The sequence below is a fragment of the Vagococcus sp. WN80Y genome (genome assembly GCF_059621045.1).
Window position 1 is genome coordinate 1 of sequence record NZ_JCAQHY010000153.1, and the last position, 57,671, is coordinate 57,671.

General features: G+C 38.4%; 49 protein-coding genes (1 of these 49 running past the window's edge). 42 read left to right on the plus strand and 7 right to left on the minus strand.

What is annotated here, in order from left to right; all coding sequences use genetic code 11:
• The first annotated feature begins 317 nt into the window (after window positions 1–317).
• The 22 genes from AC5KOD_RS11765 (at window position 318) to AC5KOD_RS11870 (ending at window position 26,818) form a co-directional block, all read left to right on the plus strand.
• Window positions 318–848, plus strand: coding sequence for a recombinase family protein (locus AC5KOD_RS11765; protein ID WP_496914759.1), 531 nt, complete (start codon window positions 318–320; stop codon window positions 846–848).
• Between the two features lie 167 nt (window positions 849–1,015).
• Window positions 1,016–1,318, plus strand: a complete 303-nt coding sequence (locus AC5KOD_RS11770; RefSeq protein WP_496914760.1) for an LPXTG cell wall anchor domain-containing protein — start codon at window positions 1,016–1,018, stop codon at window positions 1,316–1,318.
• Complete coding sequence (locus tag AC5KOD_RS11775) at window positions 1,315–2,022, plus strand: WxL domain-containing protein (RefSeq protein WP_496914761.1); 708 nt, start codon at window positions 1,315–1,317, stop codon at window positions 2,020–2,022. The genes AC5KOD_RS11770 and AC5KOD_RS11775 overlap by 4 nt, the downstream gene beginning before the upstream one ends.
• A 49-nt stretch (window positions 2,023–2,071) precedes the next feature.
• Window positions 2,072–2,869, plus strand: coding sequence for a WxL domain-containing protein (locus AC5KOD_RS11780; protein WP_496914762.1), 798 nt, complete (start codon window positions 2,072–2,074; stop codon window positions 2,867–2,869).
• Between the two features lie 16 nt (window positions 2,870–2,885).
• Window positions 2,886–3,650 (plus strand): WxL domain-containing protein, encoded by a 765-nt coding sequence (locus tag AC5KOD_RS11785; protein WP_496914763.1) that lies wholly within the window; start codon window positions 2,886–2,888, stop codon window positions 3,648–3,650.
• Window positions 3,651–3,672: 22 nt separating this feature from the next.
• Window positions 3,673–4,476 (plus strand): WxL domain-containing protein, encoded by an 804-nt coding sequence (locus tag AC5KOD_RS11790; RefSeq protein WP_496914764.1) that lies wholly within the window; start codon window positions 3,673–3,675, stop codon window positions 4,474–4,476.
• Window positions 4,477–4,506: 30 nt separating this feature from the next.
• Window positions 4,507–5,304 (plus strand): WxL domain-containing protein, encoded by a 798-nt coding sequence (locus AC5KOD_RS11795; protein ID WP_496914765.1) that lies wholly within the window; start codon window positions 4,507–4,509, stop codon window positions 5,302–5,304.
• Between the two features lie 41 nt (window positions 5,305–5,345).
• Entirely contained in the window at window positions 5,346–6,146 is an 801-nt protein-coding gene (locus tag AC5KOD_RS11800) for a WxL domain-containing protein (protein WP_496914766.1), read from the plus strand.
• 249 nt (window positions 6,147–6,395) lie between these two features.
• Complete coding sequence (locus tag AC5KOD_RS11805; RefSeq protein ID WP_496914767.1) at window positions 6,396–7,502, plus strand: WxLIP family cell surface protein; 1,107 nt, start codon at window positions 6,396–6,398, stop codon at window positions 7,500–7,502.
• 69 nt (window positions 7,503–7,571) lie between these two features.
• A complete protein-coding gene (locus tag AC5KOD_RS11810) occupies window positions 7,572–9,959 on the plus strand; it encodes a hypothetical protein (protein ID WP_496914768.1) in 2,388 nt (795 codons plus the stop codon).
• A 160-nt stretch (window positions 9,960–10,119) separates the two neighbouring features.
• Window positions 10,120–10,470: a hypothetical protein gene (locus tag AC5KOD_RS11815; protein ID WP_496914769.1), complete on the plus strand. Its 351-nt coding sequence runs from the start codon at window positions 10,120–10,122 to the stop codon at window positions 10,468–10,470.
• A 55-nt stretch (window positions 10,471–10,525) separates the two neighbouring features.
• A complete protein-coding gene (locus tag AC5KOD_RS11820; protein ID WP_496914770.1) occupies window positions 10,526–10,876 on the plus strand; it encodes a hypothetical protein in 351 nt (116 codons plus the stop codon).
• An 838-nt stretch (window positions 10,877–11,714) separates the two neighbouring features.
• Window positions 11,715–12,185 (plus strand): CtsR family transcriptional regulator, encoded by a 471-nt coding sequence (locus tag AC5KOD_RS11825; RefSeq protein WP_496914771.1) that lies wholly within the window; start codon window positions 11,715–11,717, stop codon window positions 12,183–12,185.
• Between the two features lie 5 nt (window positions 12,186–12,190).
• The gene (locus AC5KOD_RS11830) at window positions 12,191–14,662 is read left to right on the plus strand and encodes an ATP-dependent Clp protease ATP-binding subunit (protein WP_496914772.1); all 2,472 of its coding nucleotides are present in this window, start codon (window positions 12,191–12,193) and stop codon (window positions 14,660–14,662) included.
• Between the two features lie 167 nt (window positions 14,663–14,829).
• Window positions 14,830–15,756 carry a peptidase U32 family protein gene (locus AC5KOD_RS11835; protein WP_496914773.1) on the plus strand — a complete coding sequence of 309 codons (927 nt, stop codon included), beginning with the start codon at window positions 14,830–14,832 and terminating at the stop codon, window positions 15,754–15,756.
• A 15-nt stretch (window positions 15,757–15,771) separates the two neighbouring features.
• On the plus strand, window positions 15,772–17,016 hold the full coding sequence (locus AC5KOD_RS11840; protein ID WP_496914774.1) for a peptidase U32 family protein: 1,245 nt from the start codon (window positions 15,772–15,774) through the stop codon (window positions 17,014–17,016).
• 189 nt (window positions 17,017–17,205) lie between these two features.
• Window positions 17,206–18,555 (plus strand): glutathione-disulfide reductase, encoded by a 1,350-nt coding sequence (gene gor / locus AC5KOD_RS11845; protein WP_496914775.1) that lies wholly within the window; start codon window positions 17,206–17,208, stop codon window positions 18,553–18,555.
• A 142-nt stretch (window positions 18,556–18,697) separates the two neighbouring features.
• Window positions 18,698–20,092: a cytochrome ubiquinol oxidase subunit I gene (locus AC5KOD_RS11850; RefSeq protein WP_496914776.1), complete on the plus strand. Its 1,395-nt coding sequence runs from the start codon at window positions 18,698–18,700 to the stop codon at window positions 20,090–20,092.
• A 7-nt stretch (window positions 20,093–20,099) separates the two neighbouring features.
• The gene (gene cydB, locus AC5KOD_RS11855; RefSeq protein ID WP_496914811.1) at window positions 20,100–21,113 is read left to right on the plus strand and encodes a cytochrome d ubiquinol oxidase subunit II; all 1,014 of its coding nucleotides are present in this window, start codon (window positions 20,100–20,102) and stop codon (window positions 21,111–21,113) included.
• A 6-nt stretch (window positions 21,114–21,119) separates the two neighbouring features.
• Complete coding sequence (gene cydD / locus AC5KOD_RS11860) at window positions 21,120–22,862, plus strand: thiol reductant ABC exporter subunit CydD (protein ID WP_496914777.1); 1,743 nt, start codon at window positions 21,120–21,122, stop codon at window positions 22,860–22,862.
• Window positions 22,855–24,618, plus strand: a complete 1,764-nt coding sequence (cydC, locus tag AC5KOD_RS11865; RefSeq protein ID WP_496914778.1) for a thiol reductant ABC exporter subunit CydC — start codon at window positions 22,855–22,857, stop codon at window positions 24,616–24,618. The genes cydD and cydC overlap by 8 nt, the downstream gene beginning before the upstream one ends.
• 175 nt (window positions 24,619–24,793) lie before the next feature.
• Window positions 24,794–26,818 (plus strand): hypothetical protein, encoded by a 2,025-nt coding sequence (locus AC5KOD_RS11870; protein ID WP_496914779.1) that lies wholly within the window; start codon window positions 24,794–24,796, stop codon window positions 26,816–26,818.
• Window positions 26,819–26,867: 49 nt separating this feature from the next.
• On the opposite strand, the gene AC5KOD_RS11875 is transcribed toward AC5KOD_RS11870, so the two are convergent.
• Complete coding sequence (locus tag AC5KOD_RS11875) at window positions 26,868–27,845, minus strand: polyprenyl synthetase family protein (protein ID WP_496914780.1); 978 nt, start codon at window positions 27,843–27,845, stop codon at window positions 26,868–26,870.
• A gap of 164 nt (window positions 27,846–28,009) precedes the next feature.
• Here AC5KOD_RS11875 and AC5KOD_RS11880 point away from each other — a divergent pair, with 164 nt between their 5' ends.
• The 5 genes from AC5KOD_RS11880 to AC5KOD_RS11900 all read left to right on the plus strand — a co-directional run bounded on the left by AC5KOD_RS11880 (window position 28,010) and on the right by AC5KOD_RS11900 (window position 33,191).
• Window positions 28,010–28,912 (plus strand): prenyltransferase, encoded by a 903-nt coding sequence (locus AC5KOD_RS11880; protein ID WP_496914781.1) that lies wholly within the window; start codon window positions 28,010–28,012, stop codon window positions 28,910–28,912.
• Between the two features lie 248 nt (window positions 28,913–29,160).
• The gene (locus tag AC5KOD_RS11885) at window positions 29,161–31,113 is read left to right on the plus strand and encodes a heavy metal translocating P-type ATPase (RefSeq protein WP_496914782.1); all 1,953 of its coding nucleotides are present in this window, start codon (window positions 29,161–29,163) and stop codon (window positions 31,111–31,113) included.
• 146 nt (window positions 31,114–31,259) lie between these two features.
• Window positions 31,260–32,198 (plus strand): alpha/beta fold hydrolase, encoded by a 939-nt coding sequence (locus AC5KOD_RS11890; protein WP_496914783.1) that lies wholly within the window; start codon window positions 31,260–31,262, stop codon window positions 32,196–32,198.
• Between the two features lie 154 nt (window positions 32,199–32,352).
• Window positions 32,353–32,799, plus strand: a complete 447-nt coding sequence (locus tag AC5KOD_RS11895) for a LytTR family DNA-binding domain-containing protein (protein ID WP_496914784.1) — start codon at window positions 32,353–32,355, stop codon at window positions 32,797–32,799.
• An 11-nt stretch (window positions 32,800–32,810) separates the two neighbouring features.
• Window positions 32,811–33,191, plus strand: coding sequence for a DUF3021 domain-containing protein (locus tag AC5KOD_RS11900; RefSeq protein ID WP_496914785.1), 381 nt, complete (start codon window positions 32,811–32,813; stop codon window positions 33,189–33,191).
• Between the two features lie 329 nt (window positions 33,192–33,520).
• Here the strand turns inward: AC5KOD_RS11900 and AC5KOD_RS11905 are convergent, their stop codons facing one another.
• Window positions 33,521–33,889, minus strand: coding sequence for a hypothetical protein (locus tag AC5KOD_RS11905; RefSeq protein ID WP_496914786.1), 369 nt, complete (start codon window positions 33,887–33,889; stop codon window positions 33,521–33,523).
• On the minus strand, window positions 33,886–35,181 hold the full coding sequence (locus AC5KOD_RS11910) for a Y-family DNA polymerase (RefSeq protein WP_496914787.1): 1,296 nt from the start codon (window positions 35,179–35,181) through the stop codon (window positions 33,886–33,888). Before AC5KOD_RS11910 ends, AC5KOD_RS11905 begins: the two co-directional genes overlap by 4 nt.
• A 263-nt stretch (window positions 35,182–35,444) precedes the next feature.
• Between AC5KOD_RS11910 and AC5KOD_RS11915 the strand changes: the two genes are divergently transcribed.
• The 4 genes from AC5KOD_RS11915 (at window position 35,445) to AC5KOD_RS11930 (ending at window position 38,239) form a co-directional block, all read left to right on the plus strand.
• Window positions 35,445–36,938 carry a helix-turn-helix domain-containing protein gene (locus AC5KOD_RS11915; protein ID WP_496914788.1) on the plus strand — a complete coding sequence of 498 codons (1,494 nt, stop codon included), beginning with the start codon at window positions 35,445–35,447 and terminating at the stop codon, window positions 36,936–36,938.
• Between the two features lie 298 nt (window positions 36,939–37,236).
• On the plus strand, window positions 37,237–37,626 hold the full coding sequence (locus AC5KOD_RS11920) for a PepSY domain-containing protein (protein ID WP_496914789.1): 390 nt from the start codon (window positions 37,237–37,239) through the stop codon (window positions 37,624–37,626).
• Between the two features lie 39 nt (window positions 37,627–37,665).
• Window positions 37,666–37,935: a hypothetical protein gene (locus AC5KOD_RS11925; protein WP_496914790.1), complete on the plus strand. Its 270-nt coding sequence runs from the start codon at window positions 37,666–37,668 to the stop codon at window positions 37,933–37,935.
• A gap of 169 nt (window positions 37,936–38,104) precedes the next feature.
• On the plus strand, window positions 38,105–38,239 hold the full coding sequence (locus AC5KOD_RS11930) for a hypothetical protein (RefSeq protein ID WP_496914791.1): 135 nt from the start codon (window positions 38,105–38,107) through the stop codon (window positions 38,237–38,239).
• Window positions 38,240–38,335: 96 nt separating this feature from the next.
• Here the strand turns inward: AC5KOD_RS11930 and AC5KOD_RS11935 are convergent, their stop codons facing one another.
• The gene (locus tag AC5KOD_RS11935) at window positions 38,336–43,654 is read right to left on the minus strand and encodes a SpaA isopeptide-forming pilin-related protein (RefSeq protein ID WP_496914792.1); all 5,319 of its coding nucleotides are present in this window, start codon (window positions 43,652–43,654) and stop codon (window positions 38,336–38,338) included.
• A 317-nt stretch (window positions 43,655–43,971) separates the two neighbouring features.
• Between AC5KOD_RS11935 and AC5KOD_RS11940 the strand changes: the two genes are divergently transcribed.
• Entirely contained in the window at window positions 43,972–44,445 is a 474-nt protein-coding gene (locus tag AC5KOD_RS11940) for an Rrf2 family transcriptional regulator (protein WP_496914793.1), read from the plus strand.
• A 21-nt stretch (window positions 44,446–44,466) separates the two neighbouring features.
• Window positions 44,467–44,655, plus strand: coding sequence for a hypothetical protein (locus AC5KOD_RS11945; RefSeq protein ID WP_496914794.1), 189 nt, complete (start codon window positions 44,467–44,469; stop codon window positions 44,653–44,655).
• Between the two features lie 241 nt (window positions 44,656–44,896).
• On the opposite strand, the gene AC5KOD_RS11950 is transcribed toward AC5KOD_RS11945, so the two are convergent.
• The 3 genes from AC5KOD_RS11950 to AC5KOD_RS11960 form a co-directional block, all read right to left on the minus strand.
• The gene (locus AC5KOD_RS11950; protein WP_496914795.1) at window positions 44,897–45,463 is read right to left on the minus strand and encodes a recombinase family protein; all 567 of its coding nucleotides are present in this window, start codon (window positions 45,461–45,463) and stop codon (window positions 44,897–44,899) included.
• A 93-nt stretch (window positions 45,464–45,556) separates the two neighbouring features.
• Window positions 45,557–46,135: a recombinase family protein gene (locus AC5KOD_RS11955; protein WP_496914796.1), complete on the minus strand. Its 579-nt coding sequence runs from the start codon at window positions 46,133–46,135 to the stop codon at window positions 45,557–45,559.
• Window positions 46,136–46,260: 125 nt separating this feature from the next.
• Window positions 46,261–46,830: a recombinase family protein gene (locus AC5KOD_RS11960; protein WP_496914797.1), complete on the minus strand. Its 570-nt coding sequence runs from the start codon at window positions 46,828–46,830 to the stop codon at window positions 46,261–46,263.
• 555 nt (window positions 46,831–47,385) lie between these two features.
• Here AC5KOD_RS11960 and AC5KOD_RS11965 point away from each other — a divergent pair.
• From AC5KOD_RS11965 to AC5KOD_RS12005, 9 genes are all read left to right on the plus strand, one after another.
• Complete coding sequence (locus tag AC5KOD_RS11965) at window positions 47,386–47,922, plus strand: recombinase family protein (RefSeq protein ID WP_496914798.1); 537 nt, start codon at window positions 47,386–47,388, stop codon at window positions 47,920–47,922.
• Between the two features lie 42 nt (window positions 47,923–47,964).
• A complete protein-coding gene (locus AC5KOD_RS11970; protein ID WP_496914799.1) occupies window positions 47,965–48,648 on the plus strand; it encodes a signal peptidase I in 684 nt (227 codons plus the stop codon).
• 90 nt (window positions 48,649–48,738) lie between these two features.
• Window positions 48,739–49,938, plus strand: coding sequence for a hypothetical protein (locus tag AC5KOD_RS11975; RefSeq protein ID WP_496914800.1), 1,200 nt, complete (start codon window positions 48,739–48,741; stop codon window positions 49,936–49,938).
• Between the two features lie 118 nt (window positions 49,939–50,056).
• On the plus strand, window positions 50,057–50,749 hold the full coding sequence (locus tag AC5KOD_RS11980) for a hypothetical protein (RefSeq protein ID WP_496914801.1): 693 nt from the start codon (window positions 50,057–50,059) through the stop codon (window positions 50,747–50,749).
• Window positions 50,750–50,763: 14 nt separating this feature from the next.
• Entirely contained in the window at window positions 50,764–51,585 is an 822-nt protein-coding gene (locus AC5KOD_RS11985) for a BsaA family SipW-dependent biofilm matrix protein (protein ID WP_496914812.1), read from the plus strand.
• Window positions 51,586–51,599: 14 nt separating this feature from the next.
• A complete protein-coding gene (locus AC5KOD_RS11990) occupies window positions 51,600–52,187 on the plus strand; it encodes a hypothetical protein (RefSeq protein ID WP_496914802.1) in 588 nt (195 codons plus the stop codon).
• A 16-nt stretch (window positions 52,188–52,203) separates the two neighbouring features.
• Complete coding sequence (locus AC5KOD_RS11995; protein WP_496914803.1) at window positions 52,204–52,422, plus strand: hypothetical protein; 219 nt, start codon at window positions 52,204–52,206, stop codon at window positions 52,420–52,422.
• A 13-nt stretch (window positions 52,423–52,435) separates the two neighbouring features.
• Window positions 52,436–57,196: an isopeptide-forming domain-containing fimbrial protein gene (locus AC5KOD_RS12000; protein ID WP_496914804.1), complete on the plus strand. Its 4,761-nt coding sequence runs from the start codon at window positions 52,436–52,438 to the stop codon at window positions 57,194–57,196.
• A 98-nt stretch (window positions 57,197–57,294) separates the two neighbouring features.
• Window positions 57,295–57,671, plus strand: the 5' portion of a protein-coding gene (locus AC5KOD_RS12005; protein WP_496914805.1) for a recombinase family protein. Its footprint extends 343 nt past the window's final position; 377 of the gene's 720 nt are visible here — the first part of the coding sequence; its start codon is at window positions 57,295–57,297; the stop codon falls past the right edge of the window.

Consider the following 57,671-nt stretch of genomic DNA (forward strand, 5'->3'; position numbering starts at 1 on the left):
ACTCCTTTTTGATTATGTTTTGTTTGCACTTACATTATATCAAAAATGGGGAGGTTCTCTTTTTTTATTTAATTCAACCCCTTATGCCGCAAGGCATTGAAATTATGAAATTGATTCAACTCTATAATAAACTATAGTTTTTTAGACACGATGATAACACGCATTATGTATCACTTCTTAAAATCAAAGAACCCTTTAATAATGGGGTTTCTTTGATTTTTAGGAGTGTTTTTGTGCTTATAAGTTGCGTGTCTAACATACTATAGTTTTTAAGAGAGTCTGAAGTGTTGGTACAGTGACATAGGAAGGTGATTGTAATGAGTTTGTACGGCTATGTTCGGAAAAATTATCCAATAACAACAACTGAACAATTGACTGAACTTGTTGGGTATGTTTGTACAGAAATTATAATTGAAGATAGTGATTTTGGCGTGACAGATGAATTAACAGCAATGCTTAACAAATTGGTTCCTCAGGATCAAGTGATTGTTTGTGATTTAAGAGTATTTGCAAAGTCAGCAAAAGAATTAACTGAGTTGGCTCTGCTGCTGGATGAAAAAGACGTGCGACTAATAAGTGTTAAAGATAAACTGGATACGTCCTTAACTAATCGTTTTTCAGAACATTTAGCGATTATTGGAAAAATGGAAAGTCATCATCGACGTTTTATCTATCAGAAAAGGCAGGAGCAAACACGCCTTAACGGTAAACAGGTCGGAAGACCGACAGTTGATGAAACTGTTATTGAGCAAATTCAATTTCTATTTAACAGTCAAGGTTTAACCATGAGGCAAGTGGCAGAGGAATGTGGCGTCTCTTTAGGGACTGTCCATAAATACGTTCGTTAAAGAGTGTGATTATGTTATGTAACAACAGGTAACTTGATGGAAATGAACTAGTATGGTGATTAATTTAGTAAGACATCTTGATTTGTTTCACCCAATGTAAGAAAAGTCATTCTCTGTTTAAGAAAACCTGAGTGTGTATAAACTAAAAATAACGAGGAGGGAATGCATTGAAAAAGTTTCAAGTCATTTTGATGACTATTGTAAGTTTATGGTTAAGTTTTATTTTAATTGGGATGCCAGCAAATGCAGCTGAAATGGATGTGTCAGTTGGGATTGAGTTACAAGCTGAAAAACCATCAGAATCAAGTACACCATCGACATCAGAGCCTATATCTTCAGTAAAGAGGGCTGCTCTTCTGCCTCGAACAGGCGAAAGTAAAAAGTCGATCTTGTCATTAATTGGTGCCGTTGTAGTGGCTGGAACAAGTGGAATTGTCTGGCAAAGACGCAGGAAGGACGGTGTCAAATGAAAAAACACCTATTGCTGATGACCGTTTTGTGTTTAGGGGCTGTAGTGAATGGTGGTCAAACTGTCGTATATGCTCAGGGCTCTCAAGAAATTGAGGCAAGAGCAGATAGTGAATTTAAAGCCAATGATGGCATTGTTGATCCAGTTGACCCCGATGATGATGATGATATTGTTCCTGTTCATCCACCAACAGCAGGTCCGTTAAGTATTAATTATGCTTCAAATATCGAATTTGGGCTGCACAAACAAACCAAAACGGATCAAATTTATTATGCTCAGGCAGATGAAGTGACAATTATTAGTTCGCAAGCTAAAAAGAAATATCCAACTTTTGTTCAAATAACAGACTTAAGAGGGACGCAGGGAGGATGGTCACTTGGTGTCCGTCAAAATGGTCTTTTAGTTAACAAAAGTGGGACTAAGTTGAAAGGTGCCAGTTTGGCAATGTCGGCTATCAAAGTCGACTCTCAATATGGTAATACAGATAAGCCAGATGGTTTACAACAAAATGTAACTCTAGGGGATGGTGAAATAGTTCAAATAGTATCTGCTAAAAAAGGAACAGGCAGTGGTACTTGGAATATCTACTTAGGAGATATGAGTGATAGTTCAAAGAATGTTAAGTTGAACATCCCTAAAGGCGTTATTAAAGAAAGTGGTAAATACGCCACAAGCTTAACATGGTTTTTGCAAGATGTTCTTTAAACGGACTCTTGAAAAGATAGATTAATTCAATCAAGAAGGGGACATGAATATGAAAAAGATTAGCAAAATAACCTTGGTTTCTTCAATGGTTTTAGGTGGCGTGTTTTTTGTAACATCAGCACTAGCGGCTGAATCACAGTCAATTGACACTCGAGCAGACGCGGAGTTTAAAGCACCAGGACCAACAACACCGGTCGACCCAGTCGATCCAGAGGATCCAGATCCAAAACCAATTGATCCAGTCGATCCAGTTGACCCGACGCCACCTGTTTATCCTGGTGGGCCGCTACGATTAAATCATGTACCAACTATTTCGTTTGGTATTAATAATATTTCTAATAAAACAGCAAATTATTTTGCTAAGTTGGAGAACGTTATTGATACAGATACAAAAGTCACGTCAGCGAAAGCGAGCTTTGTAGAAGTGGCTGATGAAACAGGTACACAAAAAGGCTGGACGGTTAATGTATCTAGTGATGGTGTTTTTAAACCAACTAGAGGTTTAGCTAAAGAGAATATTTTAGGCGCCATTACATTATCAAATGGAGCTGTCAGAGGGTTAAATGGTATGGATACCCAACCTGAAAAAGCACCAGTTGCTAACAGCTCAATTGTAATCGGCAATGGTGCCGCGACAACATCTACGGAAGTCTTGAAAGCAGATGCAGGTAAAGGGTATAACAAGTGGCAGGTTAGATACGGGCATTCTGACAATTCGACTGTTGTAGGGGATGATGATACTTTACGTAACCCAGAAGTGAAATTAACGATTCCGCAAGGGCAGTTTGTCCAAGCAGGAGAGCAATACTCTGCTAAAGTTGTTTGGACATTAGCTCAAGGATTATAAAGGAGGAGACAATTAGATGAAAAAGCAAGGAATTATTTTAGGAATCGCTTTGTTATCGTCTGTTTTAGGGGCAACAACAGCACAAGCTGCACCGGGTGATGGGACAACTAGTGGGACAGTGAAATTCAAGCCGTCAACAAGTTCTGGAGAGGTGATCAAACCAGAACAGCCTGATTTAATCATTGTGCCAGAAACAGGCAATAATACAACAGGTGAGTTACGTTTGGAACATGTTCCAAGTTTTGATTTTAGCGAACGAGAAAATGTAATCGGCGTTAAATCTTATAATCCAATTTTAGAGAAGTATAAGGAAAAAGGGGGAGTTGACAGTTTTTCTATTCCGCATTTTATTCAAGTAACTGATGTTCGTGGAACGAATGAAGGCTGGCATTTGACTGTCTCTGCTACTAAATTTGTGACCTCTACAAATGAAGAGTTACCAAATGCACGGATTAGCTTTACTGAAAATAAACTATCTAATGAAGTGTACGCTGATACAGATATTGCAGACAAGGTTAGTGTTTTTGCGGGTAAACAAGCAATAACGATTCCAGTGGGAAGCACGGCACCAGTTTTAGCGACTAAATCGGATACTGATGCTCATACAACTAGTGGAACACGAACTTCTGTTGTTTTGAATAATGCTTACACACCAACAGAGGTTTATTCTGAAACAGCTGAAAATTCGGGTGTTAATTTAACGAAGACCGCTAATGACATCATTACTGTTGGCAAAGACTATACCTCAACCATTACTTGGAATTTAGTAGCGGGAATCTAATTTTATAAAAAGGAGAAAAAGTATGAAAATAAAATTATTAGTGTCAAGTTTAGTATTAGGCAGTTTATTAGCGGCTGGGGCAACCACTGCGTCTGCAGCAGAGACTTCAAAAACTACGGATGGAAAAGTTGGTTTTGATACGCCAGCCAATCCCACTGGACCAATTGTTAAACCAGATGAAACAGGGAATACAGAGGATGAAATCTTATTACCGGGTGAAGGTGCTTCTGGTACTGGGAACTTGCGTATTCAGTTTGTTCCAAACTTAACTTTTGACACGATTACCTCTATTAGTAGCGCTGAACAAGTCAAGAATGTTAAAACTCTTAATTACACGAAAGGTGGCGTAGCTGGGAAAATTGCCCCCTTTGTTCAAGTAACTAATAATTCGGGAACGAATCCTAATTGGGATTTAAGAGCGACATCAACTCAGTTTGCTGAAGTTAATGCTGGTGGTGAAGTTGTTCCAGGAGGACACGTCTTGACAAATGCTTATATCTCATTAGAGGGTAGTACGTTAACTGCGACATCTGGTGTTAACACAACAGCTGCTAAAGATCTTTTAAAAGGCCAAGACAAGGCGACTGTAGCGACTAAAAAGATTCCGACAGATAACACAACGTCTATTTCAGTTTTATCCGCTCAAACAGGTAAGGAAACGAATGGTTTGCAAGTGTCTAATGTTTTCCATGATAATTATTTAATGGCTGACACATTTGATTCTGGCGAGACAGCAGGTGTTAAATTTGTTAAACCTCAAGGAATGGCTGCGCAAAAAGTGAGTTATAAATCAGTGATTACATGGTCATTGGCTGACGCACTATAATTAAAATAATATGATTAAGGGAGTAATATGATGAAAAAAATAGTTTTAGCAATAAGTCTTTGTGCCACAGTTTTAATTGGCGCACAAACAGCCAGTGCAGCCGACGCGTCTGCTACTACAAATGGGGCCGTTAATTTTAGACCTAACGCTACTACAGGTGATATCCATACGCCAGATGAAAATGACAATACAACAAATGAACCGGAAGTTATTGAAATCACGGATGGAAACAATAGTGGTGCAGGACTGTTAAGAATTCAATTTGTACCAAACTTAAACTTTAAGGATGTCAATGGAATCAGTGCTCAAGAGCAAATTACACCGGTTAAGGTTATTGATTATAAGGTTAAAGGGGAAGCAACAGGTAAGAAAATTGCGCCTTTTGCTCAGGTTACAGATGAACGTGGAAATGCGGCCAATGATTCTTATTGGAAGTTGAGTGTTAAAGCAACACCTTTTGTTGCGACTGTAGGAGCCGGCACAGATGAATTAACTAATAGCAAAATCGTCTTGAATGGTAGTACTCTTACACAAGATTATGGAACCTCAGCCGATGCGGGTAACTTAGTGACAGGTCAGACGCCTAATGCAGTCATTAATACAGATGGTACAACTGAAACGGTTATTATGAGTACAAAAGCGAATCAAACAACAGGTGGTACTCAAGTTTCAAACGTCTTCCATAATGGCTATGTTAAGGATAAAGCAGATCAGTATCCTGGAGATGTCACAGATGGTGTTCAATTTGTCAAAATTGCCGGAAAAGCAGCTATCAAAGATGTTGAATACAGTTCTACCTTAACATGGACCTTAGCAGATGCTCCGTAAAGTAATAACCGATAATAATTTTAAGAAGAGGATGATTTAATATGAAAAAGAGTCAAGTATTAGCAAGTTTAGTTGTAACATCAATCGCATTAGGAGCATTAGCGCCTACAACCTTAGCAGCATCATCAGCAAGTGCTCCTACAGAGGGAAAAGTTATTTTTGGGAAAGTGGGGGAAACAGATACAGGAGATATTACAAAACCAGATACAGAAGATGAGTTGATTGACATTCCTGGTGGCGGTTCTACGGCAGGTCCATTAAGAATGACTCATGTACCGAATTTTGATTTTGGCACTGTTTCAATTCAATCTGAAACAAAAGAATTCCCAGCTACTGCTGAAGTATTCAATAAAAAAGGGGAAACAGCTACGGCTAATATCGCTCACTTTGTTCAGGTAGAAGATATTCGCGGGGAATCAGCTGATTGGAATGTGACAGTTTCTTCAACTAAATTTACATCACCAGGGAAGCCTGATTTAGCTAATTCACATGTTGTCTTAAAACAAGGAACGCTATCAAATACACGTATTGCGACGACTGATTTAGCGGATATAATTGAAAATAATGCAGCGGATCTTATTATTCCTAATGATGGAACAGCTATTGCGCTGATGTCTACAAAAGCAGGTAAAAATACAGATAGTTCAAAAACATCCGTTGTGTTTAATAATGCTTATGATGGTGTTTCCGCAGATGCTGGGTTAACGCTAGTTCCTGGTAAAACACCGGCAGAAGATAAGTATGTTAATCCAGGTGTTGTTTTAAAAGCTTATGGGACAGATGAAAAGTTAAAAGTAGGTTATACAGCTAAACTTACATGGACACTAGCATCAACATTATAACAGTTATCATAATCGTGGAGCCTGTTTAACAGGCTCTAGCGGTTAATTTAGTCAATTTGTTAATAAACAGCTATTTGTGGAATGTAACAAGAAGTATGAGTGTGGAATGAGAAAAGAAAGCCTAATTTTTCGCTTTCCAAGTAAAGTACTAACACATAACTAAATAGTATAACAAGAAATAGAGGGATGAGCAGTTTTAGTTTGCTTGTTAAATATTATCAATTATATGTTAAGAAGGAAGTGGAAAGTGTGAGTGTTAAAAAAATTAGTATCATGTTAATTAGTTTTATTGGCTGTTTAGGAATATTAGGTGCTTTTCCGAGTATAAGTTCAGCGGATACGACCCCTTTGTCAATCAAGGCGATTTTACCTGAAAATCAATACAATAAGGATGTTTCTTATTACCATTTAATGATGAAGCCAGGTGAAAAGCAAGACATTGAATTGCAACTTTTTAACAGCTCTGATCAGGACACCGTGGCTCTTGTTACATTAACAGCTGCAACAACTAATAATAATGGACTACTTGACTATAATATGGTGGATAAGAAAGTTGATAAAAGCTTGCTGTATCCATTTACTGAGATTGCCAGCTCACCTAAAGAAGTAGCCATTCCGAAAAAGTCAGATGTTGTGACCAAAATTTCGATTAATATGCCTTCAGAGGAATATGACGGCATGATTTTAGGTGGGATTAATGTTCGCGCTAAAAAAGAGAAAAAAACCGATAACGATAAGTCAGCAAGCGGCATGAAGATTGAGAATGAAATGAATTATTCGATTGGTGTTGTTTTAGTTGAGAATGAGACAAAAGTCAAAACGAATATGACGTTGTTACGTACGTTTGCCAGTCAAGTTATGGGAAATAATACAACGAAGGCTGAGCTTCAAAATCCGACATCTGCAGTGATAGAAGATCTGGCTATTGAAGCAAAGGTTTACAAAAAGGGAAGCAATACGGTTCTTTATGAAACAAAGCAGGAAGGTTATCGTATGGCGCCTAATTCAAACTTTGAGTTTGGTATTCCGATTGGCAAGGAACGTTATCAAGCAGGGGAATATGACATTAAGCTCACCGCAATATCAGATCCAAAAGACAAAGAAAAAAATGGAGAGCGTCAGGAATGGACATTTGAAGATTCATTTACCATTAAACGATCAGAAGCAGATGCTTTAAATGCCAAAGCTGTTGATTTACCACCAGATTATACCAAATGGTATATTATTGGAGGTGTCTCTGCTGTTGTATTGATTGGTGGGATAGTCACCATCATTGCACTAGCTAAGCGTAAGAAAAAAGAAAAAGAGCGTCAGAAGCGCAAAAATAAAAAAAGTAAACGTAGTTCAAGAAAATAAAAGGTTGTTGATAACAGGTTGACGTTGTCAGGTAATCAAATCTGATAACTGAAGGAGTGGATCCAAAATATGAAAAAAAACAAACGATTGAGAGCAAAATTAATTGGCTTGTTGGTCTTAATTGGTACAATTGCAATTGGAAGTAAAGCATTGACACGTGATTTAATTTCTGGAGAAGAAGTGACATCTAAAACAACTGTTAATTCAGATGCGGAAGAAAGTGTCGATGACAAGAAAATAGAATCAAATGATGCTACTGAGATGATGAAGACCTTGAACGGTGAGGCAGTAGCAGAGGAATTGAAGTCTAGTCTGCAAGGGAGAACTACGCGGATTAGTCGTGAAGACGATTTAGTGGCAGATGGCTGGAAAAAGATTACGATACTTGAAGAGGGGCTTATTCCCTTGAAAAACGGGAATAAGCTCTCCTTCTACTTTGGAACACGAAGGAGACTAGGATCACCTATCTCTCCTTCTGCTGTTACTTATAATAAAGAATTGCCAAATGCAGAAGTTATTACTCCAGACAACCAACGAATTCAACATATTCATTGGGCTGATGACATGGACTCCCTCAAATTAGGCGCACCGTCCTCTGCTAATTTGGTTGTCGGGCAAAAAGGGCAACAATACGGAACACCAGGGACGTCATGGTCTGACTATGGTTATTATGTAAAAACTTTGCCTGATGGGATGAAGTCGTATAAATTAATTTATACGCCAACGGGCTACATAACGGGGAACTTATTTACTTCTGGAAAGAACTTTCAATATGAAACGACGATGACAGGGAATGTCAAAGGGTTTGTGGAAGTTAGTCAACAGGTTCGTAATATTACCGATACCAATTATCCTAATTTTGTTTTTGCGAGAACCATAGATACGAACGTTAATGGCAAAGATAAAGTTGACATTAAATTATTGGGCGACAATAAAGGGATATACATTGAATCTGATGGCTATCGATTGGATTATGATTTTAGCACTGCTAATCCATCAACTAATTGGATGGGAAGTGAGTGGACCCATTCAAGTCTTTTGACTAAAGAAGCTTATGCATGGATAAAAGCTTTGACGTCTCCTGTTATGTTTGGTGGGAAGCTACAGACATTTGCCTTTGCAAGTGAAGAGGCAGTCGGACAAGAAACTGATAGCCGACCAGCTGGAACGCCTGTCGTTGAAGGAATTGATTCGGCTATTCATATGAAGAGCGTTTATCCTACCTTTAATGTAGGGGATGAAGTGTCTCATGATTACATCATCCGCTTAAATAAAATTACTAATGTAACATTGACATTAGATAAAGCCACTGAGACGATTAATTATGGTGTACCTTATAGTTTTAGTGGTAAGTGGAGCGAGATTGCATCTGATACTGTTAGTTTGTACTATGAGCTGGATAATGGTACTCGCCATGAAATAGCCAAAGATGTTCCCAACACAATTGCAAATACTCAGTATCCTTTTACTGGACTTATTCCACAGGATCAATTAACGATTGGTGATCATACGTTAAAAGTGATTGCGATTAACGAAGATGGTGTTGAGGACAGTGATACAATGATTCTTAAAGTGCGTAGTCAAGCAATTGGTAAATATGTGGACGAAGAAGATCCAACAGTAAGCATTGCGCCCGATTCAGTTTCTAATAAAGAAGTTGGGCAGGACTACAGTTTACCTTTGAAGGATTTAACACCAGATTATGAATTTGTTAGTGTGGATAAAGGGTTCATAAGTGGAACGGACCCTAATCAAGTCGTGACTGGTCAGTTGGGAAATAGCTCAACAGTGGTCACTTTTACGTATCGGAAAATACCTAAAGAAGTAACGGCAACGATCAAGTATGTACTTGAAGATGGTGTGACACCTGTTAAAGATATTGTGAGTGGCAGCAATATTCCAACTAAGATAGTGACTAACCAAGTCATTGGCAGTCTCTTTGATTTCACTATGCATAGTCAAATCTTTGATGGTTATGATTTTATCAGTGCTGATAATCCAGCGACTGTTCCGGTAACTGATTTTACTGTAGTGGTAAAGTACAAAGGATTTCTTAAATTAACTAAAGTGACACCCGATGTTGATTTTGGTTTGAAAAATGAGTTGATTGTTTTAGGGGTGAAGGAAATTAGACCATCACAATCGATTACGGTTGATATTATGGATACCCGAGAAAGTACCGTTAATTGGAAATTAAGTTTACACCAAGAAAAGGTTTTTGTTAATACAAAAGGTGATCCATTTAAAGGTGAGATTCGCTTTAAAGACAAGCTGAATAAAGATATTGCCATTACCGATAGTCAACAAACAATCCAAGTTCGTCAGACAGAAAAATTAGGGATGGCTTCAATTACATGGAATAAGGACACAGAAGGACTGTACTTGAAACAAAAACCAGGTAACACAAAAGATACTTATGAAGGTCAATTAATGTGGACGTTGACTGATGCGCTATAGTGGTGCACGCAATATTAACAGAAGTAGAGACGCAGCTTATGATGGTCTAAATGTTGAAATAATGTTTGATCATATTTATGATTTTGTGGTTTCAGACTAAGATAGTCACGTAGTTAGAAGAGAGTCAATCTAAGTTGGTAAAATTGAAAGGATGAATACAATGAAAAAGGCAATGATGGCAGTATTAGCAGTAGTTTTAGGAGCAGTCTTCTTTTTAAATACGGCTTCAACAGAAGTAGAAGCGACATCAAGAAAAGCAGTTTATGATGGTCCAAATGTTGAAATGATCAGTGTTAAAAAGCAAACGAGTATTTTAAAAGGTGAGGTAAGAGTACGTACATCAGAGCCGACATCAACAAAATACGCTAAAATAACGGTTGCTTATAATGGCTCAAGATATTATGATAGCTGTGCTAATTATATCCGTTCAGAAGAAGTATTTGATGATAAAGGATCAGCAACAGGCGAATTTGATCATATTTATAGATTTTGTGGCTGCAGACTAAGATAGAGACGTAGTTAGAAGAGAGTCAATCTAAGTTGGTAAAATTGAAAGGATGAATATAATGAAAAAAGCAATGATGGCAGTATTAGCAGTAGTTTTGGGAGCAGTCTTCTTTCTAAATACGGCTTCAACAGAAGTAGAGGCGACATCAAGAAAAGCAGTTTATGATGGTCCAAATGTTGAAATGATCAGTGTTAAAAAGCAAACGAGTATTTTAAAAGGTGAGGTAAGAGTGCGTACATCAGAGTCGACATTAACAAAATACGCTAAAATAACAGTTGCTTATAATGGCTCAAGATATTATGATAGCTGTGCTAATTATATCCGTTCAGAAGAAGTATTTGATGATAAAGGATCAGCAACAGGTGAATTTGATCATATTTACAGATTTTGTGGTTGCAGACTAAGATAGATTCTTTATTAGTTAAAAGTTCGATTTAGAGGGATTAATAGAAATTTAGTTGGAGGGTGAGACAAAAGTCTCGCCCTCTTTGTTTTCACGTATGTTATGTGACAAACGCGCTCCAAAAGCCTGCTCAACTACGTTTTACTTCGTTGACTTAAACTTCTAAGCAACTAAAGTTGCAAGAGTTAAGGCTCTTCGATGTCCCTTATTTTTAAGTGCTAAAGCACTAAGAATAACGACTAAAGCATTAAGAGTTGGGGGCTCGGCAATTTATTGCTTAGAGATAAGGTATCTAAGTTTACGTAGTGCACGGAGCAAAATGACTTTATGTCCCAGTTTCTTTGATTCACCTAATATGGCTGAAATCTAATAGATAAAAGTTTGTAGCGCGATTGTGAGGAGGTGGGACGACTGTCCAAATAATGTTATATCAACTCTATCTTTGGAAACGATTCAACTATATAACGGATTACGCTATTTCTTATTGGTCAATTGGCTAATTTTTTTCTAACCAGAGTACGTGAAATGAAGGCTCTTATTGGACTCTCGAAGTACGATATTTGTGTCAGAGGACAAAGTCCTTACATCGAATGTGCAACGAAACTGGGAATTGAATTTGAGGTAAAGTAACTATAGATAGGGATCTATTCTTTGGGTTTTTGTTGGTACTTTAATCAGACAAGAAAAGGAGGCTTTTTTCATTTTATTTGAGCAATCAACTTTAAATTTTTTTTGTTGTGGCAATTATGGTATTTAGAACCAAACTTCTTTCCCTTTACTGCCAAATTTAGTATAATGAAGGTCAAAGTTAGTCAATAAAATAGAGTTGAGGTGTAACAATATAATGGAGAATCAAAATATTTCTGATCTAATCGAAGAGTATTTGAAAGAGATTCTGAGAGAACAGGAAAAAATTGAAATTCGTCGAGCTGAAATGGCTACTCAATTCAGTTGTGTTCCCTCTCAGATTAACTATGTAATTAATACCCGTTTTACGGTCGCTCAAGGCTATAGTGTTGAAAGTAAGCGCGGTGGCGGTGGCTATATCAGAATTCAAAAGGTTAATTTGAATCATCATGGAGAGATATTAGCCGATTTAGCTCATGTGGTGGGGGATTCTCTATCACAAAATGATGGAATTGCTATTCTGCAACAATTGTACAATTATGATATTATTAGTAAGAGAGAAGGTAATTTATTACTGTCGGTTATTACTAATGATGTCCTACAGATGGATAAGGATAACGAAGAAAAAACTCGAGCTCGTATGATGAAGATGCTTTTAGAACGACTTCATTACGAAGAAAAGGAGTAATAATTATGGATGAATTATTTACAGAAAAGGCCAAGGCGGTCTTAGTGATTGCTCAAGAGCAGGCTAAGTATTTTCGTCACCAGTCAATTGGTTCAGAGCATCTGCTTTATGCCTTAGTCCTTGAAGAGGGGGGGATTGCAGGGAAAATTTTGCGTCAATCCGATGTTAAGGCCGAGGATATTAAGGAAGAAATTGAGAAGTTAACAGGCTATGGTTCTGCTAGAGGGTATAAAGAGAGTGGTTACTTACCGTATTCTCCTCGTGCTAAAAAGATTTTATCTTTTGCTGGAGATGAAGCGAAGCGTTTGGATGCGCCAAATGTTGGGACTGAACATATCTTACTTGGAATACTAAGGGATGATGATATTTTAGCGTCTCGTATTTTACGTAATTTTGGTTTAGATTTACCTAAGACGCGTCAGCTTATTTTGAAGAAAATCGGTGTGGTTGATACTAAGTCTAATAAGCAAGGAATGAAAAAAATGGCCAACCAACCTCGAACAGAGGAAGGGACTCCAACCTTAGATTCTTTGGCTCGTGATTTAACTGCGCTAGCTCGTGCTGGAAAAATGGACCCTGTCGTTGGCCGTACAAAAGAAGTTCAACGACTTATTCAAATTTTGAGTCGACGAACTAAAAATAATCCTGTTTTGGTTGGTGAGCCTGGCGTAGGTAAAACGGCTATTGCCGAAGGACTGGCTCAACGAATTGTCTCTGGTGAAGTACCAGAAGAAATGACTGAAAAACGTTTAATGATGCTTGACATGGGATCGATGGTCGCAGGAACAAAATACCGTGGTGAGTTTGAAGATCGAATGAAAAAAGTTATTGATGAGATTTATCAGGATGGTAATATCATTCTCTTTATTGATGAATTGCATACGCTAATCGGCGCTGGTGGAGCGGAAGGGGCTATTGATGCTTCGAATATTTTGAAGCCAGCACTCGCTCGTGGCGAACTTCAAACAATTGGTGCGACAACGTTGGATGAGTATCAAAAATATATTGAGAAAGATTCTGCACTTGAACGTCGTTTTGCTCGTATTTTAGTTGATGAGCCAACGGCTGATGAAGCGATTGAAATATTGACAGGTTTAAAGAAGCGTTATGAAGATCATCATAAAGTGACTATTACCGATGAAGCGATTCATGAGGCTGTTCATTTGTCGATTCGCTACATTAATTCTCGTCAGTTGCCAGATAAGGCGATTGATTTAATTGATGAGTCGGCTGCTAAAGTGCGGTTGAGTTTTTCTGATAAGGCGTCTCCACGAACTATTTTAGTACAAAAATTGGCAGTCATTAAAGCCGAAAAAGAAGCAGCAATCCATGAGCAAGATTTTGAAAAAGCATCGACTATTCGAAAAAAAGAGAAAAAACAAGAGCAAAAGCTTGCTTTATATGATGAAAAACAGCTAGCTGAAGGCGAAGTGTATACGCATCAGGTGACTGGTGAAGACATTGCGGGTGTGGTTTCGCAGTGGACGAGTATTCCTCTACAACAATTAGAGAAAAAAGAGAGCGATCGTTTATTGAAGCTAGAAGGCGAACTGCATAAACGTGTTGTAGGCCAAAATGAAGCGGTTGAGGCTGTCTCTAGAGCTATTAGACGTGCTCGTAGTGGTCTGAAAGATCCTAATCGTCCTATTGGCTCGTTTATGTTTTTAGGACCTACAGGAGTAGGGAAAACAGAATTGGCTAAGGCTTTAGCTGAGGCAGTATTTGGGGCTGAAGATGCGTTAGTTCGTGTTGATATGTCTGAGTTTATGGAAAAATATAGCACGAGCCGCTTGATTGGTTCACCTCCAGGATATGTTGGGTATGATGAAGGGGGCCAATTGACAGAGAAGATTCGTCAGAAGCCTTATTCAGTTATTTTATTGGATGAAGTTGAAAAAGCTCATCCAGATGTTTTTAATATTTTATTGCAAGTATTAGATGATGGTCATTTAACTGATTCTAAAGGACGTAAGGTAGACTTTAGAAATACGATTTTGATCTTGACGTCAAATGTTGGTGCAACGGCGCTTAAAGAAGATAAGTCAGTTGGATTTAACGTGTCGGATATTAGTCAGGATCATAAGGCGATGCAAGCCAAAATTATCGAAGAATTGAAAAAAGCATTCCGTCCGGAGTTTCTTAACCGAATTGATGAGACAATCGTCTTCCGTTCATTGGAAAAAGATGAGTTAAGGGAAATCGTGAAGATTATGAGTCGCTCGATTGTCACTCGTTTAGCTGAGCAAGAGATTGAATTGAAGATCACGGCATCTGCTTTAGATGTTATTGGTAAGGAAGGCTTTGACCCAGAATACGGGGCGCGTCCTATCAAGCGAGCTTTGCAAAAAGAGGTTGAGGATAAATTAAGTGAAGCTTTATTATCTGGTCAGATTGGGTTAGGTGATAAAGTGACAATCGGCGCTTCTAAAGGTAAGATTACCTTAAATGTTGCTGAAAAAGCCCTTGAAAAAGTTTAATAAAAGGGGTAAACTATAAAGGTAAAATAAATACAAACTTATAAGTTGGTAGGTGCAAAACCAAGGCGCCTACCATCTTTTTGCGTATTTTTATTGTGAAAAAACAAACAGAATTGAAAAGTGAGTATGTGAGTCAGTGAGATAGACGAAGAAAAGGGGTCTTTTATATGAATCAAATCGAAATCACGGCAACGGTAGAGTCTTTGGATCAAGCTAAGGAATTGCTTGAATCGGGGATTGATGTTTTATATTTTGGTGAGGAGTTGTTTGCTTTAAGGGTGCCTACTTATTTTTCACGAGATGAACAAAAATCGCTAGTTGAACTTGCTCATAGTTACAACAAAAAGGTTAGCATTGCGGTTAATGGAATCATGCACCCTGAGAAAATGACACTGATTCCAGAATATTTGGATTTCTTAGTTGCAATAAAAGCTGATCAAATTGTTGTAGGAGACACTGGGGTTATTTTTGTTTTGCAACGTGATCACTATGAGTTACCTTATATTTATGATGCACAGACATTGGTTACAAGTTCGCGACAAATTAATTTCTGGGCGAAACGTGGTGCGGTTGGTGCTGTGGTAGCCCGTGAAGTCCCTTATCTGGAATTAAAAGAAATGGCTGAGGGGCTAACTGTGTTTGGTGAGATACTGGTCTATGGGGCAACGTGTATTCACCAATCGAAACGACCGCTTGTTGAAAATTTCTTTTCATATATTAAGGCTGACGATGATGTTAGTAAAGAACGTGGTCTCTTTTTATCTGAGCCTAAAAAGGTGGAGACACATTATTCGGTTTATGAGGACAGTCATGGGACACATATTTTTGCTGATAGTGATGTCAATTTAATGATGGAATTAGTCAAACTTCAGGAAATGGCGTATGGACATTGGAAGCTTGATGGGATTTATACACCGGGTTCATCGTTTGTTGAGATTGCTAAGTTGTTTGTGATGGCTAAAGAGGCACTTTTAGATGGAAAATGGACAGAGTCTCTGGCTCGAGACTTAACGGTTAAAGTAGAAGCAAATCATCCACAGGAACGTAGCTTAGATACAGGCTTTTTCTTGATGGATCCAGACGAAGTCAAGTAGGGGAGGAGAATAGAGATGAAAACAAAAACAGAATTGAAACGTCCAGAGGTTTTAGCACCAGCTGGAACGTTGGAAAAATTGAAAACGGCTATTCATTATGGGGCTGATGCTGTTTATATTGGTGGAGATGCCTATGGGTTGAGAAGTCGTGCTGGGAATTTTAGTTTTGAGGAAATGGCGGAAGGGGTACTTTTTGCTAATAACTATGATGCTAAAGTTTATGTTGCAGCTAATATGGTCACTCATGAGGGGGATGCCAAAGGAGCAGGGGATTTCTTTCGTAAATTACGGGAGATTGGGATTAGTGCCGTGATTGTTTCTGATCCAGCGTTGATTGAAATTTGTGCGACAGAAGCACCTGGATTACCCATCCACTTGTCTACTCAAGCGTCAGCAACAAATTTTGAAACATTGGAATTTTGGAAGAATGAAGGGCTAGAGCGTGTGGTATTGGCCAGAGAAGTTTCTATGGAAGAGGTTGCGGCGATCCGAGCTAATACAACAGTTGAGATTGAAGCTTTTATTCATGGTGCAATGTGTATTTCTTATTCTGGTCGATGTACCTTATCGAATCATATGTCAAAAAGAGATGCTAATCGGGGAGGGTGTTCGCAGTCTTGTCGGTGGAAATATGATTTATTTGATATGCCTTATGCAGGCGAGCATCGATCATTACTTACAACAGGGGAAATCGAAGATGAGCCATTCTCAATGAGTGCTGTGGATATGTCGATGATTGAGCATATTCCTGATTTGATTCAAAATGGTGTGGATAGTTTTAAAATCGAGGGTCGCATGAAGTCAATTCACTATGTGTCAACGGTAGCTAATGTGTATAAAGCAGCTGTCGATAGTTACATGGCAGATCCAGATAATTATGAATGTAAACAAGAATGGGTTGATGAGCTTTGGAAGGTGGCTCAACGAGAGTTGGCAACTGGTTTTTATTATCAGACTCCTAGTGAAGAAGAGCAACTTTTCGGTGAACGTCGAAAAATCCCTGTTTTCAAATTTATTGGTGAGGTTCTTGCTTATGATGAAGCTACGGGAATTGCAACGATTCGTCAACGAAATCATTTTCGGATTAACGATGAGATAGAGTTTTATGGTCCAGGCTTTGCTCACTTTGAGCAGACGGTTGAAGAGATGTGGAATGAAGATGGCGAAGCGATTGAAAAGGCGCCAAATGCGATGATGATTTTGACAATGCCAGTTAAGCAACCGGTAAAACCGGGAGACATGATTCGCAAAAAGAAATAAGATGTGAGCTGTGACAAAAGTCGAAATTAGCGACTCTTTTGTCACAGCTCTTTTCATACGATAAGTAATACTAAAAGAGAGGGGGCTTGTAAGGTGTGGCAAGCTTGAATTCACAAACAGAACCCTTGATTTATAACCTCTCTTTTACGTATAATTCAAAGTGGTAGAGACTGCGAAAGGATGAAGATAATGAAGAAATTCGATTATATCGTAATTGGTGGCGGTAGTGGTGGAATTGCCTCAGCTAATCGAGCTGGGATGCATGGTGCCAGTGTTTTATTAATTGAAGGAAAAGAATTAGGGGGGACGTGCGTAAATGCCGGCTGTGTGCCTAAAAAAGTGATGTGGTCGGCGTCTCAATTGCGTGAAAACATGCTTTTAGATGCGGAAAGCTACGGGTTTGATGTCACAATTGGTTCTTTTGATTTTAGTAAGCTCGTTGCTAATCGTCAGGCCTATATTAAGCGGCTGAATGGGCTATACGAGTCAGGGCTAGAAAGCAATGGCGTGACGTATCTCAAGGGCTATGGCAAGTTTGTTGCTGAAAATATTGTAGAGGTGGATGGTCAGCAATTTACGGCGCCTCATATTTTAATCGCAACAGGCGGACAGACAAGTTATCCTAATATTCCCGGTGCCGATTTAGGGATTGATTCGGACGGTTTCTTTAAATTGACTGAGCTACCTAAGCGAGTTGCAGTAGTTGGTGCTGGCTATATTGCGGTTGAGTTAGCAGGTGTTTTAAATGGCCTAGGAGCCGAAACTCACTTGGCGTATCGCAAGGAACGGCCATTGAGACAATTTGATACAGAGATTGTTGAAGCGTTACTAGCGATTTATCAGCAAGAGGGAATCGTGACTCATGCACTATCAGTGCCCAAAAGTGTGAGTAAATCTCAAGATGGTTCGTTAGTCCTTCATTTTGAGACAGGGGAAGAGTTAGTGGTTGATGCAATTATCTGGGCGATTGGGCGTAAGCCAAATGTCTCAGGCTTGGATTTAGCTAACACACAAGTTGTATTAAATGAAAAAGGTCAGGTTAAAGTAGATAAATACCAAAACACGACGCAATCAGGTGTTTATGCGATTGGCGATATTATTGGCAAGCTAGAATTAACGCCTGTTGCTGTCGCAGCTGGTCGTCGGTTATCTGAGCGATTATTTAATGGTAAGACGGAGGAGCACTTAAATTATGAATTAGTCCCAACGGTTGTGTTTAGCCATCCGCCAATTGGCACTATTGGGTTAACCGAACAGGAAGCGTTAGAACAATATGGTGATTCTCAGATTAAAGTTTATCGCTCACAATTTAACCCGATGCAGTATGCGTTACAGGATCGTAAAGTAAAAGCAACGATGAAATTAGTCTGTCTAGGTGCTGAAGAAAAAATCATTGGTTTGCATGGTGTTGGAATTGGTATGGATGAAATGCTACAAGGCTTTGCAGTAGCGATTAAAATGGGCGCGACAAAGAAAGATTTTGATAATACGGTAGCTATTCACCCAACAGCAGCGGAAGAATTTGTTACAATGCGCTGAGCCTAAAAGGGATGAGTATCGTTATTAGCATATTTAATATTTTTTTTAGGGGATATTTTCTTTTTAGAGGATTATAGACTATAATAGTGATGTATTGATAATTATTATAAAGATGAAAAAATAACAAAAGGAGGATCTTTACATGGATGTATTAACATTAGCGCGGATTCAATTCGGAATGACGACTGTTTTTCATTTCTTTTTTGTGCCCTTATCCATTGGTTTAGGATTGGCCGTTGCTATCATGGAAACAATGTATGTTGTAAAGAAAGATCAAGTTTACAAAGACATGACTAAGTTTTGGGGAAAGATATTTTTACTTAGTTTTGCCGTCGGGGTTGTGACAGGGATTATCCAAGAGTTTCAATTTGGGATGAACTGGTCAGAGTATTCACGTTTCATGGGTGATATTTTTGGAGCACCTTTAGCTGTTGAAGCGTTACTGGCGTTCTTTTTAGAGTCAACCTTTATCGGTTTATGGCATTTTACGTGGGATAAAGTAAAACCACGTACTCACATGATTTTTATGTGGTTAGTTGCCATTGGGTCAACGCTATCTGCCTTGTGGATTTTAGCAGCAAATTCATTTATGCAAAATCCAGTCGGCTATCAATTTAATGAGGTTACTAAACGAGCAGAGCTAAAAAGTTTTGGCGCTTTATTAAAGAATCATCAATTATGGTTAGAATTGCCTCACGTTATCTTCGGTGCTTTTGTGACCGGTGGATTTGTTATTGTGGGAATTTCAGCTTGGAAAATGATGCGTAAAGAAGATATTACTTTCTTTAAAGAATCGATGAAAATTGGCTTAATTATTGGCTTAATTTCGTCTATTTTAACCATTGGTTTTGGTCACGCACAGACACAGGCTGTTATTGAAGATCAACCAATGAAGTTTGCGGCTATGGAAGGGATTTATGAAGATGTCGCCCAACCAGCACCGTGGAAAGTAGTTGGTTTGATGGATCAAAACGATCGAACTGAAGGGCCAGCAATAGAAATTCCTTACATGCTTACTTTATTAGGGAGCTCTCACGAAGGTGACTTCAAGGGAATGAATACCTTAAATGAAGAGATGAAAGAAAAATGGGGCGAGGACATGGAGTTTTACGTGCCAGTCAATACCTTGTTCTGGAGTTTCCGCTTTATGGCAGGATTCGGTTCTTTGATGGCATTATTAGCTGTTGTGGGATTATGGGCATTACGTAATGACCGTATCTTCAAAATGAAATGGCTACAAGTTATCTTCACGCTATGTATTGCTGCGCCATTTATAGCTAATACAAGTGGTTGGTTAATTACTGAGTTAGGTCGCTTTCCTTGGACTGTTTATGGGTTGTTTACCATTGCAGACAGTGTTTCTCCAAGTGTTACAGCTAATCAGTTGCTATTTACCAATATTGTTTATTTCTTAATCTTCTCATTATTAGGCGGTGTGATGGTCTTCTTAGTTCAACGAGTAGCTAAGTATGGTCCATATAAAGAAGATAAAGAAGCATTATCAACGATTGATCCATTAGCGAAGGAGGCGTTCTAGTATGGAAATGACTTTCTTACAACTATTATGGTTTTTACTAATCGCTGTCTTATTTATTGGCTTCTTCTTTTTAGAAGGTTTTGACTTCGGTGTCGGTATGGCTACGAAAATTTTAGCAAAAAATCGTCAAGAACGAGAACAAGTGATGGGAACTATTGGGCCTGTCTGGGATGCCAATGAGGTCTGGTTAATTACTGCTGGTGGTGCATTGTTTGCGTCGTTCCCTGAATGGTATGCCACTCTTTTTAGTGGTTACTATATCCCATTATTCTTAATTTTATTTGGTTTAATTTTACGGGGTGTTTCCTTTGAGTTTCGTGCTCACATGGAATCAGACCGTGGGCGCAATATTTGGGAGTGGGCGTTGTTTATCGGTAGCTCAATTACTCCGTTTCTATTTGGTTTAATGTTCACGAGCATGGTTCGTGGCATGCCAATGGAAGCTGATAAGAATATTTATGCTGGTTTTGGGGACTACGTCAACTTATTCTCAATTGTTGGCGCAGTTGCTGTTACGTTGATCTGCTTTATTCACGGATTGAACTACATCCGTTTGAAAACAGATGGCCCGATTCGTCATCGCGCAGGAATGTACGCTAAACGCCTTTATCCCGTCTTGTTTGTTGGGCTAGTGGTATTTGCTGGCTTGCTGTGGAAAGACACTGATTTCTTTGATAAACGGCCAATTTCAACGCTTATTATTCTAGTAGTGATTGTCTTAGCCGCAGTTGTTGCAGCTTACGGCTCATATAAAGACAAAGAGTTACTTTCTTTCTTATCTACGGGTGGTGTTTTAGCAGGAATCGTTGTGTTGCTATTCAACGGCTTGTTCCCACGTGTAATGATCAGTTCAATTGATACTGCGTATGATTTATTGATTGTTAATGCATCTAGCTCACCTTACACATTGAAAATAATGACAATTGTGACGGTTTGCTTATTACCATTTGTCTTAGCGTATCAAGCGTGGTCGTATTATATTTTTGGAAAGAGATTGAAGACAGGTAAAATAAAGGGGTAAACTCTGATGATAGATAAAAATGTTTTTCGATTCAATAAAATCAGACCTGTTTTTATCGGGCTTGCAGGACTAGCTGTCCTGCAAGCTCTTTTGATTATAGGTCAAGCTTACTTTTTATCAAAGGCAATTAGTAGCGTTTGGGAAGGAGCTACATTAGTATCGCAATTGCCGCAAATCGCCTTGTTTTTTGGCTGTTTTATGCTACGTCAAGCAGGGCATTTTGTTAAGGATAAGTGTTTAGATGGCTACGCCTATGAGCAGTCAAAGGATATTCGTCAACAGTTATTAAAAAAAGTGTTTTCTTTGGGTCCTAACTTTGTACAGAAGGAAGGGACAGGAAACATGGTTACCATGGCGATTGAGGGGATCAGCCAGCTTGAGAATTATATCACCATTATTCTGCCTAAAATTACTAATATGATGATTATCCCTTGGCTTATTGCGGCATTTGTTTTTACACAAGATATACGTTCAGGTGTTGTTTTGATTCTTGTTTTTCCCATTATTATTCTTTTTATGATTATTTTAGGTTATGCGGCTCGAGCAAAGGCTGATAAGCAGTATGAAGGCTTTCAAATTTTAAGTAATCATTTTATTGATTCGTTACGAGGGTTAGAAACCTTGAATTTATTGGGATTGAGTAAGCGGTATGGTAAAAATGTCTATAATGTTAGTGAAAATTACCGAAAAGCGACGATGAGTACACTGAGAATTGCCATTTTATCGACATTTGCTTTAGACTTTTTTACGACCTTATCAGTGGCGATTATTGCGTTGTTTCTTGGATTGAATTTGATCAATGGGCTTATGCCGCTATTTCCTGCGTTAACTGTGTTAATTTTAGCGCCAGATTTCTTTCTACCTATTCGTGATTTTGCTAATGACTATCATGCTACTTTAAATGGCGGCAATACGCTAAAAAGTATTTTTAATGTGTTAGACGCCGAAGAGATGGGGGTTCAAGAGGAACTCACTCTCACTCATGAGTGGCAACCAGATGATGTTATAGAGCTTCATAAACTTGAGGCAAGTTATGGGGCTGAGATTGAACAAAATGCGATTCGCTCCCTTGATTTTACTTGGAAAGGCCATGGAAAGATCGGAGTAGTGGGGCTATCGGGTTCTGGGAAATCAACCCTGATAAAGGTTTTAGGTGGTTTTTTAAATCCAACGTCTGACAGTGACATTGTTATCAATGGTGAGAAAATTGCCACACTAAAGCAGCGTGATTGGCAAAACCAATTGTTTTATATTCCACAAGATCCATATATTTTTCATACTAGTTTAAAGGCTAATATAACTTTTTATGTGCCTGAGGCCAAGGATGAAGAATTATTGGCAGCTGTGGCTCAAGCTGGATTAACTGATTTATTGGCTGAATTACCAGAGGGCCTCGACACAATTATTGGCGAAGGCGGACAAAGCTTAAGTGGTGGGCAGATGCAACGGGTTGCGTTGGCTCGGGCCTTTTTAGATAATTCACGAAAGATTATGCTTTTTGATGAGCCAACTGCTCACTTGGATATCGAAACAGAGGCAGAGTTAAAAGAAACGATGCTCCCTTTATTTGCAGATAAATTAGTCATTTTTGCGACACACCGTCTTCATTGGATGAAAGAGATGGATTATATCCTGGTCATGGAAGAGGGGCAGATAGTTGAGCAGGGGACTTATCAAGAATTAACAACTAATGAAGGGTACTATAGTCGTTTTGCTAGTGATGTGATAGGAGGGCTGACAGATGAGTAAAAAAGAGGCGACACAACGTTTGTTGTTGTCAAAAGAAGATACTTGGGTCCGTCCCTTCTTTAAAAAATACCGTAAATTATTAGTGTTAGTCCTATTTTTAGGCTTGCTGACTTTTTTTGCAGGCAGTGCTTTGATGTTCACTTCCGGCTTTTTAATCAGTAAGTCTGCATCACGGCCGTGGAATGTTTTAGCTGTGTACGTGCCGATCGTCCTGACTAGAGCTTTTGGGATTGGTAGACCGCTATTTCGTTACCTCGAGCGTTTAGGGAGTCATGATTGGGTGTTACGCATGACGTCTGATATTCGGTTGAAATTGTACCGTTCGCTAGAGTCTCGAGCAGCTAAATCAAAAGAAGAGTTTCAAACAGGAAGTATTTTAGGGATTTTAGCCGAAGATATTGAGCATATTCAGAACTTATATTTGCGGACGATTTTCCCAACCTTGATAGGTCTCTTATTATATGTCCTAATTGTTATTGGTTTTGGCGTCTTTTCAATTCCATTTGCCTTATTGATATTACTGATGTTGGGAATCATTATTATTGTGTTACCTTTGGTCTCAGTAGCTGTCAATAGAGCAAGAGTCTACCGCCGTAAACAAGAGCGACATGTTCTTTATAATCAATTGACAGATTCTGTTTTAGGTGTGGGCGATTGGCAGTATAGTGGGCGTTACGATGAGTTTCTTGTTCGTTATAATGAGGCTGAAAAGAATGTTCGTGCTGAAGATGCCAAGCTTAATAGATACACTCGTTTTCAAGATTGCATTATTCAGCTTGTTTTTGGGTTAATTATTGTGGCAATTTTCTTATGGGCCAGCTCATATTTTGGTGCAGGTCCAAAAGGCAGTTTAAATTGGGTAGCAGCCTTTGTATTAGCTGTTTTCCCGTTAATGGATGCTTTCTCACCCATTAGTCAAGGTGTAACTGAATTGCCGATGTATGAGGATTCTGCTCAGCGCTTAGATAGCTTACCAATAGCGGAATCTGTGGAAACAGTGAAAGAGTCTGAGGTATCGACGGATCGCTTAACCAACGCCAAAATTGAATTTGAAAGGATTAGCTTTAGCTATCGTGAAGGCAGTAAGGTTATCTTTGATGAGTTTAACTTGCAAATTGAAGCTGGTCAGACATTAGCTGTTTTAGGAAAGAGTGGAACAGGTAAGACAACACTATCGAAAATTTTGCGAGGAGATTTAACGCCTCAGGCAGGTTCTGTTTTGATTGAAGGTAAGCCAGTAGACACTTTAGGGGAGATGTCCCATTACATTGGTGTGTTAAATCAAGCCCCTCATCTGTTTAATACAAGTATTTTAAACAATGTCCGTTTAGGTAATTTGGAAGCAACTGATCAAGACGTATTGGAGGCTATCCGCCAGGCAGGGCTACAGCCGGTAATTGACAAGCTGCCTGAGGGTGTTAACACGTTAGTGGAAGAGGGGGGCAAGCGGTTCTCCGGTGGGGAGCAGCAACGTATTGCCCTAGCACGAATTTTACTACAAGATGCGCCGATAGTTGTCATTGATGAACCGACCATTGGGCTTGATCCGTTGACTGAACGTGCATTATTAGAGACGGTCCTTTCTGTGTTACAAGATAAAACAGTTCTCTGGATTACCCATCATTTAATGTCAATTGAGCGAGCAGATCGAGTGGTTTTCATTCAATCAGGTGATATTATTATGGATGATTCCCCTCGTGTTTTAAAAGCAACGAATTCACATTATCAACACTTACTAAGTTTAGACTATAATTAAGGCTGAAAGCTAGAGATGTTGGGTGATTCCCCTCATTTTTAGCTTTTTTTGCTGGTTTATGTGGCTTAGACACTTTTGATCAATTAGTGACTTTTTTTATTTTCTCTTTACATAAGCAGACTAAATAGGTAGTATTAAAGTGTGTGTCAATAAATGATGAGAAAGGTGGATTCTAATGTTGCAGCAAGGCGTTCGGATGAAGTCGTCGATATATAAACAGGCTCAAAAGCGTAATGAAAAAACAACAGTTCTATTAAAGGAAGCGACTAGTGACAATGCTAAGGCAATGCAACTAACAATTTTTTGTAAATCGCAGGGTATTTCTTCAGAGCTATTTGAGCCTGCAAGTCATCGCTTTATAGATTATTGGAGTCGATTTTTTCCCAATTTTATTTTGCATGACGTCTATTATGAATTAGATAAAACAGGTGAGTTTACGCTAACAGCTAATTTCAAACGTGGGCAACGCCGGATAAAAGGTGAGACTAATGGTTTGAAAGAAAAAGCGACAGAGCTTTTAAAGGCATGTCTGAAAGAAGTTGCTAATAGCAGAGCTGAAACTTTAGATAAAGAATTGAACGTTCAAAAAAAGTTATTAGATGAGCGAAAATCAGAGTTTAAAAAATATCGTGAATTTTCAAGAGAAGAAATTAAAAAGAAAGACAAGGCTTATGATCATCTGCAAGAAAAATATGAAAAGCTAGATAAAAGTTTGTTTATCTATCGAGGCCAAGCTGAGGGACTGAAAGAAGAGCGTGATCCTTTTTTTAAAGAAGTTGAATTAAGAAGTGACGAATTAGCAGCTCGAGAGTTACGATATGAAGAGTTGGCTAAGGAGGTAGCTTCGCGTCAGGAACGTCTTGATAAAGAGTATGAGGAATATAAAAAACTGGTCGAGATTGAAATACAGAGTAGGGATGAACGGCTGTTAGCTTTTCAAGAACGTTATGCACAACTGGAAACTGAGGTAGCTTTTTATGAGGAAAAGATAAAGAAACTCAAAGCGGATCGTCAAGTAAGTCATGATAAAATTGAAGAAGATATGGATGAAAGAACGCGAGAAGTGGCTGATTTACAAAAGCAGTTAGAGGAAAAACAGGAACTTTTGGTTGAGACGTTGATTAAACTTGAAGAGGATAAACAACAAGCAGAAATTAGAATACAAGAAAAAGAAACGGAATTATCTAACTGGAAAAATAAAGTGACGGATATGACAGAGGAATTATCTGAATGGCATCAAGAGGAACCTAACCTTGAGATGTTACAAGAGGCGGTTGAAAATGAATTTAACCAGAAGCAACAAGAATTGATTTCTCTCGATAATAAGCGCACCGAATTGATATCAAAATTAGTCGATTGTCAAACACAAGTCAGGAAAGCGGAACAAGAGCAATTGAAAGTAGCCAAACAAACTGATCAACTGATTCAAGAAAGAGTCCAACAACTAGATCAGTTAACAAGTGTACATGAGCAGTTAGAGCAAGTCAATCAGATGGCAGTTAAGGCCGAAAAATATACGGGTGAAATTGCGAAGCTTGAGAGGGAGTTAGACGATTATCAAAATCAAGGGGAAAATACGCCCATGCCACCGGCAGTAGAAGTGGCCCAAGAATTTCAAGAACTTAAACGATTTTCAGAGATCAAAAGGTATGAAGATTTCCGTCACATGGGGGAGCAGGAAAAAAATCAATCAAAGAGCTCTCCAAAAATTGAGAGTATGCGTGAACGATTAAAGGCCTCTGTTAAGGAGCAGGTTGCGAGTGTTGATCAAGTCAATCTAGAACCCAAAAATCGTTTGGCTATAGTGAGTAGCGCGGATAAACCTGTGAGTAATCAGAAAAATCAATTAGAAAAAGAAATCAGAGAGCTGTTTAAGCAAGCTGAAAGTTCCACTCAAGAGAAGCGTGTTAAGGTGACGAGGGATGATTATTATACCTACATTACAACCATTGATTTTCTAGATTATCAGTGGAGTCAAGCAATGCTTCAAAAACCAGAGATGCAAAAAGAGGCGTTTTTCATTTGGGGGCAAACGTATATTGATCAGTTGCCTAATTTTAAAGATGATTTAGAATTGAATGTGCGCAAACAATTATTTAACAAGGCGAGTTACTTAACAACTGTGGAAACATTAAATAAATTAAAGGCATACACTTTGCTAAACAGTTACTTGGAGCAGTACTGTGAGGGGCTCGGCTAATAGGATAAACGAAAAAGAAGCGATTGGGGCTAGCCTAATCGCTTCTTTCTTAGTCTTGCCTATTTAGCAAGCGTTCTGTCAATTCAATTAAGAGTTGTTTTTCTGGAATATCAGGTAACTTAGCAATCTCATTTAGTGCTTTATTGGTGTAGCGAATCGCTAATTGCTGTGCTTTTTCTAGTCCCTGATGGGTATTGATAGCACTGACTATTGTTTGAATCTCGTCATCAGTCAGCTCTTTTCCTTTTTCAAGGATCGCAAAGGCGTCTCGATTTTCAGCCATGGCGTAAATCAGTGGAAGAGTGTAATTTCCATTACGGATATCTTCTAAAATAGGTTTATGAAGCTTTGCTTCAGTTGAAGAAAAATCAAGGACATCGTCTAAAATTTGAAAAGCCATGCCAATTTGATACCCAATGCGTTGGGCCAAAATTTGTACTCGAAGGGGTGCATTAGCAGCTTTTGCTCCTTGGTAGCAACTAAATTGAAAGAGTTGAGCAGTCTTCCCTTTAATATGCTGTAAGTATTGTTTAATGGTAATATTGGGGTTGTGACGTAAATGCATCTGATCCAATTCGCCAATTAAAATCTGTTTCATATTGAGCGCATTTGACTCAAGCGAGTCGGTTGTTTGTGACGAATTCGCTAATAGTTGAAAATAAACCGTAAATAAAAAATCACCTGCATAAACGGCAATATCTTTTCCATATGCTGCTTGAATGGATGGCCGATCTCTTCTGATGGGAGAATCATCAATAATGTCATCATGAATCAAGGTTGCAGCATGAAGAATTTCAAGTGAAGCTGCCATTTGATACTTAATTTTAGTCGTTGGAACGTGACCAAAACCGGTGAATAGAAGAAAATAAGCAGGGCGAAGTAACTTTCCGCCTGCTTCAAAAAATAATTGCAGGGCTTCAGTCATTTCTTTATTGCGAATTTTAACTGATTTAGTCATAACTTTTTGTGTTTCTATTAATTGTTCTTGCATGTTGGGGTATTTATCCCATAATGGGTGAATCGCCATATCAGGCCTCCTGCACTATTCTTTACACTAATTCCAATTTAGCTTAAAATGAAGATTGTGTCAATTGATTGCTCTAGGAAAGTTTGACTTATTGAGTGAAGTGAGCGATTATCAATTGAATAGATGAAAATGAGAATGACTGGTAAGAAAGAGGGCATCAAAAAATGAGCTGGAAGGTTTTTGCAGAGTTAGTTGAAATGAAGGCTAAAACGGCTAGTGTCTTTCCTTTTGTTTTAGGAATGGCTTATAGTTGGTATCATTATAAGCAAATTTATTTGGGGAACATGGGGTTCTTTTTTATTGCCATGTTACTGTTCAATATGGCAGTAGATATTTTGGATAATTACATGGATTATCATAATGCGACAGATGTTCATGATTATAAAGAAGAGACCAATATTATTGGGAGAGAAAATCTGTCACTCTCACTGGTTCGCAATTTAATGATTGGATTTATTGTGGTATCAGCAGCGATGGGCATCTATCTTGCGTCTCAGACGAGTTGGGTTATTTTATGGCTAGGCTTAATTAGTTATTCAGTGGGGATTTTTTATTCGGCAGGACCTAAGCCATTATCTAGTTTACCAGTAGGCGAAGTTACCTCTGGCATCGCAATGGGCTTCATTATTCCTTTAATCTGTGTTTACTTGAATATCTATGATGTAGCGGCCTTTACGTGGCAACTTATGGGGCAGGTGTTTATTATGGCTTTGCCGGCTGTTTTTGCTATTGCCAATTTGATGCTTGCCAATAATACGTGTGATGTTGAAGAAGATGTTTTAAATAATCGCCATACCCTTGTTTATTACATCGGAAAAAAACGAGCAGTGTCTTTATTTTGGTTTTTGGCAGTCTCACCATTTGTATTTACAACCTTAGCTGTTGTGATAGGATTGGTGCCGTGGACAGTTTTAGGACTATGGCTAATCTTTCCGATTATTTGGAAAAACACGTTAGCATTCTCACGTCGCCAAGTTAAATTGGAGACTTTTCCGTTGGCTATCAAAAACTTGGCACTAACCGTTATGCTTTACGCCTTGTTATTTGTGATAGGTGTGATTTTTTAATTGAGAGTAATTAAACGACTAACTTTGAGACTGTAGCGCTTGCTAGAGTCTTTTTCGCTTAATGGTCATTTCACCCGCAAGTGACTATTATACGAACGACCTAAATAGAAATAGTTCCGTTTTGATAATTAAAGTTTCTTTTTTATAGAAAATGCTTGCGCTTTTTATTGAAACATTGTACAATAAACACATGAACAAGTATTCATATGTAACTTATATAAAGTAAGCATAGAAAGAGGAGAGGTCTTATGGAAAAAGTAACAGAACACACTCATAATCGAAATTGTAGTCATGGACATGATCATAATCACAGTCATGAAGAGGGACATTCCCACGATCATGATCATGGAAAAATGCCAGTCGTTTTGTTTTTTGTTGGTTTAGCAGCGTTTATAATCGCGTTGTTTTTAAAGGAAGGCATGATTCAAAATGGTTTGTATGTGTTGGCGATGTTGATGTCAGGGTATCATATTATTGAGGAGGGGATAAGTGATACGATTGCTTCGACGAAAGCGAAAAGAAAATTTACCCCGAATGTCCATATCTTAATGACTCTTGCCGCTTTTGGTGCGTCATTAATAGGTGATTTTGAAGAGGGAGCCCTCTTAATTGTCATTTTTGCCTCTGCTCATTTTTTGGAGGATTATGCTGAAGGTAAAAGTAAACGTGAAATAACGAATCTCATGAAAATGAACCCAACAGAGGCCCGTTTAATTCAAGCTGATGGGACCACAAAAGTTGTTGAGGTAACCGCTTTAAGCATTGGCAATCATTTACAAGTGTTGAATGGTGACCAAATTCCTACAGATGGTGTTATTCTTTCTGGCTATAGTGCGATTGATGAAAGCTTAATCAATGGTGAAAGCATGCCACGAGAAAAAACAGTTGGAGATGAGGTTTTTGGTAGTACTATAAATGGGAATGGAACCTTTACAATGGAGGTGACAAAAGATAGCCAAGACACCCTGTTTTCAAAAATCCTACAACTGGTTAATCAATCGCAATCTAATTTAACAAAGACAGGAACAAAAATTCAACAATTAGAGCCTCTTTATGTTAAATCAGTTTTGCTTATTGTTTCTATTTTTATCCTAGTTATGCCATTTATTATGGGCTGGGATTGGTATGAAAGTTTTTACCGAGGCATGGTATTTCTGACAGTGGCTTCACCTTGTGCGCTAGCAGCGAGTGCTGTGCCAGCTACCTTGTCAGCTATTTCTAACCTAGCTAAAAAGGGAGTTCTCTTTAAAGGTGGCTCATACTTATCTAATTTGGCCGATATTCAAGCGGTTGCGTTTGATAAAACAGGCACGTTAACAGAAGGAAAACCACAGGTAACGGATTATTTCTTTAGTGTTCCTGCTCAAGAGAGCTACTATACTGACATTATTGTCGCAATGGAAAAAACAGCTAATCATCCATTAGCCAATGCGATTTTAGCAAAATTTGAGAGTGTCAACGAGCTTAATCTAGAGGTTTCAAATGAGATTGGTAAAGGACTTGTTTCGCAGATTGAGAATAATCAGTATAGAATCGGGAAACCAACGACTTTCGAGCAGGTCTCACAACAAATTTCGGAGCGGACTCAACGTTACGAAGACGAAGGAAAAACAGTTGTCTATGTTTCTGAAAACGATCAAGTTGTTGGGTTAATTGCCATGATGGATGTTCCAAATGAACATGCTAAGGGTGTTATTAGTTACTTGAAATCTCAACAAATCCACACGACCATGATTACAGGTGATTCAGAAAAAACAGGACAGGCTATTGGTCAACAATTAGGAATGGATGAAATTATTGGGAATGTTTTACCTGAAAATAAATCCACTATAGTAGCCGATCAACAACGTAGATATGGCATGGTAGCAATGTTAGGCGATGGGGTTAACGATGCGCCAGCGCTAGTAAATGCTGATATCGGGATTGCTATGGGAGACGGAACGGATGTCGCGATGGACGTGGCAGATGCGGTATTAATGAACAATGATTTAACAAAATTAAGCTACGCTCATAAGGTGGCTAAACGTCTTGATAAAATTGTTTGGCAAAATGTTTATTTTGCGATGGCCGTCGTGATTTTCTTAGTTATTCTAAATATTTTCGGTAAAATGAATTTACCGATCGGCATCCTAGTTCACGAAGGCAGTACCTTAGTTGTTATTTTTAATGGTTTACGCTTATTATTACCGGTTAAAGAATAGAAAATTGAGTAGAAATGAGTTTCCTTTAGTGTTATTTAAAGGAGGTTCATTTTTTTGTTTAGTCGAAGAATAATGAAAATCGGGTATCATTATACGAACATTTATTATAAAATGAACTGTACCCTAAAAATGATTGGAGAACTGATGTGAAAAAAACAGTAATTGAGATTTCGGGAGAACAACGGGGCGTCTATGTAGATGAACAAGTGGATGATCGTCCGTTATTATTATACATTCATGGAGGGCCGTTGTTCCCTGAATTATTTTTAATAGATAAGTATTATCCGAAGATGTATACAGAGTTTCAATGTGTGTTTCCAGAGACGAGAGGGTGCGGGCTCAATACAGAGTGTACGGGCAAAGAATTAACTATCGAGAATCTGGTGGACGATATTATTGAGTGGGCAGAGTATTTCTTGGAAAAATTTAATAAAAAAAATTGCCTGATAATGGGACATTCATTTGGAACGGTGACAGCTGGTTTGGCTGTAAAAAAACGGCCAGAGCTTTTTTCTGCTTATATTGGGATTGGGCAAGTCAATTCAATGTATGAACATCAGCGGACTGTTTATGAGTTTGTAAAGGAGTGCTGTGCCAAAGAAAATAACCCTAAATTTTTGGCTAAGTTTCCAGACAAAATGGCAATAGCCTTCGAAAAGGATCGTCAATTCTATATGTTTACGGAGAAATATTTGTATAAACATGGGCGAGCTCTTTTTCATACAAGAAGGTACACGAATGGTCAGACAATCAAAGACTTGTTTAGCTACAAGGGGTATTCATTAGGAGAAAAGTTTCAGTTTTTGGGTGTGCTATTCTCAGCGAAGGCCCTACCGTTGCTTGAAGAATTTATGGTAGAGGATTACGGGGAAGTGGTAAAAGAATTACCTGTTCCAATGTTCATCTTTAATGGTAAATATGATTTAATGACCTGTCCAGAGCAGGCAGAGATATTTTATGAGACGGTTTCTGCGCCACTTAAAGCTTTTTATTTATATGAGGAGTCGGCGCATTTTCCAATGTTTGATGAGCCTGAAAAATTTAGTCGTGATATGACTGAGATCAAGCAGTCTATGTTCCGTTAAATAAGGATGAAAGAAAAGTAAAAAGAACTTTTCTTTCATCCTCTTTTTAATCGTGAGAAAAAGTACCACTTAGCTAATTTTTTCGACCGCTTATCGAAAAAAGCTTCTAAAAAATCCATTATTTCGTATAATAAAAGTGTCAGGAGGCAAGTGAATGGAGATTGAGATGCGTATAGATAAAGCCTTAGATAAGGTGAAGATCCTTATTGAGTCACCCAGCGTAGAAACAGCTAATAACATTTATCAGAGATTGTCAGAGAAAGAGAGTAAGCAAGTGATTAAGCAACGAATTGATGATGGGTATCAATTGATTGAGATTGCGACTATTGAAGTGGTTGAGGTTTTCGGTGATGAGATGATTATTTTCTTAACAACGGGAGAAGAAATTGAAACAAAAGGTCGTTTGTACAAATTTAAAGAAGAGTTAGCAGATCCATTATTTGTACAGATTACGAAGTCATCTTTAGTTAATTTGAAGCAGATTCACAAGCTAGAAAATTCGTTCTCGGGTAATATGGTGGCGTATTTAAAAAGTGGCAAAAAGCAGTCAGTATCAAGGCGGTATTTAGCTGATTTGAAGAATGGATTAGATCAATTATAGGAGGAAGACAGATGAAAAAAATGAGTCAAAACGCACTGGTAGGCATAGGAATAGGGAGCATGATTTATTTAATAACAGGTATCTTCTTTACAAGCGGGGAAGTGAGAAAAAATAGTTTGCTAGTTTTATTGATGGGAGCAGTGATCGGACTGATTTCGACTATATACGAAAGTGAGAAGTTGTCTCTTTTGGTAAAGACATTATGCCAAATGATTGGTTCCTATGTCGTCTTTTTATGTGTGGCTTATTTGGGGAATTGGTTTCCTTTTCAAATAGGGATTATATTAACGGCATCTCTTTCATTTTTTGTTATCTTCTTCATTTTTTGGACAATGTTCTACTTTAAAGAAAAAAAAGAGTTGGCCAAAATTAATCAGCAATTGAACAAGTAGGTCTCATATAAAAGTAATCCCCTGAAACTGCTAAGTTTCGGGGGATTATATGTGTAGGTCTTTAGCTATTTCTGGTAAATTAGTTAGAATTCTTTATGAAAAACCATAAAGAGGCAGACTGCTGCAGTGATTGCTGATCCAACTTCAAACCATATATTATTACGAGAATACAAGAAAATTGCAAATCCGATAAAGACAATGGTTATAAATAAGAAGAACAGGCTCACAAAGTCAACTTTTTTCATTAGTAATAGGCCCCTTTATTAGTTATTGATTTATTTTAAGCTAAAAAGAGGAAAATTGCATTAAAAATGACACAAAAACAACGCCTAACGGTCAGATAAGTCGCTCCATTTTTTTGATGAATGGAGTTCTATATGCCTAATTTCGTCATACCCGACTTTATTTTTTCCGATAAAAAAGCCTAACTCATCGTAGCCAGCTATCTTTCCCACAATATCATCATAATAATGACCTTCAGCGTCAACTGCTTCTAATTGCAGGCAAACCTGAGCTGATTTTAGTTGAGCGAGGCCTAGTACGTTATCAATGTCAGCAGAAGCCATTTGTGGTTTCTGCTTATTTTCTTTTCTTCGGTGGGCTATTGACTGTTCTATCTGAGCGGAGTGTTCGCTTAAGTAAAAGCCTGAATATTTTTTTAACCCTCTATCGTGGTAGTGAGAATTTAGTTCTATCATAAGCCATCATTGCCACCTGCATGCCCACCAACTAAGTGTGAGCGACTGATAACAGTTCCTCCTTCCATGATACTACTTGCATGAACAAGTGCTTCATAGCCGTATTTATTCCGAATGTCATCAACTAAATAATCAAGCTTATTAGTTGCTATTTGGCGGTCTGGCTCATTAAATAGGTCTAACTGCATGTAGTTAGCACCTGTTAGTTTAGAAAAATTTACACCGATATGTCTAACAGCACATCCATTGTAGTGAAGCCTAAATAAGTGGAGGGCGTGGTTAAATAAAACTTTCGAATTATTAGTTGGTGGAATAGAAAGCTGTCGAGAAAATCCTGGACTTCCTTCTCCTTTTGAATAACCAAAGGAAAGGCTGATACAAGATGTTTGAAACTGTTTACGTCTAATTCGGCTAGCCACTTGTTCAACAATTTCACGTAGAACGATTTCTATCTCATGTTGATAGGTATAATCCTTCATCAGTACTTGGCTATTGCCAATACTTTTTGCTTGAGGGATGTAGCGTTCCTTTAGTAGGGTACGGTCAATTCCCCAAGCATGGGCAATTAGCTGCTGACCAATCACTCCCATCCGACTTTTCATCGTAAAAAAATCATAATGAGCAAGCTCCTCAATGGTACGAATTCCCATTTTCCATAGAGCTGCCTCTGTACGAGTGTTAATACCCCAAAAATCAGTTAGTTGAGGAATTTTCCACACCGTATTCGGGACGGTTTCATACTGCCAATTAGCGATCATGTCGTCATTTTGTTTTGCTTCATTATCAAGCGCTAATTTGCTTAATAACATGTTAGAACCAATGCCGATTGTACAGTATAGCCCGGTTTCTTTTAGAATTCTTTCTTTAAATAAGCAAGCAAATTCGTAAGCATTTTTTCCAAATAATCGTTTAGATGCTTGGATTCTGACAAAGCTTTCATCAATTGAATAGATGTACAAATCCTCATCAGCGACATATTCTCGAAAAATAGCATTAATTTGTTTATTGCGCTCGATGTAGAGGGTCATTCGAGGTGGTACAATTAGTAAGTCAGGGTGGTCAGGAATGTCATATTTTCTCGAGACATTGCTAATCCCGAGCACCTCTTTTGCTTTAGGAGATGCGGCTAAAACCAAGCCACCACTATTGTCGGCGTTACTCATAACGACGAGCATAGTCGCTAAGGGATCGAGGCCACGTTCAACACATTCAATTGAGGAATAAAAGCTTTTCATGTCCACGCAGAGCGTTTCATTTACGGGTTCGATTTCGTAGTTGAAATACTGCTCCATTTCTTCACCTCTCTCAAATAATAGTTCAATTATACGAATGTACGTTCTTTTGGTCAAGTAGTAGTGATCAAATATACATAAGTTAATATACGTGGAACAAAATGAAGAGGTGAAATATAAATCTTATACGCTAAAAGGAAAGGTGGCAGTAGGAATAAAAACAGTGTATAAGCTAAGCTGATAATATGACAAGTTATAGAATCTGGGTGAAAATATTAATAGTTTATTAAAGGATAGTGGAGAATAGGAAAGGAAGAAAGAAAATGTTAGATTTTTGTTCAAAACCAGAGCGGGCTAAGCTTGATATTTTAGCGTTTCTTGTGAGGAAAGGGGATGTTAGCACAACAAAAGACTTGTCCCATGAATTAGGAGTATCGGTTAGAACAGCCAATCGATATATAGAGGAGTTGCAAAAGGACATTAAAAATTTGAGTTTGGATGAGTCAGTTGTGTTTACAAAGGATAAGGGAACTATTTATATGCGTCTGTCACCTACACAGCCTTTTCACTATATTATAGATAGTCTTCGTCTACAGTATGCAGAAAATTCGATGGAGTTTGTGATTATTAAATCTGTGTTACGCCAGAAATATGAGTCTGTGACAGAATTAGCCGATGAGCTTTTTTTGAATACAACGAGTCTTTATTATTATTTATCAGAGTTAGAGGTCTTTTTTGATAATTTTAATATTAAACTATCTTTTATGGACAATCATTCTTATTCCAATTTAATTTGTGAGGAAAAACATAGACGAATTTTTACCTTTTTTTTCTATTGGAATTTCTATAAAGGCTTGGATATTTATCCAACACCGTTAATTGAAGAGACAGAAGGCGAACTTAAACAAGCCATTCATGAATTAACTAAACGTGATATGTTGCCAACTAGATTGACACAATTAGCCTATGTAGGTGGGATTTCTCGTGAACGAATACAAAATGAAAAAAGAATGATGGCTTATCCTGAAACTATCCAACCTATTTTAGAGATTTTTTTTAGGGTTAACGATCTATCTCGTAATGTATCTTTTTTTGAAGAAATCCCCACAATGGAGGGGGCAGCTATTGAGCGATTGTATCTTAATCTGGCGATGAGAATGCATGTTTCAGAGCTTGATAATCCAAAGCAGATTAAGCAAATAGTTGAGGAAGTTTTACGGCTGTCAGTTCCTATTGCAGAAATCAGTAGTGATTTAGTGGCTGATACTCAAGTTTATTTTAATATAAGCCTGAATGAAGAAGAACAGCTGAAATTTTACTATAATAGTTTGCTATTACTGCTGTATGTTTTTTATTTTGATATTAATTTGCCCGAAAAATTCGGCAGATTGGGTGAGATAACTTTATTTCAAATGACTGCTGAGGGAACTAGTATAGAACAACAAGTTATTGATTTCTACCAGATGTTTAACATACAAGAGCGAGTACCTGAAAAGCATACTGAAATGATGATCGGGATGATTTTATATTCAATGAGCTATCATAAAAATAAGCAATTGAATATTGCCGTGCAGTATTCAAAAAATGTTTTAGGGGCTAACTTAATTCGAAATAAATTACTTTCAGTGTTTAATCCAGAAAAAATTTATTTTACTGTCTCTATAGATGAGGCAGATGTTATTATTTCTGATGGTGGGGAAGATAGATTGGATATGGAGAAATGTTTTTATTTAGATCGATTAAGTGATCGGGTTAGGTGGGAAAATTTATTTGATTTTATTCAAAAAGAATTATTTAAATTGGAATTTACACCATAACAGTGGTAGGTGAATCGCTAGATAAGATATAATTCAACCGGATTGTTCACTTTAAACACGATGAATTTTATGGTACATCGAATAAAATTAAAAAAAATTCATTTTATTTTTATTTTTTGATGTAAGTTTTCTTTTAGTTGGGTGCCGTTATCATGAGAATAACCAATAAAACAAAAGAAAGGAGCACGTAATGAGAAGATTATACAGAACTTTAGCAATCCTTATTTGATTAATAGTTATTTTAATTGTTTCTAATAGACCTGTTAAAGCGATGCAACTAACCTCTTTTGGGGCAGTTATGGCTCATATAGAAGCTGGCTCAACCATTGAATTACACTCAATGGTGTTAACTAAAAAAGGAAACGATTATCTTTACGAAATGACTGGCAAACAAGATCAAAAAGCTTATTCTTGGCAAGTTAATGGTAATACTGGGAAAATAACAAAGAGGCAAATAAATGTAACAAGCTTACAAGATGGAATTCTGTCTTTTAACAAAGATATTTTGATACAAAACTTATCTATTATTGCTGAAGTTTCAGTAGGTAAAGGAGTAGCAACAAAATGGGAGTTAACTCATTTAAAAGGAAGAGGTGTTTGGGAAATAACGATTCAAGATGGGGTACAACAATATTTTGTAATAATTGATAATCAAACACAGATAGTCGAAGCTGTGAATCTAAACTAAGAAAGAAAATTAGGGATTATCAAGATAAAATTATTAATATTGAGCATTGTAACCTTTGGGATGATCTTAGGAGAGTGTGCTACAACTAATACATCGCCAAAGAAATTTTCAAAAGAAAGTACAGTAGCTTCAATTGATAATGGTAATAGGCAATTAGTTATTTCAGTGGTGAAAATTTCGGTTACAGATGCTATTTCAGCGTATAATAAAACTTACCCTAATAGTTCTATCCTTTCTATTAATTTGGATACCGCTTTTGGCACGTATTATTTCAAAATACAGGGGATGAAAATAAAGAATATGAGTTAAAAATTAATACTGAAGCAGGTGAGGAAACAAAAGAACGAGAAGAAAAGCTGGATGCAGATGAACAAAATGGTGTTAAAAAGGCAGAGGATTCACTGAACCTTAAGGATATTCTATCAATAGAAGAGGGGCACAAATCGCTGCAGAGGCACTGGATTTGGAGATAGAATTAGTGGTTGAGTGGTCTTTAAACAGAGAAATGGCTATTACTTATTGGGAAGTTACTTTTAAATTAAGTCATTCGGAGTCAAGCATAAAGCTTGATGCACAAACAGGTACTGTTTTAGAAACTGAATTAGAAGATTAGATGCTAAAATCAGCTAAAAAAGCGTGGAAAGTCACCTTCCACGCTCTTTTAACTTTCAAGTTCTATTCTTAAAACGACAACGTCTTAATACCATTTTTAATTTTTGCGATGGCATTTCAGGTATATGCTGTAGCCAAGTAGTAAAAGCAGAAGACCAATACTTGTATACAAAATTGATGGCTGTTCACCGGCATTTAATAACCTTCTTGTTTTCTTTCTTGGATTAGAGGTCTTTTTTTCATTTCCACCAAGATTACCTGGTTCTCCAGACGAACCGGGTGGTGGTGTATTTTTTTCTTTCGTATTGACAACATCGCCATTCCAATTTTTTGGAGAGGCAACTATCAGTTTTCCAGCTTCATCATAATCAATAACCACTTTTATCGGCTCTTTCAATAATCGGTAGTCAATTGGTGCTTTTGTTTCCGTCAAATAATAGGTGCCTTTTTCTAGGTTTGTGAACAAGGCTTGTCCTTCATAATCTGTTGTTACAGGACCTTGCAGTACATTCTTATCAGGACCTTGTAACTCAAACATAGCGCCTGATAACACCTCGCCATCTTCATTGATTTTGGTAATTGGTAAATCAATCACCTGCTCATTTATGATTGTCCCATCCCATGCTTCAGGTTTTGTAATAACCAACTCACCGTTGTTATCATAAGCCACTGTGATTTCTATTGGTTTTGACAGTGAGAATCCTTCAGGTGCTTGGACTTCTATCAAGCGGTAGGTCCCAGCTTTGACATTTGTAAAGGTTAGGTTGCCTTGAGCATTAGAGGTTTGAGCAGTACCAACTACCTCATCATCTTCATCCCGGAGCTCAAATATAGCACCTACTAATGGCTGTTTCTGCTCATCTGTCTTGGTCAAATGCAATGCCGTCGCTTGCTTGTTGACGATAACAGGCAGGCCATTCTCATTCGTTTCGAATTTTTCCTCTGGATATTCAACATGTAAAAAGCCATGCTCATCCCAGTAAACACGTACTGGAATCGGTGGATTTGGTACATAGCCTTCTGGATATTCTACTTCTCTTAGTGCATAAAATCCTGAAGTAACCTCAGTGAAATTTACTTTTCCATCACCAGTTGAAACAGCTTGATAAGAGGGGCCACCATATAAAGAGGTTAACTCAAACTTCACGCCAGATAGAGGAACGTTTCCCTGTGAGGTCTCGCCCATTTTAATAAATGGAAACTCTATATTAGGCTTTGGTTCGTCTACATCCGGCATATTGTATATTTTGCCATCCCATAGCTCATTATAATCGCCAAAGTCAGGCGTAGCGACTAATCTTTCACTCTCATCTACATAAACGGAAATGGGAATGGGCTCTATTTCCAGATAACCGTTTGGTGCATGTGTTTCAATTAATTGATAATCACCGACTGTTAGGCCTGTAAAAACGACTTTTCCGTCAGAATCAGTTGTTATGGGACCTTGAATTACGTTTCCGTTAGTATCACGTAATTCAAATACGGCACCGGCCAGTGGATTCCCTAGATAATCCACTTTTGTAAAGATAAAATCTGTTCTCATCTGTGTATTTTTTACTTGATACTGATTGTTCCAGTCGGAAGGTTGAACAATCGTTGGATTGCCAGAATTATCAAAATCCACGACAATACGTACTGGATCAATCGATTCATATCCCTCAGGTGCCTGTGTCTCAACTAAATAATACTTACCAATAGCAATTCCTTTAAAAGTAACTTTACCAACGGGATCTGAAGTGATAGGACCTTGAATTAATTTTCCTTGCTCATCTCGCAATTCAAATATCGCGCCATTTAAGGGTTTATTATTTTCGCCCACTTTAGTGAAAGAAAAATCGGAGCGCTTTGTCTTATTTACAACAACACTTTGCCAGTCCGTCGGTTGCAGTACTGTCAGTTGCTTGTTCACATCGTAACCAATGGTAACAGAGATTGGTTCAGCTAAATAGTAGTTTTCTGGCCCGCCAGTTTCTACAAGCTGGTAGGTTCCTTGAGTTATGTCGGTAAAGGTAACTTTTCCTTCACGATCAGAAACAATTGGTCCATAAACTCTATTGCCATTAGCATCTTGTAGTTCAAATATTGCTCCTCTAAGTGGCTGGCCATCCTCTGTTTGTTTTTCAAAGGTGAAATCTGTCAGTTGCTTGTTGACGATTTTTCTATCCCACGCTTCAGGCTTCGTAATCACTAATTGACCACTGTCATCATAAGTCACAACCAATTCTAGCTTCTCACTTACCAGATAGCCATTTGGAGTGGTCGTTTCCACTAAATAATAGGTTCCGCTTGTGACATGTTCAAATACTATTTTTCCCTCATTATCCGAGCGGGCAGGTCCTGCTACTCGTGTGCCACTTTTATCCTGCAATTCGAATACCGCTCCGGCTAACGGTTGATTATTATCGGTGACCTTTAACAATTCAAGGTCTAAAGAAGCATGATTGACCAGCTGAAGCTCTTCGCCGCTTTTTTCAAATATATCTTCTGGATAAGCGATAGCTAGTGTATTGATCTGGGTTCGATAAACACGAATTATTATCGGATGAATTGGATTATAACCATCAGGCGTTGATATTTCCTCAAGAATATATACACCTTCTATTAAACCTGAGAAAGTAACTTCTCCACTTGCATTAGAGGTTGCTTCGATTATCTTTCCTCGATCTAAAAGTGAAGTAAGCTTAAATTGAACGTTTTTCAATGGATGAGTTCCGTCACCATGTTCTCCCAGCTTTGTAAATACAAAATCAGTTTTCAAATCTGGTTCTAATGCATCTGGTAGATTGTAAAGTGTAGGATCGAGCCATTCAGTATAACCATCTCCATAATCAATCAATATTTCTAGCTCATCTGTTTCAGATAAGCGAACCTCCAAAGGGATTTCCCGATCAAGTGCAAGATAACCTGAAGGCGGTTGAACTTCTTTTAGTGTATAGAAGCCAATTGTCAGATCAGTAAATTGAATCTTCCCATCGTTGTTGCTTGTTACTGTATTCAGCAAGTTTCCATCTGTATCGTACAATTCAAAAATCGCGCCAGACAATGGGGTATTGTTTACTGCTCGTTTTACAAATTGCAGATCTATTTTTCTCAAAGTATTGGTAATGACGAACTTATTAGGAGTGTCTGTCACAACTGAGCTAGTATAAAGATCATCTCCCAGTGCTTCTTTAATGGAGTAAGTAAAGTTATCGCCTTGATTATTGTATAAAGGTAACTGGGAGCTGGTAGATGTCCCTTTTGGCACGACTGCACTGATTTCTTTATACCAAGCATCTGAGAGTGAGAGTTCAATCTCCTCGCTCTCCTGCCAACTTTCGCTACTGAGAGTTGTTTCTCTTTGAACGATCACTCGCACAGTTTCTGGGCGGTCAGCAGCATTGTTATCCTCCCACTTCTTTGTTACGGAGAGAGCTACACCTGGTGCCTTGACAGAAGGAATGGGGAAATCTAAGAAATTTCCTGAACTTGAAGGATCTAAGGTTGTTCGATCATTGGCAAGATACCAGGAATCCGCTTGAAAATCTGCTGCTTCTGTATTGATGCGTATTTGATATGTCAAAGTAACGCGCTCATTTTTACCTAAGCTTAAACCTTGAAGTTGTATGGTTCCGTTATTTTCTGTCACTGTAACTTTAGCAATCAACTCTGGCGCAGACTGCCAATTGCCTCCTTCATTCTTGACCCATCCTTGGAGTTGGTAGTCGTTTTCTCCAAAATCGTTTCCTTGTTTTTGCAGTAGGATATGGTCGCCCATTGGATCAGAAATACTTCCATTACTGATAGTTTTATCAATCTGAGACGCGACAGTCCCTAACGCTTCGCCTAAGCCTTCAAGATTCTCATCAATTGATTTATAATGGCTAGTGTTTGTGGCTAGGTTTTGGGCAATATATTCTCCACGACTGGAAGAATTTACCCCTACAGAGTACATCTCGATTCCCTGAGTTTTCAATGATACAGCGGTACCCAAAGTCAGATTTGCTAATTCTGCTTTTCCTAACAAGATCGAATCCTTGTCAGAAGACTCATTAATATTATAGTATTTTTGGTTTTTTGTCTGAAAATCCGTTATATACGTTGCAGCAGAATAGCCGTTAAGGGCTCTAATTTCTCCATTATTCTGATACACAGATGCATTTTCCTGTTCCAAATACGCCCGGTTGGCGCTACCATCTCCCACGTGAATGAGCATTTTTTTTGCTTCACCGCGGCCAGCCGTATTGAAGAGGTTTTCCGCCTCATAGAGTCCTTTTTGAATAAATGTTCCTGTATGACTTTCTGCTGTATTACTCATGAAGGAAAGTAACTGTGCTTCATCAGTCAAAAATTCACCTGTTGAGTAGACATAGCGATTGTAAGCAATGATCGCTATTTTTACTTGATCCTCCCCAAGAGAGTCTTTGATTTCTTCAAGAAAATCTGAGACTCCCTGTATCGCATTTTGAAGCTTATCACCAGTCATTGAGGACGAATAATCAATCACTAAAACAACATCAATCGGATTCTCTATCTGGTTCCCTTTCACATCCAAGGTAACATCAAATAACCCTTGTTTCGTTTCATTCTCTGCGACACTTTTCTTCAAATAGGCGACATCCTCATAATTGACATAATCTTCATCATCGAAGGGAACCTCTTCGGTCTGTCCATACGCATAATTATAAGTGTTCTCAATCGCAACGCCATTCGTAAGATGGTTTCCGTTATCATTACTATAATCAAATGAATAAGTCATTGGTACCGCACGCTCCAGAAGCCCCTGGCCAATCATCCCAGCTAAAGGGTTCGGGATGGTGGTTGTCTGGGGAACAGCTATTTCATTATCCCTGGTATCTTCAGTAAGAGCAGTGTTTGTTGTTTCTGTAGTCTGTAAATTTTCAGAAATCTGTTCTGAGGAAGAAGAGGAATTTTCCAGTCTGTTTTTTGGTAGTATAGTCGTAATTTCGTATTGCTCTTTTTCTAATGCTACCTTTTCCAATATTGCTGTCTCTGTCATCTCCTGTAGTTGTGGAACAAATTTATAGGTATAAGCAGGAGAAGTATTAGGTGTTGTAAATGAAATTATATCTACCTGTTTGTTCGTTGAGAATTCTTGTTTATATTCGATCCATCCCTCATTTATTTGAGCATTATCACTAGTAATAGCAATATCGCTGTTGTTTTCTAGTCGAAGCTTTAATAGTAGCTTGCGCTGAAGTTGACTACCAGCCTTTGTTAATGAGACCTGCCAATGTAGTTCATCCCCAGCCTCTTCATAAGAAAGGGTGATTTTTACTTTTTCTGCCTCATCCAATACAAGTTGTTGATTGTTCTCTGCTGCATAAGCAGAAAACATCGTCACTATAGAAAGAATAAAAGGCATAAATAATAACAGCACTGCTGCGAGCGTTGGTATTCGATCCGTCGATTTCATTTCTAATCTCTCCTTTTCGTTCCTAACTTTATTAATGATTTAAAAAGATAGTAAATTTTATTATCTTCTTGCTTTCATAGTAGCAAATAATAAAAAAAAATGGAAAAGATAACTCGGCTAAAGCAGAACGATTTTCTTGCTTGTAACTATCCTTCCAGATAAGGTAACCTTTTTTTATAAAATGCTCCCTATCATTTAAACGGTTTATAATAAACACGCTTGTACCTAACTTCGTAAAAATTCCATTACCTTGCGAAAAAACCGTGGACAATTAATGTCTGCAGAAGTATAATAACTAAATAAAGATATGAGGAGGGATGAAACTGAATATATCTTCAGCCTATGTTCAGGCAATTGGATTACTAGTAATGTTAGCAGAGCTTCCTGAAAAGGAGACATTGAAATCAAGTGAAATTAGTCAAAGAATGGGTGTTTCTCATTCTTATTTACAAAAAATTGCTAGCAAATTAAATCATGCTGAATTGTTGAGGTCATTTGCCTCCAAACAGGGTGGCTATCAAATAAGCAAGGAGGTTGAACAAATTACATTTCTTGATATTTTTCAAGCAATTGAAGGTGAGGATTCATTTTTGGCTAATGTGAATTTGCAGCCTATTCATCGGATGTTTATCAATGATGAAATAATTTACGAAAAGTCTATGGAAGTTGAACAAATTCATAATAAAGCAGAGGAAGTGTATAAAAGTATGTTGGGGAACTATCGATTAGCTGATATTTTACCTAAAGATGCATCTGGCAACTATATAAAGATTGATTGGAATAAATTATAAAAATTATTAGGAGGAAATAGCATGTCTTTTAAAGATGAAATTACTCAGTTAAAGGAAACGGTCGAACAAACGAAAAAGCAAGGAAAAGCTTTAGGTGAGAAGTACACAGATGAAGGGAAAAAAGTTGGTGATGAATATAAAACTAAAGCAAAAGAGGTAGGAAAACAATTTAAAGATATCTCTAAAGGAATTAAAAGTCGTTTTGATTAATTTCATTAAGAGTTTTTAGAAATTAGTAGCGATTAACTCGCTATTCTGCCATAAAGCAATAAGCCGAGCCACTTACTTTTCTCATAAAGGGGATTCGGCTTATTTGTTGTGGTATATCTGGTATTGAGGTGAAAGAGATAGCATTGTTGTAGTTAGCGCATTTATATTTTAAATGACTAGCTAGTTTTTTAGTTCCACAAAAGTAATTAGGAGAGATGAATAGTTGTTCCTTTTAATGGTTTTAAGAGGATGATCTTCGCCAAAATTGCTTATTTTCCTCTAAATGGTGATAAATAGTAGAAACAGAAAGGCAACACTGATGGGCAATATCTCTTACTGATAAGTCTGTGTGTTGGCATAGGTAGAGAGCGTGAGCAATCTGTTCAGATTGTTGACTAGAATCTAATGTCGTTCCTTTTTTTAGGGGTGAATGTCCGCCGTTTGTGGTGTTCTCTGTCGACAAAAAAGACTCCAATTCAATGAAACTATTCATGGCTGACGAGAAAGCAGTTTTCATTGGAAGTGAGGTATCAATATTTTCTTGCATACTTACAAAAGTAATTTGCCGATGAGAAAACTGTTCTACTAGCTGTAATAGTTGAGGAATTCTCCGATTTAGTCGATCAAGTGATGTGATGACGAAAGTATCACCTGTTCGTAAATGTTGAAGAGCGTTTTCCAATTCAGTTTGTTGAGAGGTTCCATAGTCTTTGAACAAGACGTCAATCCCATATGCGGTTAAAAAAGACTCTTGTGAGTCGAAGAGTGATTGGGTTGAAGTTGTACGCATATAACCAATGACTGTCATAATTTTTCTCCTTTTCAGCAAGTTCAGAATATTAAGCTAGTTGTTAATAAATTAGAGGTTTTTTATATGGTTCGGTCAAATTCGCCCATTAATTTATGCTGTAGAGGCAGCTCTGAGAGTAATCTTCCTTTTATCTAAATGGCGGTAAAGTGTAGTAGAAGAAATAGAGGTTCTTTCAATAATTTCATTAATCGAAAGATCTGTAGTAAGGTATAAATCAATTGCCTCATCAATATTATTAGTTAATACTGGACGTCCTAATTGTACACCGTTAGTTTTTGCAACAGATAAGCCCGCTAAAACTCGTTCTTTTATGAGGGCTGCTTCCATTTCAGCAAAGGCGCCCATGATGGTAAAGACTAGTTTTCCCATAGGAGTTGAGGTATCAATGTTATTATCAATACTAATAAAGTTGATCTTTCTCTTTTCGAATAAATCAAGCAATTTTAATAGGTGCTGTGTACTTCTTGCGAGACGATCCAATTTAGTAATAACTAAAGTATCACCTGGTACCAAGTTTTTCAGCATTTCTTCTAATACTGCACGATCTTGCTTTTTTCCACTTTTGTACTCTTTGTAGATAAAGTCTACCCCATAAGCTTCTAATACCTCTAGTTGAGAATCTAATTTTTGATGTGTGGTACTAACACGAGCGTATCCAACAATTGCCATTCTGCTTCCTCCTTGATTAATAATATAAATTTATTATAGCAGAGAGAGTGCCCCCTTTTTTTTAGAAGAATTGTCATAAAAAGTGACAATTCTTCAAAAGGGACATTTAATAGGAAGGAAGTCGTTTATTTTTGTCGGAGTGGAATGGATTGTTGTCTTAAATGGTAATAAATATTTGTGACTGAGATATCACAAAGAGAGGCGATTTCATTGACAGGTAGCTTAGTCGATTGATACATCTTAAGTGCTCGATCCACTTGTTTTTTTCTCATCGGCCGGCCGAGTTGTTGCCCATTTTCTTTGGCGGCATCTAAGCCAGCCAGGACACGTTCTCGAATTAATTCGGCCTCCATTTCAGCAAAGGCACTCATGATAGTGAAAAAAAAGCGACCCATGGGAGTAGAGGTATCGATATTGTTTTGAATGCTGACAAAGTTTATCTGTTGTTGACCAAACCACTCAACAAGGGTTAGTAATTGTTTGGTGGATCGAGCAAGTCGATCCAATTTGAAAATAACAAAGGTATCGCCTGGTTTAAGCGCTGAAAGCGCCCGATCTAGTTCAGTCCGCTCTTGTTTTCTCCCACTTTCGTGTTCTTTAAATAGAACATCAACGCCATAATTGTCAATGGCACGTAGTTGTGAATCAAATTTTTGTTGATGAGTACTCACACGCATATAACCGATAGTTGTCATAGTAAAAACTCCTTAAAAAGAATAGTAAGTGTTTATTAAATGGATGCTAAACAAAAATAGATACTAATGGGAAACAAGTCATGTGTTTCTTTTTTTGTGAAGAAGCGCCAGTTATATTAAGAGTGGAAATAAAGGACATAATAAAAACAAATAAATTATGAACGGGTTTATTCCTTTTAAATCGGGCTTTTCTCCCTGTTTATAGAATAAGATAACATGTTCAAAAAAAAGCGTTAAATTTTTGTTGACATCATTATAGGATTACTATAAACTATAGTTTTTGAAAATCGGAATAAATGGACGTTATAAAAATATTTTTAGAAGGTAAAAGCCCACAACAGTGGGATTTATCTTTTAGAAATATTTTTTTTTTAGCGTTTTTGTTGTGTTTCCCACTAACTATAGTTTTTGGGAATCAAGCAAGTCGTTAAAAGTGAGAGGTATGAAGGTGTTTCATTGAGGAAGAAAACTTAATTATTATCTGAGTAATGTAAAAGAGTGGCAGTGATAACACCTCCAAAAAAAAGGGGGTAAATGAGAAGGAGGGATCAAGTTATGGCGACCTATGCCTATATTAGGAAGGGTTATCCGATGGATACGATTCAACAATTAAAATGTGTGACAGCTTATGAATGTTCAGAAGTGTTTATTGAAGATAAAGACGTCACAGTGGATCAAGAGTTAGACCGAATGGTGACTGTTTTAGAAAGGAATGACCAAGTGATAGTCAGCGATTTACGAGTTTTTGCACAAAATGGCAATGGCTTCAAAGTGTTGCTACAGGAGTTTCAACGCCTGTCTGTTCGCTTAGTTAGTGTTGCGAACGAGATTGATACTCAGGATTCTGTTCAGTTTTATTCAGATGTAATTAAAGTGTTGGAGATGGAAGAGAGGCACCGTCATTTTCAAGTGAAGGAAGGCATTGAACGGGCCCGAATTCAAGGGCGAATAACTGGTCGACCTCGAATTGAATCGAGTGTCGTGAATCAAATGATGGTTCTGTTTAGAAAAGGAAAGTCGATGCGTGAAATAGCAGATATTTGTGAGGTCTCGTTAGGGACGGTTCACAAATATGTTTCCCAACAGGCGTAAGGCAAGAAAGGCTATGCTATAGAATGAGGTGGAAAGAAGGATTTGGAACATAAAAAAAGGCGGTCATCAAGTTCGACAAAGGGTGGGCGCTCACGACGTTCAAGGGAATTAGAGTCCGTTAAAAGGAAGCGGAAGCGGACAGCAACGGTGTCAACCAAACAGCCTAATGTAGGGAAAAAAATAATTCTAGCAACACTTAATGTGATTTATTATGTGGTTATCATTAGTATCTTAGTGTTTTCAACGTTGTTTGTCGTCAATAAGGATTCGAATAAATCCTACTTTGGTTACCGATTTTACAATGTATTGACCAATTCGATGGTACCACAAAAAGACTCACCTCCAGGTGGATTTAAAGCGGGTGACATTACCGTAGTCAAAATGATGGACGGAAAAGACGCAGAAATAGGCGATATCTTAACTTTCACAGCAGGAGAGGGTGGTAAATCCTTTTTGACCCATAGACTGGTTGAGAAATTAACAGAGCTTAGTGGTAAAGAAGGCGATTATATTATCACACGAGGCGATGCTAATGAGGCGGATGATCCGCCGATTCCAGCAGACCGAGTGGTTGGTAAGGTGGTCTATGTTATCCCAAATGTGGGGCTTGTCCTCGAGTTTATTCGTAGTAATTTTATAGTGAGTGTGGTTTTTGTTTTATCAATCTTTGGTTTCTTATTTGTTATTCGTTTTTACTTTACTAGCCCCGTGTTAGCAAGTAAATAGTGAAATAGAGACCCAATTACAATTAATAGTGGTATGTTCTCTTTTTAAAAGAGTTAATATATAAAAAAACATAGGAGGTTTTCTTTAACCATGAAGAAAATGAAAGCAAGTAAAAAAAGAAAAATGACCATGGGCGTTGCAGCAGCATGTTTATTAGCAGCAGCTCTAAGTGGGACGTTTGCTTGGACCAAGTATAACGACGAACGGATTAACCGATTCAAAACAGAAGGTTTAGCAGATGGAACGGTTTCACTATGGGAGAACTTTACACCTGTAGAAACCTGGCCGGCAGGAACGGATCAGGTCAAAGAAGTAGCTGTACAAAATACCGGGAAACAAGATGTATTTGCTCGCGTATCATACGAAGAAGTCTTAGAAGCGTATAGCAATGGTGGAAAGCAACAAGATTCAGCGACGCCAACAATTGATAATCCATCCGCTGCAACTCCGAAAGTGTATCCAGTCGAATTTGGAACTTCTACGGTAACAGGTGGAACATGGAACACGATTCCCAATGCGAATGTTACAGTGGCTGGTGGCGGAGCAGTTCCAGCTAATTTAAAAATTGCACGTTCAGAGTCTGTCAACCAAGGAAAAGTGGTCGGGGAATACGTGGTGTATTACGAGTATCAAGATGCTGGGGAAACAAAGTATCAAAAAGCAACAGCAACTGTTGCAGGGATTAGTGTTGTAGCAGCTAACGATCCAAGTAATACGTATGAAATCTCAGATTTGTTGTTCTACTCATATGCTGGAAGAGATAGAATTGCCAAAGACTGGGCAGACAATGAAAATAGTTTGTTTGCCACCACAGGAACCAAACATGGTGTCGCGTATGATTACACAGATTTAACAGGGATTGCTGTTCAACCATCTGATACGACGAACTATCCAATGGCTAAACCAACATTAGTTAACTCTAAGATGGTGGGGAATGTTCAAGCAGATTATGATTTGGCAGCCGGCAAAAAAATTACGATTAACTATAATACGGCGGCAATTGCTTCAGATATGGATCCGGCAACAACCAGTAAAGGCAAATGGTTCTACAATGAAGAAGATGGCTATTTCTACTATGTTGGTAAATTAGCCGCGTCAAATACAACGGCGACATTAATCGAGAGCCTATCTTTAGATGGATCAGCTGATGAGACATACTCAGGTATTGTGTATGACCTAAACGTTGAGTTGAACGCGATTGCGAATATTAAAGCAGCGATTACAGATGAGTGGGGCTATGCACCAGGTACAATGGTTTACGACATGTTGTCTAAAGAAGCAGCATTCTAATACCTACTAATAAACATAACTAATATCTTATTTTCTGACAAACAAGATAGGGACCGTTCAATTAGAATGGTTCCTTTCTAAAATAAGTGCTTAAACTTGAAAGGGAGCAGTAAAAAGAATGAACAAACAAACGAAATGGATAGTTGGGGTGGTCTGTCTCTTAGGACTTTTCTTTTTTAGCACACGCGTATCTGGTGAGGAGCTCCCTGAAGGTTTAATCATTGGTGATAATGAGGGCGTTTTTGTGCAAGATGACGGGGAATACTTTGTTGATATTGTTGACATGAAACAAGGCGTGCCTTATACCAAAGACATCAAAATTCTCAATACCGTAGAAGGTGACCCATTTAAATTATCAGTGATCAGTCGACTAGACAAACAAATAGGAGAACTGGCGTTGGCAAATGAAATAGAGGTTGAGATTACAAGTGGCGAGACTTCTCTCTACAAGGGAACTTTGCTTGGAAATGAGGAGCTAGATTGGGGAAAGACTCCCTTAAGTTTAGGCAGTGTAGCGTATGGAAAAGAGCTTGTTATCAAAGCGACGTTTTTACTACCAGGCACGGTTGATCAAGAGGCATTAAAAGGCGTTAATGAAGCCTTGATTGCATGGGATTTTATAGCAGAACGAGACATGGTAACTCCAACTTCTAAGCCCAAACCGACTCCTAAACCAAAACCTGGTCTATTACCTCAGACAGGAGAAGACTGGAAAAACTTCTTGTACCGAGTATGTGCAGGCTTGTTTTTAATAACAGTCGTGTTATTGATACAAAAGAAACGAAAAGATGATAAAAAAATCAAGGAATAGGAAGGGTGGCAAAGATGAGAACTCGTGGATCAAAGAAACAACAGCGACGCTTCAAAGGGTTGATGGCCATCCTGACCTTAGCGTATGGGATCGTGATGGTAATCGGTAGTACATATGCGTGGTATACCACGGCGGATGAAAAGGTCAATCGATTTAAAACGACCCGATTAGAAATGGTATTTACCGGGTATTTAGGGACGCAAGCAGAGTGGCGACCTAATTCAACAGTGAAACGAGATGTCGCAGTAGCAAACTTAGCCGATTCCCCTGGTATCGTGCGAGTCTCCTTAGAGGAGCTATTGTTGACATTTGAAATAGACAGTGAGGATCAACTAGGAAATGGGCATGTCAAGGAATATACCAGCAGTACCACGGCGATTGATAGCGAGGATACAAGTACCTGGGTGGTCGGCAATACCTTTAAGCTCTCAACAGGGACACACTATTATAAAGCCGAAGCGGTACATCGGGCTAACCTTGCCTATGATCAATTGGCTAACCGCAATGACTATTTGAGAGCCATCGCTATTAGTTTTAATGACACACACATAAAGGAAAGCTTGCCGATCAGTTCTGATCCAATCCAAACAGATTATTGGTTATATGAGGACGGCTACTTCTATTACTCAGAAGTTATCCCGGCAGGAGAAAAGACCGAGCTATTGGTTATATCAACGACATTGAATGCAGAAGCACCGAATAATCTAAAAGCGGGTTTGTATCAAATTAAAGGTGAGCTAGTGGGTTATACACAATCAAAGGCAGCGCTAGTAGACGGCTGGGGATTAAGTCAAACGAGTAAAGCGTATCAAATGCTTGAGGCCAAGCTTTACTAGAAAAGGGGGAAACAATGAAAAAGAAAATATGTGCACTTGTGTTATCAATTGGTGTTTCTCTTCTCATGATTAGCCAGAGTATTCCCTCAACAGGTGCGGATTTTACGAGTAAGGATAAAGCAGAGCTTCAGCATGCTATCGGTAATCTGAGTGTCTCTGTGACGGATAAAGAAGCGGTGACGGCTATCGAAGTGAAAGAAGAAGTCAAGCGACCAATATCAGTGACAAACACGGGTGAGGTCAATCAGATGGTTCGACTGTTTGTTCAGCCAGTCTATGTGTCAAACAAGGGACTTCATGAGGCCCTCTCAACCGATGAGTTGGTACAAGATCTGAACACAACAGAATGGAAAAAAGGGGAAGACGGCTTTTATTATTACCTTGGGAAACTAGCGGCGGGGAAAGAAACCCCAGCTCTATTTACGAAGATTAGCGTACCAGAGAGTGTGAGTGAAGGAAAGCTGACTTTAAACATCAAAGCAGAAGTATCCGTTGCGAATAAGGTATCTTACCAAAAGGCATGGTGGCAAGGAGTCGCCCCAGAGGCATCAGATACAGAGTTAGTGGCAATCGATGGAAAGCTGACGGCCCTAGCAGACTAAAAAAGGGAGACACAACATGACGAAACCGAAAAAAAAATTAACTCTAATGACTAAAGCTCTCCTCTTTTTAAGTGTGGGAGCATTGGGCGTTGGGCTAATTATGTGGGGAATCTTAGGTAATAAAGATACCTCTCAGAAAAAAGAGAAGCAAGTAAATAAAGAAGTGACACAAAAGAACCCATCAAAAACAGTCAAACGGTCTTCTAATGAGACCGTAATTACTATCAAAGAGTAGGAGGTAGCCAGATATGAAGTTAAGAAGAAACGTTTCGTTAAAAAAACTATTGATAGCTGTGCTAAGTCTCTTACTTGTGGGAGCCTCGGCGCTGATTATAACCAAACAGGCGGAGCGAATTAAAGCAGCAACTGTTGCCCAGATTGCAGAAGATATCCAAATATATAGTCTTACTCTTCAATCAGTGAAGACAGGAAGTGGGACCTTCGATGCAGATGATGCACCCGGCCATGACAGCAGTCCAGATAATGATATTGTCAGAAGTAATGATAGTGCAACGTACAATTATAGTGTTAGTACCAATACGTTATCGGGAGCTTCGTATTCAAAGGTAAGGCTTAGGGTGGTACTGGAATATCCGGATGCTTATTTTGATGGTCGTAAAATCGTAGGGGGGTATCAACAAAGACCAAATCCTGACCCTACCTCACTTGGATCTTATTCAGATTTTGAGGTATCTAATACAGGATTAGATACAAATAAAAGTATTATGATTACTTTTCCATGGGCACCTCAAGGGAAAACGTTACAGCCACAATTGAGAATTGCGGTTATAGGGGCAGATGGTATAAATATACCAGAGGCTCAATGGCGATGGAAGAGCATTGAAGAAGCGAAAATGCCGTCTATTACGACTAGTGCAAAAGTTGATTTGAAGCCGATGGTAGGAGTTAATACCTCAGCTGGTTTTGAGTCCTCGTTTCAGAAAATTGCTAAGATTAATGACCCTCTTGATCCATATTATGGTGGTCGAATAAAAGAAATGGCAGCAGGGATTGCATTGAATAAATATAATCCAGGAGCATATGCTGATTACTATATAGGTCGAACATTTCCAAAGAAAACCGATAAAGGCTATAACGAGGTTAAGGTCTATGTCTCGACTAACGTGGAAAATGCGAATGGACCTGTACCTAATATTCAAAAGCCTTATCGAGTTGGGATAGCGGGAGTTAGCTATGATTCAGCTACAGAATTTGACTCTTATAAGTGGGAGTCAGATGGGGTGACGCCAAAGGATGTTCAGTTTGCTAAAAATGGTAATCCAATCTATACCCCTACTACATCAACTGCGGGTTTAGCAGCCTTTAAAAACACGTATTATGATACGCCAGAGGTGACCGATTTAGGGAATGGCAAGTATGTTTTTACTTTTAAGGTAAAAGAATGGAGCACACAAGGTCTGGGAACATGGCAACCTGTTGGAATCGTCAATGCAGGGATTATGATGTATAGCCCAGTAGATAATTTAGCCGATTATCTTAAACAACATATTACAGTTGAGAAGTTTACCGTAGAGGATGGTGACAGTGTTATCACTAATAATGGTAACACTGTTACAGCTAATTGGACGTATACCCCGCCGGTCCGAGGAGATGCACGTTTAGCGTACAATACGACATTTCCAGTAAATGAGCGGGCTAAGAATTTAAATTTGATGGCAGTTTCTCCAAATATTTATGGTTTAAGTGTTACACGTAGTGCTTCCAATGTGGTAGACCCTCACTTTTTAACTAAATTTACAGGGGGGCTTGTAACTGCTATACAGGCTACGCCAGTTTCTTACACAGATGGTTTGACTACCACGACGAGTAAAACGAAGTACGGGGTGCTGAAAGCCACTCATGGTGGGGATTACTCGCCAGAAAAGTTGCGAGCGTATATGGAGGAGGATTATCTTTGGTACGATACCGTTGCCGAAGCTAATACAAATGGTGGTGTGGACTCTGTTCTACAATATTTTGATAATGGAGAGTGGGTTGAAGGGGCTCTTAGTGGTGGTACACTTAGCTTTTCCCTGAATCTAGATGCAATAGGTGGATATTCCAAAGATGGTTATCGTTTCACTTCAGCTAACTACGCGTATGCGTACAAAGATGAAGCGAAAACGGCTAAAATTGCAACGATTGAGGACGTGACACAACCTGGGACCTTCCAAGCGCCAGATCTACTTTTAGGAAAAATAGATGGTTTAGGCGGTCAATTTTCAATAGATCCTACCTATCCTTATATTAAAGGTGATGGGTATCAAGACCATGTCTATCTAATAGGACGAGTTAATACTATCGCTATGGGGCTGAATAATGCTAATTCCGGTGGAAAATATGCTCCAAATTATAACAAGCCAATAGTTAATGTCTATAATATGGTAAGAGAAGTAAGTGATGAACCTTTGATGATGGATTATAAGCTTATTTTACCTAAGGGAGTTACATGGGATGAAAGTAGAGGAATAGTTCCTGTAAAGGGGTCAGATCAAGCTTTGATTAGCGATTTGACTTATCAAGTGACGGTTGATCCAGTCTCAGAGGAAACGACCATCACCTGGACTGCTAAATCCACCCGACCTGCGACAGCTCCAAAAGGAACTATCGTGACGAGTAATTTTAATTTATATACGGAGATTGATGAATCCAAATTAACGTTTATAAATGCTACTGAGCCTTATTCAAGATTGAATGTTCGCTATGAGTCTAAGTTAAGTGACGAGACCCTCCAAGTTTATTATCCCTCTGGAACAAGTATGTCTGTGGGTCGTGATTATGTTATACAAAAGGAGTGGGGGATCAAGAAGAGTGCGAGTGCCGCTTATATCGAACCAGATACGACCTTTCAATACAAGCTGTATTCTGACGTTCGAACAGATAAAAATATTGAGAATTTGAAAATATTGGATGTGCTTCCTAAAAGTGGTGATGATTTAGGAAATAACTATGCAGGTAGCTATAAAGTGAATTCGTTAGTTATTGCACGACCCAATGATGAGGTGTATTACACGAATCAAGCTGTAGCAAGAAATACTAACCCTAATTCTATTAATTTAAATTCGGGCTGGACTAAGTATACGAGCGGAGCTTTACCCGAAGATACAACAGCGATTATTTTATGGGCAAGAGACCCAATTTCAAGCTGGATTACAGGTGGCGATCAAGCAGAGGTGACCTTAAATATTAAGACCTCAGGCAATGTTGGGGAAAATCATTATTTAAACCGAGCAACAGGTAATTCTTCTGAAAATAATTTGGTAACAAGTGATGGTATTTCGGCTGATGTGGTTAACCGCAGCGTTGAAGGATTAGCTTGGTTTGATTCTAATTATGATGGTCTTCGACAAACATCAGAACCGATTCATGCAGGTGTTCCTGTGAAGCTCTATCAACGTTTAGCTGATGGGTCGCTTAGTGAAGTGACAGAGAATCTGATTGGAGATAGCTTAGTAGGGAAAACTACCGGAGTGGATGGCAAATATAGGTTTGATAATTTAGCTGCTGGGACTTATGTTGTCGGCTTTAATATTAAAGATCAGTTAGATAATGGCTATTTCATTACTAAAGAAGACACAGATCCACTCACTTCAGAAGCTATAACAAATAAGGTGTCAGCAAGTCGCCAAGAAGGTCAATATTATTTAAGTGGTGACTATGAGCATGCAGAAATAGATGCTATTACAGAAGTTGCTCCTACGCTACCAAATGTCAATCTAGGTCTGACTCACAGTACGAATCTAGTAGTAGAAAAAAAAGTGCTTAACAGTAAAGGCAATGATATTAATCAACAGGATGTCGCTGTCGGGGATCGAATCACGTACCAAATTCTAGTGAAAAATACCCAAGAACATTCTATTGTGAAGGATATTGTAGTAACAGATACATTGGCCGATGGTTTGACATTCGTTTTAGGGAGCCTGAAGTTGAAACAAGTTAATGGCACAACTGTGTCATTGGCTGATACGGAGTTTATGAGTGGTGTCTTGACCACCAATGTCGGGAATTTGATTGGTCCAGATGAGAGCGTGATGGTGGAGTTCAAGGTAGATATTCAACCGGACGCTTCAGGCAAGATTATTAATATTGCCCATGCAGAAGGTAAGACCATTGAAGATTCGGGTGGAAAAGAGTCTGATGTGTCTAATGAAGTACCAGCTAAACCAGATTTAACCAAGGTAGCAACGCCAACAACAGCTAATTACGGCGATGAGATACTTTATACGTTGACGGCGAAAAACTTAGCCGGTGGTGGCCAAATCAGCTCAGGTGTTTTAACCGATACCTTACCGACTGAGTTGGAATACATCAGTGGATCCTTAATCATTGGAGGAACTCCTGTTACAGTGGCAGATGAAACAACCTATTGGTCTGGAAAGACTTTGACAGTCAATTATGCCAATCAGCAGGAGACAGAAAGTGTGACGGTTAACTTTAAAGCGAAAATCGTCAAGACGCCAGAGGAGAATGTGATCACTAATCGGGCTAAGATTACAGTGCAAGATTTCCTAGATCCTGATAAGGAAAAAGAAGCTGAGGCAGATGTAACCCTTAAAACAACAGGGCTTCATGTGAGACAAGTTATTTTACAGCCAGTAGATGGGTTGGTTGTACCGAAGGTTGGCTATGTTGATATTGGCTTACCGCAAAGCAAAAAAATTAATGGCACAGCTCCGTCAACCACGATCGATACAGCAAGTGAGATTAAAGCAACGTTGTTTGAGACGATTAACTTTAGATTAGAAGAGACGACGAAAGTGGCGGTCGATTACATGATCCCAGATTATTATGAATACGTAGGATATGTTAAATCAACAGATGAGACAAAATTAAGCCAAGAACATCTATCTAGCAAACATGTCACAGGTAACATTGAGTTGGACTATAGCGGATTGTCAGATTATTGGGTGACGATTTATTTGAAACCAACCGTTGCTAAACGAACTGACTTAAGTTTTTATGGGTGGAATTATGGCAATACAACTCCATATGACGTGACACATCCGTAATGGAAGCTTCCCTTCTTATTTGAAGTTAGTACTTTTTAGTAAGAAGGGAGCTTTTTTGAGGCTAACAAGCTAAAAAAGTAGGAAGGAGGTAGACACAGATGAAAGTAGGATATGCAAGGCGCCTAACTAAAAAAGAGGATGTCTCGCGCTACTTCAAGCAACTAGAGAGCTACGAAGTTGAGGAGCTTTTTAGCGATTCCAGCGCTGTTGAAGAGACAGTGACAAATGAACACAGTCAATTAAGTGAAGCGCTGAGTTTTTTGGAAGTGGGAGACACGTTTATCATTCCATCTTTGGAGCATATTAGTCGTAACTATGCCTTATTAGTAGACATTCTTAAACAGTTAAAAAAACAAAAAGTTAAATTGATAGTTATTGCATCGCCAGAAGTGACCTTAAAAGATTGGTTGATTCCCTTAGATTGGGTACAGAGGAACGAAGAGGCATTTCACTCAAAACTAAAGGTGGTGTCAAT

What these genes read in the sequence shown, in the direction of transcription:
- AC5KOD_RS11765 (WP_496914759.1), top strand. Translation starts at nt 318, where the DNA reads ATGAGTTTGTACGGCTATGTTCGGAAAAATTATCCAATAACAACAACT.
- AC5KOD_RS11775 (WP_496914761.1), top strand. Translation starts at nt 1,315, where the DNA reads ATGAAAAAACACCTATTGCTGATGACCGTTTTGTGTTTAGGGGCTGTA.
- AC5KOD_RS11780 (WP_496914762.1), top strand. Translation starts at nt 2,072, where the DNA reads ATGAAAAAGATTAGCAAAATAACCTTGGTTTCTTCAATGGTTTTAGGT.
- AC5KOD_RS11785 (WP_496914763.1), top strand. Translation starts at nt 2,886, where the DNA reads ATGAAAAAGCAAGGAATTATTTTAGGAATCGCTTTGTTATCGTCTGTT.
- AC5KOD_RS11790 (WP_496914764.1), top strand. Translation starts at nt 3,673, where the DNA reads ATGAAAATAAAATTATTAGTGTCAAGTTTAGTATTAGGCAGTTTATTA.
- AC5KOD_RS11795 (WP_496914765.1), top strand. Translation starts at nt 4,507, where the DNA reads ATGAAAAAAATAGTTTTAGCAATAAGTCTTTGTGCCACAGTTTTAATT.
- AC5KOD_RS11800 (WP_496914766.1), top strand. Translation starts at nt 5,346, where the DNA reads ATGAAAAAGAGTCAAGTATTAGCAAGTTTAGTTGTAACATCAATCGCA.
- AC5KOD_RS11810 (WP_496914768.1), top strand. Translation starts at nt 7,572, where the DNA reads ATGAAAAAAAACAAACGATTGAGAGCAAAATTAATTGGCTTGTTGGTC.
- AC5KOD_RS11815 (WP_496914769.1), top strand. Translation starts at nt 10,120, where the DNA reads ATGAAAAAGGCAATGATGGCAGTATTAGCAGTAGTTTTAGGAGCAGTC.
- AC5KOD_RS11820 (WP_496914770.1), top strand. Translation starts at nt 10,526, where the DNA reads ATGAAAAAAGCAATGATGGCAGTATTAGCAGTAGTTTTGGGAGCAGTC.
- AC5KOD_RS11825 (WP_496914771.1), top strand. Translation starts at nt 11,715, where the DNA reads ATGGAGAATCAAAATATTTCTGATCTAATCGAAGAGTATTTGAAAGAG.
- AC5KOD_RS11830 (WP_496914772.1), top strand. Translation starts at nt 12,191, where the DNA reads ATGGATGAATTATTTACAGAAAAGGCCAAGGCGGTCTTAGTGATTGCT.
- AC5KOD_RS11835 (WP_496914773.1), top strand. Translation starts at nt 14,830, where the DNA reads ATGAATCAAATCGAAATCACGGCAACGGTAGAGTCTTTGGATCAAGCT.
- AC5KOD_RS11840 (WP_496914774.1), top strand. Translation starts at nt 15,772, where the DNA reads ATGAAAACAAAAACAGAATTGAAACGTCCAGAGGTTTTAGCACCAGCT.
- gor (WP_496914775.1), top strand. Translation starts at nt 17,206, where the DNA reads ATGAAGAAATTCGATTATATCGTAATTGGTGGCGGTAGTGGTGGAATT.
- AC5KOD_RS11850 (WP_496914776.1), top strand. Translation starts at nt 18,698, where the DNA reads ATGGATGTATTAACATTAGCGCGGATTCAATTCGGAATGACGACTGTT.
- cydB (WP_496914811.1), top strand. Translation starts at nt 20,100, where the DNA reads ATGACTTTCTTACAACTATTATGGTTTTTACTAATCGCTGTCTTATTT.
- cydD (WP_496914777.1), top strand. Translation starts at nt 21,120, where the DNA reads ATGATAGATAAAAATGTTTTTCGATTCAATAAAATCAGACCTGTTTTT.
- cydC (WP_496914778.1), top strand. Translation starts at nt 22,855, where the DNA reads ATGAGTAAAAAAGAGGCGACACAACGTTTGTTGTTGTCAAAAGAAGAT.
- AC5KOD_RS11870 (WP_496914779.1), top strand. Translation starts at nt 24,794, where the DNA reads ATGTTGCAGCAAGGCGTTCGGATGAAGTCGTCGATATATAAACAGGCT.
- AC5KOD_RS11875 (WP_496914780.1), bottom strand. Translation starts at nt 27,845, where the DNA reads ATGGCGATTCACCCATTATGGGATAAATACCCCAACATGCAAGAACAA.
- AC5KOD_RS11880 (WP_496914781.1), top strand. Translation starts at nt 28,010, where the DNA reads ATGAGCTGGAAGGTTTTTGCAGAGTTAGTTGAAATGAAGGCTAAAACG.
- AC5KOD_RS11885 (WP_496914782.1), top strand. Translation starts at nt 29,161, where the DNA reads ATGGAAAAAGTAACAGAACACACTCATAATCGAAATTGTAGTCATGGA.
- AC5KOD_RS11895 (WP_496914784.1), top strand. Translation starts at nt 32,353, where the DNA reads ATGGAGATTGAGATGCGTATAGATAAAGCCTTAGATAAGGTGAAGATC.
- AC5KOD_RS11900 (WP_496914785.1), top strand. Translation starts at nt 32,811, where the DNA reads ATGAAAAAAATGAGTCAAAACGCACTGGTAGGCATAGGAATAGGGAGC.
- AC5KOD_RS11905 (WP_496914786.1), bottom strand. Translation starts at nt 33,889, where the DNA reads ATGATAGAACTAAATTCTCACTACCACGATAGAGGGTTAAAAAAATAT.
- AC5KOD_RS11910 (WP_496914787.1), bottom strand. Translation starts at nt 35,181, where the DNA reads ATGGAGCAGTATTTCAACTACGAAATCGAACCCGTAAATGAAACGCTC.
- AC5KOD_RS11915 (WP_496914788.1), top strand. Translation starts at nt 35,445, where the DNA reads ATGTTAGATTTTTGTTCAAAACCAGAGCGGGCTAAGCTTGATATTTTA.
- AC5KOD_RS11920 (WP_496914789.1), top strand. Translation starts at nt 37,237, where the DNA reads ATGGCTCATATAGAAGCTGGCTCAACCATTGAATTACACTCAATGGTG.
- AC5KOD_RS11935 (WP_496914792.1), bottom strand. Translation starts at nt 43,654, where the DNA reads ATGAAATCGACGGATCGAATACCAACGCTCGCAGCAGTGCTGTTATTA.
- AC5KOD_RS11940 (WP_496914793.1), top strand. Translation starts at nt 43,972, where the DNA reads ATGAAACTGAATATATCTTCAGCCTATGTTCAGGCAATTGGATTACTA.
- AC5KOD_RS11945 (WP_496914794.1), top strand. Translation starts at nt 44,467, where the DNA reads ATGTCTTTTAAAGATGAAATTACTCAGTTAAAGGAAACGGTCGAACAA.
- AC5KOD_RS11950 (WP_496914795.1), bottom strand. Translation starts at nt 45,463, where the DNA reads ATGACAGTCATTGGTTATATGCGTACAACTTCAACCCAATCACTCTTC.
- AC5KOD_RS11955 (WP_496914796.1), bottom strand. Translation starts at nt 46,135, where the DNA reads ATGGCAATTGTTGGATACGCTCGTGTTAGTACCACACATCAAAAATTA.
- AC5KOD_RS11960 (WP_496914797.1), bottom strand. Translation starts at nt 46,830, where the DNA reads ATGACAACTATCGGTTATATGCGTGTGAGTACTCATCAACAAAAATTT.
- AC5KOD_RS11965 (WP_496914798.1), top strand. Translation starts at nt 47,386, where the DNA reads ATGGCGACCTATGCCTATATTAGGAAGGGTTATCCGATGGATACGATT.
- AC5KOD_RS11975 (WP_496914800.1), top strand. Translation starts at nt 48,739, where the DNA reads ATGAAGAAAATGAAAGCAAGTAAAAAAAGAAAAATGACCATGGGCGTT.
- AC5KOD_RS11980 (WP_496914801.1), top strand. Translation starts at nt 50,057, where the DNA reads ATGAACAAACAAACGAAATGGATAGTTGGGGTGGTCTGTCTCTTAGGA.
- AC5KOD_RS11985 (WP_496914812.1), top strand. Translation starts at nt 50,764, where the DNA reads ATGAGAACTCGTGGATCAAAGAAACAACAGCGACGCTTCAAAGGGTTG.
- AC5KOD_RS11990 (WP_496914802.1), top strand. Translation starts at nt 51,600, where the DNA reads ATGAAAAAGAAAATATGTGCACTTGTGTTATCAATTGGTGTTTCTCTT.
- AC5KOD_RS11995 (WP_496914803.1), top strand. Translation starts at nt 52,204, where the DNA reads ATGACGAAACCGAAAAAAAAATTAACTCTAATGACTAAAGCTCTCCTC.
- AC5KOD_RS12000 (WP_496914804.1), top strand. Translation starts at nt 52,436, where the DNA reads ATGAAGTTAAGAAGAAACGTTTCGTTAAAAAAACTATTGATAGCTGTG.